At 26.5% G+C, this 57,671-nt stretch carries 45 protein-coding genes and 9 tRNA genes (1 of these 54 running past the window's edge); 25 read left to right on the top strand and 29 right to left on the bottom strand.

All coding sequences use genetic code 4. The features are described 5' to 3' along the window. Positions 1-133, top strand: the 3' portion of a protein-coding gene (locus ACWXVJ_RS01430; RefSeq protein ID WP_455966243.1) for a DNA methyltransferase. Its footprint begins 1,505 nt before the window's first position; the window shows 133 of its 1,638 coding nt (coding positions 1,506-1,638); its start codon lies beyond the left edge, outside the window; it ends in the stop codon at positions 131-133. Further along, on the top strand, positions 126-2,762 hold the full coding sequence (locus ACWXVJ_RS01425; RefSeq protein WP_455966241.1) for a DEAD/DEAH box helicase family protein: 2,637 nt from the start codon (positions 126-128) through the stop codon (positions 2,760-2,762). Before ACWXVJ_RS01430 ends, ACWXVJ_RS01425 begins: the two co-directional genes overlap by 8 nt. A 315-nt stretch (positions 2,763-3,077) precedes the next feature. On the opposite strand, the gene ACWXVJ_RS01420 is transcribed toward ACWXVJ_RS01425, so the two are convergent. The 3 genes from ACWXVJ_RS01420 to truB are packed head-to-tail and all read right to left on the bottom strand — an operon-like array spanning position 3,078 to position 5,647. Continuing rightward, positions 3,078-3,926, bottom strand: a complete 849-nt coding sequence (locus ACWXVJ_RS01420; protein ID WP_455966239.1) for an FAD synthase — start codon at positions 3,924-3,926, stop codon at positions 3,078-3,080. A 53-nt stretch (positions 3,927-3,979) separates the two neighbouring features. Beyond that, positions 3,980-4,786 carry a YcsE-related riboflavin metabolism phosphatase gene (locus ACWXVJ_RS01415; protein WP_444705151.1) on the bottom strand — a complete coding sequence of 269 codons (807 nt, stop codon included), beginning with the start codon at positions 4,784-4,786 and terminating at the stop codon, positions 3,980-3,982. A 9-nt stretch (positions 4,787-4,795) separates the two neighbouring features. Next, a complete protein-coding gene (truB, locus tag ACWXVJ_RS01410) occupies positions 4,796-5,647 on the bottom strand; it encodes a tRNA pseudouridine(55) synthase TruB (protein ID WP_444705150.1) in 852 nt (283 codons plus the stop codon). 348 nt (positions 5,648-5,995) lie between these two features. On the opposite strand from truB, the gene ACWXVJ_RS01405 reads away from it, so the two are divergent. Together ACWXVJ_RS01405 and ACWXVJ_RS01400 are read left to right on the top strand one after the other, a co-directional pair. Then, positions 5,996-6,071: transfer RNA gene (locus tag ACWXVJ_RS01405), tRNA-Thr, on the top strand. A 5-nt stretch (positions 6,072-6,076) separates the two neighbouring features. Beyond that, positions 6,077-6,160: transfer RNA gene (locus ACWXVJ_RS01400), tRNA-Leu, on the top strand. A 406-nt stretch (positions 6,161-6,566) separates the two neighbouring features. Here the strand turns inward: ACWXVJ_RS01400 and ACWXVJ_RS01395 are convergent. The 4 genes from ACWXVJ_RS01395 to ACWXVJ_RS01380 all read right to left on the bottom strand — a co-directional run bounded on the left by ACWXVJ_RS01395 (position 6,567) and on the right by ACWXVJ_RS01380 (position 6,984). Further along, positions 6,567-6,642: transfer RNA gene (locus ACWXVJ_RS01395), tRNA-Val, on the bottom strand. A 3-nt stretch (positions 6,643-6,645) separates the two neighbouring features. Further along, positions 6,646-6,721 (bottom strand) — tRNA-Glu (locus tag ACWXVJ_RS01390). Positions 6,722-6,725: 4 nt separating this feature from the next. After that, a tRNA-Asn gene (locus ACWXVJ_RS01385) sits at positions 6,726-6,800 on the bottom strand. Between the two features lie 108 nt (positions 6,801-6,908). After that, a tRNA-Thr gene (locus ACWXVJ_RS01380) sits at positions 6,909-6,984 on the bottom strand. A 171-nt stretch (positions 6,985-7,155) separates the two neighbouring features. Here ACWXVJ_RS01380 and ACWXVJ_RS01375 point away from each other — a divergent pair. The 8 genes from ACWXVJ_RS01375 to ACWXVJ_RS01340 all read left to right on the top strand — a co-directional run bounded on the left by ACWXVJ_RS01375 (position 7,156) and on the right by ACWXVJ_RS01340 (position 18,637). Beyond that, a complete protein-coding gene (locus ACWXVJ_RS01375; protein ID WP_455966237.1) occupies positions 7,156-7,596 on the top strand; it encodes a division/cell wall cluster transcriptional repressor MraZ in 441 nt (146 codons plus the stop codon). Then, positions 7,590-8,504: a 16S rRNA (cytosine(1402)-N(4))-methyltransferase RsmH gene (rsmH, locus tag ACWXVJ_RS01370; protein WP_455966263.1), complete on the top strand. Its 915-nt coding sequence runs from the start codon at positions 7,590-7,592 to the stop codon at positions 8,502-8,504. The genes ACWXVJ_RS01375 and rsmH overlap by 7 nt, the downstream gene beginning before the upstream one ends. 3 nt (positions 8,505-8,507) lie before the next feature. Then, positions 8,508-9,569 (top strand): hypothetical protein, encoded by a 1,062-nt coding sequence (locus ACWXVJ_RS01365; RefSeq protein WP_455966235.1) that lies wholly within the window; start codon positions 8,508-8,510, stop codon positions 9,567-9,569. A 68-nt stretch (positions 9,570-9,637) separates the two neighbouring features. Further along, a complete protein-coding gene (ftsZ, locus tag ACWXVJ_RS01360; RefSeq protein WP_455966233.1) occupies positions 9,638-10,771 on the top strand; it encodes a cell division protein FtsZ in 1,134 nt (377 codons plus the stop codon). Positions 10,772-11,037: 266 nt separating this feature from the next. Next, a complete protein-coding gene (locus ACWXVJ_RS01355) occupies positions 11,038-14,181 on the top strand; it encodes a hypothetical protein (protein ID WP_455966231.1) in 3,144 nt (1,047 codons plus the stop codon). Between the two features lie 709 nt (positions 14,182-14,890). Next, positions 14,891-15,526: a hypothetical protein gene (locus ACWXVJ_RS01350; protein ID WP_455966229.1), complete on the top strand. Its 636-nt coding sequence runs from the start codon at positions 14,891-14,893 to the stop codon at positions 15,524-15,526. Between the two features lie 1,108 nt (positions 15,527-16,634). Then, a complete protein-coding gene (gene ffh / locus ACWXVJ_RS01345) occupies positions 16,635-17,960 on the top strand; it encodes a signal recognition particle protein (protein ID WP_438340855.1) in 1,326 nt (441 codons plus the stop codon). A gap of 470 nt (positions 17,961-18,430) precedes the next feature. Beyond that, complete coding sequence (locus tag ACWXVJ_RS01340; protein WP_455966227.1) at positions 18,431-18,637, top strand: hypothetical protein; 207 nt, start codon at positions 18,431-18,433, stop codon at positions 18,635-18,637. Positions 18,638-18,763: 126 nt separating this feature from the next. Here the strand turns inward: ACWXVJ_RS01340 and ACWXVJ_RS01335 are convergent, their stop codons facing one another. The 9 genes from ACWXVJ_RS01335 to ACWXVJ_RS01295 all read right to left on the bottom strand — a co-directional run bounded on the left by ACWXVJ_RS01335 (position 18,764) and on the right by ACWXVJ_RS01295 (position 25,262). Then, a complete protein-coding gene (locus tag ACWXVJ_RS01335) occupies positions 18,764-20,908 on the bottom strand; it encodes an SGNH/GDSL hydrolase family protein (protein ID WP_438340853.1) in 2,145 nt (714 codons plus the stop codon). Position 20,909: 1 nt separating this feature from the next. Next, positions 20,910-21,752, bottom strand: a complete 843-nt coding sequence (gene ylqF, locus ACWXVJ_RS01330; protein WP_455966225.1) for a ribosome biogenesis GTPase YlqF — start codon at positions 21,750-21,752, stop codon at positions 20,910-20,912. 12 nt (positions 21,753-21,764) lie between these two features. Further along, positions 21,765-22,292: a tRNA (cytidine(34)-2'-O)-methyltransferase gene (locus ACWXVJ_RS01325; RefSeq protein WP_455966223.1), complete on the bottom strand. Its 528-nt coding sequence runs from the start codon at positions 22,290-22,292 to the stop codon at positions 21,765-21,767. A gap of 161 nt (positions 22,293-22,453) precedes the next feature. Further along, positions 22,454-22,891 (bottom strand): peptide-methionine (R)-S-oxide reductase MsrB, encoded by a 438-nt coding sequence (gene msrB, locus ACWXVJ_RS01320; RefSeq protein WP_438340850.1) that lies wholly within the window; start codon positions 22,889-22,891, stop codon positions 22,454-22,456. 240 nt (positions 22,892-23,131) lie between these two features. Next, positions 23,132-23,398 (bottom strand): 30S ribosomal protein S15, encoded by a 267-nt coding sequence (gene rpsO / locus ACWXVJ_RS01315; protein ID WP_438340849.1) that lies wholly within the window; start codon positions 23,396-23,398, stop codon positions 23,132-23,134. Positions 23,399-23,538: 140 nt separating this feature from the next. Beyond that, a tRNA-Ile gene (locus ACWXVJ_RS01310) sits at positions 23,539-23,615 on the bottom strand. A gap of 43 nt (positions 23,616-23,658) precedes the next feature. Then, the gene (rpsI, locus tag ACWXVJ_RS01305) at positions 23,659-24,057 is read right to left on the bottom strand and encodes a 30S ribosomal protein S9 (RefSeq protein ID WP_438340848.1); all 399 of its coding nucleotides are present in this window, start codon (positions 24,055-24,057) and stop codon (positions 23,659-23,661) included. Next, positions 24,057-24,491, bottom strand: a complete 435-nt coding sequence (gene rplM, locus ACWXVJ_RS01300) for a 50S ribosomal protein L13 (RefSeq protein WP_438340847.1) — start codon at positions 24,489-24,491, stop codon at positions 24,057-24,059. The genes rpsI and rplM overlap by 1 nt, the downstream gene beginning before the upstream one ends. 108 nt (positions 24,492-24,599) lie before the next feature. Beyond that, the gene (locus ACWXVJ_RS01295) at positions 24,600-25,262 is read right to left on the bottom strand and encodes a 16S rRNA (uracil(1498)-N(3))-methyltransferase (RefSeq protein ID WP_455966221.1); all 663 of its coding nucleotides are present in this window, start codon (positions 25,260-25,262) and stop codon (positions 24,600-24,602) included. A gap of 367 nt (positions 25,263-25,629) precedes the next feature. On the opposite strand from ACWXVJ_RS01295, the gene ACWXVJ_RS01290 reads away from it, so the two are divergent. The 6 genes from ACWXVJ_RS01290 to ACWXVJ_RS01265 all read left to right on the top strand — a co-directional run bounded on the left by ACWXVJ_RS01290 (position 25,630) and on the right by ACWXVJ_RS01265 (position 34,698). Further along, positions 25,630-26,208, top strand: a complete 579-nt coding sequence (locus tag ACWXVJ_RS01290) for a hypothetical protein (RefSeq protein ID WP_455966219.1) — start codon at positions 25,630-25,632, stop codon at positions 26,206-26,208. 676 nt (positions 26,209-26,884) lie between these two features. Beyond that, positions 26,885-28,258: a glycine--tRNA ligase gene (locus ACWXVJ_RS01285; RefSeq protein WP_455966217.1), complete on the top strand. Its 1,374-nt coding sequence runs from the start codon at positions 26,885-26,887 to the stop codon at positions 28,256-28,258. A gap of 15 nt (positions 28,259-28,273) precedes the next feature. Further along, positions 28,274-30,208: a DNA primase gene (gene dnaG, locus ACWXVJ_RS01280; RefSeq protein ID WP_455966215.1), complete on the top strand. Its 1,935-nt coding sequence runs from the start codon at positions 28,274-28,276 to the stop codon at positions 30,206-30,208. After that, a complete protein-coding gene (locus ACWXVJ_RS01275) occupies positions 30,198-31,739 on the top strand; it encodes an RNA polymerase sigma factor (RefSeq protein WP_455966213.1) in 1,542 nt (513 codons plus the stop codon). Before dnaG ends, ACWXVJ_RS01275 begins: the two co-directional genes overlap by 11 nt. 13 nt (positions 31,740-31,752) lie before the next feature. Beyond that, the gene (locus tag ACWXVJ_RS01270) at positions 31,753-32,598 is read left to right on the top strand and encodes a deoxyribonuclease IV (protein WP_438340841.1); all 846 of its coding nucleotides are present in this window, start codon (positions 31,753-31,755) and stop codon (positions 32,596-32,598) included. Positions 32,599-33,912: 1,314 nt separating this feature from the next. Next, positions 33,913-34,698, top strand: coding sequence for a hypothetical protein (locus ACWXVJ_RS01265; RefSeq protein WP_455966211.1), 786 nt, complete (start codon positions 33,913-33,915; stop codon positions 34,696-34,698). Between the two features lie 73 nt (positions 34,699-34,771). On the opposite strand, the gene ACWXVJ_RS01260 is transcribed toward ACWXVJ_RS01265, so the two are convergent. From ACWXVJ_RS01260 to holA, 6 genes are all read right to left on the bottom strand, one after another. Next, positions 34,772-35,824, bottom strand: a complete 1,053-nt coding sequence (locus tag ACWXVJ_RS01260) for an aminopeptidase P family protein (protein WP_455966209.1) — start codon at positions 35,822-35,824, stop codon at positions 34,772-34,774. A 15-nt stretch (positions 35,825-35,839) separates the two neighbouring features. Further along, positions 35,840-35,995: a 50S ribosomal protein L33 gene (gene rpmG, locus ACWXVJ_RS01255; protein WP_455966207.1), complete on the bottom strand. Its 156-nt coding sequence runs from the start codon at positions 35,993-35,995 to the stop codon at positions 35,840-35,842. 208 nt (positions 35,996-36,203) lie between these two features. After that, entirely contained in the window at positions 36,204-37,067 is an 864-nt protein-coding gene (gene pgsA / locus ACWXVJ_RS01250) for a CDP-diacylglycerol--glycerol-3-phosphate 3-phosphatidyltransferase (protein ID WP_455966205.1), read from the bottom strand. Continuing rightward, on the bottom strand, positions 37,054-37,575 hold the full coding sequence (locus ACWXVJ_RS01245; RefSeq protein WP_455966203.1) for an MHJ_0274 family protein: 522 nt from the start codon (positions 37,573-37,575) through the stop codon (positions 37,054-37,056). Before ACWXVJ_RS01245 ends, pgsA begins: the two co-directional genes overlap by 14 nt. A gap of 63 nt (positions 37,576-37,638) precedes the next feature. Continuing rightward, entirely contained in the window at positions 37,639-39,147 is a 1,509-nt protein-coding gene (locus ACWXVJ_RS01240; protein WP_438340835.1) for an alpha-amylase family glycosyl hydrolase, read from the bottom strand. Further along, on the bottom strand, positions 39,147-40,130 hold the full coding sequence (holA, locus tag ACWXVJ_RS01235) for a DNA polymerase III subunit delta (protein WP_455966201.1): 984 nt from the start codon (positions 40,128-40,130) through the stop codon (positions 39,147-39,149). Before holA ends, ACWXVJ_RS01240 begins: the two co-directional genes overlap by 1 nt. A gap of 92 nt (positions 40,131-40,222) precedes the next feature. Between holA and ACWXVJ_RS01230 the strand changes: the two genes are divergently transcribed. The 3 genes from ACWXVJ_RS01230 (at position 40,223) to ACWXVJ_RS01220 (ending at position 43,324) form a co-directional block, all read left to right on the top strand. Beyond that, positions 40,223-40,957: a YebC/PmpR family DNA-binding transcriptional regulator gene (locus ACWXVJ_RS01230; RefSeq protein ID WP_438340833.1), complete on the top strand. Its 735-nt coding sequence runs from the start codon at positions 40,223-40,225 to the stop codon at positions 40,955-40,957. Between the two features lie 571 nt (positions 40,958-41,528). Beyond that, a complete protein-coding gene (locus ACWXVJ_RS01225) occupies positions 41,529-42,044 on the top strand; it encodes an MAG0490 family ComEA-like DNA-binding protein (RefSeq protein WP_444705131.1) in 516 nt (171 codons plus the stop codon). Next, positions 41,969-43,324, top strand: a complete 1,356-nt coding sequence (locus tag ACWXVJ_RS01220; RefSeq protein WP_455966199.1) for an MAG0480 family ComEC-like protein — start codon at positions 41,969-41,971, stop codon at positions 43,322-43,324. Before ACWXVJ_RS01225 ends, ACWXVJ_RS01220 begins: the two co-directional genes overlap by 76 nt. On the opposite strand, the gene ligA is transcribed toward ACWXVJ_RS01220, so the two are convergent. Genes ligA through ACWXVJ_RS01200 form a run of 4 tightly spaced genes read right to left on the bottom strand, consistent with a single transcriptional unit; the run spans position 43,310 to position 48,088 of the window. Further along, positions 43,310-45,316, bottom strand: a complete 2,007-nt coding sequence (gene ligA, locus ACWXVJ_RS01215) for an NAD-dependent DNA ligase LigA (protein WP_455966197.1) — start codon at positions 45,314-45,316, stop codon at positions 43,310-43,312. The genes ACWXVJ_RS01220 and ligA overlap by 15 nt on opposite strands. 1 nt (position 45,317) lies before the next feature. Then, entirely contained in the window at positions 45,318-46,268 is a 951-nt protein-coding gene (locus tag ACWXVJ_RS01210) for a CbiQ family ECF transporter T component (protein WP_438340829.1), read from the bottom strand. Positions 46,269-46,283: 15 nt separating this feature from the next. Then, complete coding sequence (locus tag ACWXVJ_RS01205; RefSeq protein ID WP_455966195.1) at positions 46,284-47,300, bottom strand: ATP-binding cassette domain-containing protein; 1,017 nt, start codon at positions 47,298-47,300, stop codon at positions 46,284-46,286. After that, positions 47,285-48,088: an energy-coupling factor transporter ATPase gene (locus ACWXVJ_RS01200; RefSeq protein WP_455966193.1), complete on the bottom strand. Its 804-nt coding sequence runs from the start codon at positions 48,086-48,088 to the stop codon at positions 47,285-47,287. Before ACWXVJ_RS01200 ends, ACWXVJ_RS01205 begins: the two co-directional genes overlap by 16 nt. Positions 48,089-48,371: 283 nt before the next feature. Between ACWXVJ_RS01200 and ACWXVJ_RS01195 the strand changes: the two genes are divergently transcribed. The 3 genes from ACWXVJ_RS01195 (at position 48,372) to ACWXVJ_RS01185 (ending at position 49,229) form a co-directional block, all read left to right on the top strand. Further along, a tRNA-Gly gene (locus ACWXVJ_RS01195) sits at positions 48,372-48,445 on the top strand. A 3-nt stretch (positions 48,446-48,448) separates the two neighbouring features. Further along, a tRNA-Gly gene (locus tag ACWXVJ_RS01190) sits at positions 48,449-48,522 on the top strand. A 107-nt stretch (positions 48,523-48,629) separates the two neighbouring features. Next, positions 48,630-49,229: an FMN-dependent NADH-azoreductase gene (locus ACWXVJ_RS01185; protein ID WP_438340826.1), complete on the top strand. Its 600-nt coding sequence runs from the start codon at positions 48,630-48,632 to the stop codon at positions 49,227-49,229. Positions 49,230-49,479: 250 nt separating this feature from the next. Here ACWXVJ_RS01185 and ACWXVJ_RS01180 read toward each other — a convergent pair whose 3' ends face one another. Genes ACWXVJ_RS01180 through ACWXVJ_RS01170 form a run of 3 tightly spaced genes read right to left on the bottom strand, consistent with a single transcriptional unit; the run spans position 49,480 to position 53,403 of the window. Further along, the gene (locus ACWXVJ_RS01180; protein WP_455966191.1) at positions 49,480-51,810 is read right to left on the bottom strand and encodes a DEAD/DEAH box helicase family protein; all 2,331 of its coding nucleotides are present in this window, start codon (positions 51,808-51,810) and stop codon (positions 49,480-49,482) included. Then, the gene (locus tag ACWXVJ_RS01175) at positions 51,797-52,978 is read right to left on the bottom strand and encodes a site-specific DNA-methyltransferase (protein WP_455966261.1); all 1,182 of its coding nucleotides are present in this window, start codon (positions 52,976-52,978) and stop codon (positions 51,797-51,799) included. The genes ACWXVJ_RS01180 and ACWXVJ_RS01175 overlap by 14 nt, the downstream gene beginning before the upstream one ends. A 53-nt stretch (positions 52,979-53,031) precedes the next feature. After that, a complete protein-coding gene (locus ACWXVJ_RS01170; RefSeq protein WP_455966189.1) occupies positions 53,032-53,403 on the bottom strand; it encodes a hypothetical protein in 372 nt (123 codons plus the stop codon). A gap of 572 nt (positions 53,404-53,975) precedes the next feature. Here ACWXVJ_RS01170 and ACWXVJ_RS01165 point away from each other — a divergent pair. Beyond that, positions 53,976-56,945: an AAA domain-containing protein gene (locus ACWXVJ_RS01165; protein WP_455966187.1), complete on the top strand. Its 2,970-nt coding sequence runs from the start codon at positions 53,976-53,978 to the stop codon at positions 56,943-56,945. Positions 56,946-57,671 lie beyond the last annotated feature (726 nt).

The following is a 57,671-nucleotide window of genomic DNA, read 5'->3' as shown; positions in this document are numbered from 1 at the left end:
AGCTCGTCTTATTTCAATAATTAACAAAAACAAATTGTATGTAAATTATTCTCAAATAGATGATGAGTCATATGGAATTAGTGAAGCTGACAAGCAATTTAGCAAATCGTTTTATGAGGTAGAGAATGAATAATAATTTAGCTGATAAATTAAAAAATATATTAGATTATTTTCCACCTAAAGACCTTGATACATTTATTGTAAATGGACTAAATCCTAAAATTAAATTGAGAGATTACCAAACTAGAGCAATTCAGTCATTTATTTTGTATTATCTTGATGAAGGTAATACAAAATTACGTACTCAAGATAAAATACACAACCTATTTCAAATGGCAACAGGGAGTGGAAAGACAGTAATAATGGCTGCTTTAATTTTGTTTTTATATCAACAAGGTTATAGAAACTTTATTTTCTTTGTATCACAAACCAATATTCTTGAAAAAACTAAAGAAAACTTTGCAAATCCAGCCAGTTCAAAATATTTATTTGCTTCGCCTTTAAAACACTTCAATAAAACAATAAAAATCAATGTTGTTGATAATTTTCAAGCTTCAAACATTGATAAAGACTCAATTAATATATGTTTTACAACCATTCAAAAATTACATAATGACATTATTAGTCCGCGCGAAAATGCTATGAGTGAATATGATTTTAGCAATCATAAAGTAGTATTTATTAGCGATGAATCTCATCATCTAAATGCAAGCACAAAAGCCAAAAGTAAAGTACAAAAACCCGAGATATTTGAAGAACCTTCTTGGGAAAACACTGTAATTAGTTTATATAATAAACATCCTGAATCGCTTCTACTTGAATTTAGCGCAACTGCAGGTCTTAATGATGAAGATATTAATAAAAAATACATTGATAAGCTAGTTTTTGACTATCCTCTCAAAACTTTTAGAGACGAAAAATGAACCAAAAACTTTCAAAACATAAGTTCTGAGACAACATATTGACAAAGATCGCTTATAGCATTAATTATTAGTGAATATCGTCATATGCTTTTTAATGATTTGGGCTTAGAAATAAAACCTGTGGTTTTATTTAAGTCAAAAAGCATTGTAGAAAGTAAGAAGTTTTTTGAAGAGTTCAAGCAAAAAATTCAAAAACTAAGCATTGAAGACATGTTGGCTCTTGAAACTATTGATATTCCGATTATGAAGCAAAGTCTTAGTTACTTTAAAAATTTAGGACATCAAGACTATCAATTATTAGTTAATCTACTCAAAGAAAGTTTTCGTGAGCAAACACTAGTCATTATTAACTCATCCACTGAAAGTGCAATTGATGCACAAACGCAAGTGTTGCTCAATACGTTGGAAGATAAAGAAAATGTCTTGCGAGGTATTTTTGTAGTTGATCAACTAAACGAGGGTTGAGATGTGCTTAACCTTTTTGACATTGTTAGACTGCATGATGAACGTCAAGAAAATACACGCGTAAAAACCAACAAGTATACAATCAAAGAAGCTCAATTAATTGGACGTGGAGCCCGTTATTGTCCTTTTGTGTATAACAATGATGAACAAAATCGAAACAAACGAAAATTCGATGCAGACTTAGGCAATAAATACCGTGTTCTCGAAACTCTTTATTACCACTGTAAAAATGATTCACGCTATATTAATGACCTTCAAAACACACTTAAACAAACTGGTCTTATTGATGATGATAATGGTAAAGTAGTTGAAATTAAACTCAAAGAAGAATTTAAAAATTCAGAATTTTTTCAAAATGCTTTAGTTTGAACTAACAAAAGAGTTCCAAAACAAAATAGTATGCCAAGCGAGCAAGATAAAGTTAATTTTACTAAAACCATTGATTTTAAAGTTAAACAAATTAAGGCTAATGAGGAAAAACTTTTTGATTTAGACACACAATCAGATAATGAAATAGAAGAACTTAAAATTGTTCAACAACTTAATCTTCAAGATGTTGAATATCACATTCTTGAGGGCTGTGCGCTTTATTTTGAAACACTGAAGTTTGATTTTCTAAAATCTAAGTTTTCTAATCTTAAATCACTTCAAGAATTTTTAACTTCATCTGATTATCTAGGTTCAAATGTTAAAATTATCTTTAAGTCTAATGACTCGAAAGCAAAAATAAGTGGAAGAGATATTTTTAGTGCTGTTATGGATGCATTTAAACAAATTGAAAATTATCTTTATTCACTCAAAGATGCAAGTGTAGGTGAAAAAGTTCTACGTCCTAAATATCTTAAAGATGTTATTGAAGATAAATTAATATATGTTGCTAATGTTGAGGATGAAGACGGAAATGGTAACCCTCAAAGTAAAGCAAGCGAAAAACTTAGAATGGATCTTGGTTCTAAAAAATGATATGTTTTTAATGAAAATTATGGAACAAGTGAAGAAAAAGAATTTGTCAAATGATTTAGTGATAACTATGCAAAGCGACTCGAAAACAAAAATATTGAATTCTATTTAGTTAGAAATGAACGTTTTAGTGATCTTGCACTTTATGATTTTGATAGTGGTGATCGTTTTGAACCTGATTTTCTTCTTTATTTCAAAACCAATAAAATAAGTTCGCAAGTATTTGTTGAACCTAAAGGTACACATCTAATCGAACATGATAATTGGAAAGCGAATTTATTGAGCTTGATAAACAGTGACATCAATCTTATGCCAAATAATGGTAATTGAAGAGTTATTGGTATGCCTTTTTTCAATAAATTAAAAACCACCGAATTTAGTCAAAAATTTGATGATTTTATTGAAAGTCTATAGCACTCGTGCTTTTAAATGCTATCGTAGATAATTTTGTGTAGAGATCACTAAATAGCAAATATTTAACAGAAGATTTTTACACCAAATTATCTACAGTACCACCAAACAACATATTTGGAAGAAAAATTCTCCAATTTTGTCATGTTGTTTGGTTGTTTTTTGCATAATAAATTTAGATTTGTGTAATTGCTATTTTTAAATCATTTACTAAAAAAAGTAATCCAGAGATAAAATTACACAAAATTTTTTATACTACCTTCAAAAATAAGTTTGAGACTGATTTATACAAAATTATCCACAGTATCCAAATTTAATTTATTTAGCAAATCATTTTTTGGCAATTTGTATATCGCTGTCTTGAATTTTATTTTCGTGATTAAGACTGATATATCTTATTAATGCTTCAAACTCGACAAATATTTCTTGATACTTGCTTGGAATTATATCAAGATCTAAAAGATAGGCAACATTATCAAAACCTTCATCATTTTTTATACCAATTTTAACTAAACCGTGATATTCTATATCATTAATTACAACGTTTGTAATATAAATTCCTGATTTAATTTTTTTGATATTTTCAGGATATTTAAAATGAAATTTATCAAAATTGGTAATAAAAGCATATTTTTCAATAAGCAGATTATTTATTGCCGAAATGTTGCCTTCATCAATTAATTCATTTATTAATGTTGAGGAAATTTTTCTTTTATTAATCTTTCGTTCGTTTGCTGTATAGACTTCAAAATTTTTTTTAAGGTAATTAACATCGCCACTTTTACGAAAGCCAAAATAAAAATCATTACCGCATACAACATATTTAACGTTATTATTTTTTAAATTATTGCAAAAGTCATAATGTGAAACATTCATTGTATCTTCATTAACATCAACTAAAAATACGAAATCGAATCCTAAATTAAATAATGTATATAGTCTTGTTTGGACTTGAAAGGCCTTGTTTTCATGTATTTTCGACTTTTTATATGGTTGGTTAAATAGCATAATTGCTAATTTGTAATTTGCCCCTGAATTTTTTAGGTCCTTTGCAATTTTGATTAATTCATAGTGTCCTAGATGAAGAGTTTCAAAACTGCCTAAAACCATAATTAAGTCATTATTTATTTCAAAAATTTGTTTAAAATTTCATTCAAAAATTTTCATATTAATAATTTTACTTTAATTAATAATTTTAAAAATAAATAAAAATTTTACGATTACTCGTAAAATCCTTTTTCTTTTAGTTTGAAATATGGTCCATCTTCAGTAACAGGTAAACATATTTCATTAGCAACATCTTTAGTGGTATCTTCTCCATTTCCCATAGCTATCCCTAAACCAACTAGTTTTAGCATCTCAATGTCATTTTCAGAATCACCAAATGCAACCATTTCACTTGGCTTAATATCCAGCAGTTTGCCCAATACTTCTAGACCCACGGCCTTGGTAATGCCTTTAGCTGAAAGAAATATTCCCCCAGGTCATGTTGCTAAAACTCACATATTCATATTATGGTGTTCGAATAAAATATTAAGTTGCTTAGCTCAATATTCGGGATTATTTGTGCTAACAGTGATTAGATAGTTTTTATCATTTTTTGTTTCGAATTCTTTTTCTGATATAAATTTATCTTTATAAGGTAGATAGAATCAGTGATTTAGATTAAATAAATCATTATAATAGCCCCATTTATATCCTACAAATGAAAATGGTATCTTTCTTTCATTAGCAAATAATCTGAACTTTACAAAATCATTATAATCAATAGTTTGTTCAAATATGTATTCATTAGTTTTTAAATCTAAAATAAATGTTCCATTTGCACCAATAAAATAATCAACATATGGATTATGTATTTGTTTTCCGACTGTAAAAATATCACGTCCTGAACAAAGCACATTAATATAACCTGCATCTTTTAATTTGCGAAACATTTCTTTCATTCTTAGAGAAAGTTCATCTATGCCAAATGGTAGCAATGTACCGTCTATATCAAACACAACCATCTTGTACTTGTTATTCATTTTAACCTCTTAACTAGGCAATGAAAATATACGGTTGAATAAAACCTTGTCGAAGGTTATGAAACCGTTATTTATTTGTCCTCAACCAATTATTTGATTATTAAATGTAAAAAGGCCTTTTCCGTTAAAGTTTTTAAATCTATCGAAAAAAACCGATTTTGACTTTATTAATTTCACTTCAAAATGTGTAAGTGTATATAATTTTACTCTAAAAAGAGAGTTTATGTTATTGATTTGCTCAAAATCGAGACTTTCATTTAATTTAATATTCCCAATTTTCTCTCGCTTTAAAATATTTACAACAGCATCCGTTTCAAGATATGTTCCAATATCATGAATTAATGACCTTATGTAAGTTCCTTTTGATACTTTTGTCCTAATGATGAATGATTGTTTTTGATAGTTAAAATCTATTAACTCCAAGTTGTGTATTTTAATATTACATTCTGCTAATGAAAAATCTATGTTTTTTCTAGCTAAATCATAACTTCTTTGTCCATTTATTTTTTTGGCCGAAAAAACTGGAGGAATTTGTTTGGTTTGATTTTTAAAATGTTTTAGCGCATTTTCTAATTGCTCCTTGGTAATCATTTTTTTATTTTTTAAAAAAATAACTTCTTCACCTTCATCATAACTTTTAGAAGAGCAATGAAGTGAAGCTTCAACAAAATACTGTTTTGTATCATTAATAAGTCATGGCAAAACTTTTGTATCATCATCACTAGCAACTATTAAAAGACCTTGGGCTAACGGATCAAGAGTACCGCTATGACCAATCTTTTTAATATTATGTTCTTTTGCAAATTTTTTAATTGCAAAAAAACTTGATTCTCCTCTTTTTTTATTAATCTTAAAAAACATTTTTCCTCAATGTAATTTATTATATCATTTTTAAATTATTTAATCAATTGAAGGGGTTATTGATGAGATAACTGAATATCGAAAGCTTTTATCTTCTTAGTTTTTAAATTAAGTGTTGAATTTATGTATTAACGAAGATTACCATATTTATCATGAGGCAAGTTTTACTTGATTTGCTAGTTAAAAAATATCTCTTTATTTTATAAAAACACTAATTTACTAATTTATAAAAGTGTATAAAATAAAAATAGGTGTTTTGAATCATATTTCAAAAAATTAAAATATATGCTACTTTTTTTATTAAATAACAAAAAAATTATATATAATAATATAGCATTAAATAAGTAAGCCGTTTTAGCTCAGTTGGCAGAGCAACTGACTTGTAATCAGTAGGTCGTAGGTTCAAGTCCTATAAACGGCACCATATATGCGCGAGTGGTGAAATTGGCAGACACGTTAGTTTTAGGCACTAATGCTTCCGGCGTGAGGGTTCAAGTCCCTCCTCGCGCACCATATCATTAAATATGTTGTTTAGAAAGGTTATAAATGCCTTTCTTTTTTTATTTTATATTTTATAATGAAAAAATAAATTAATATAATTCAAATTGCGCGCTAAACTTAATATGTTATGAGGAAAATAAAATTATTTGAAATGTTTTCAGGCATTGGCAGCCAATATAAAGCTCTTAAGAATTTAGAGCATAAATTGAATTTTAAAGCAGTTAATTTGGGTGCTTGTGATTTTTATATTGATGCAATTATTTCATATATGATAATTCATTGCGGTAATCGTAATTACTTTTTTTTATAGTTAAAAATCTTATTATGTTGGTTTATTTGTTATGCGCTTAAATTAGTGGATAACAAATAAAGCATAAAAAAAATGCCGTGAAGGCATTTTTTATTGGTGATTTACAAATGGTGGAGAATGAGGGGCTCGAACCCACGACCCTCGCCTTGTAAGGGCGATGCTCTCCCAACTGAGCTAATTCTCCAAATGGTGACCCTAGCGGGACTCGAACCCACGCATGTATGGATGAAAACCATATGTGTTAACCACTTCACCATAGGGCCATACTGGCGCCGACTATTGGGATTGAACCAACGACCAACTGGTTAACAGCCAGCTGCTCTACCGCTGAGCTAAGTCGGCACTCATATAAGTAAATGCTTAATTATTATAACCTAAAAAAATATTTCTTAATAAAAATTTTTAATTTATTTATATAAGCACCATCATATCTCGTATTATCGGCAATTATGGTGCTGGTTAGAGGTATCGAACCCCCGACCCACTGATTACGAATCAGTTGCTCTACCATCTGAGCTAAACCAGCATGTAAATTATTTTAGCAAATTTTAGTAAAAAAGTAATTTTCTAAATTATTAATTATTCATTTGTTAATTTTAAAAAATATAAACTTGTCGCTTTTTATTAAAAAAATACTTTTTTCAAAAAATAGTTTATAAAAATAGTAAAATTTGGTTGATAGTGGGAGGAAGTGGAAATGTATGGTAAATACGAGCGAAGCTTAGATGACAAGTTAAGAGTTGTCATTCCGCCTAAAATACTTAATGATTTAGGAAAGGAATTTTTTATCACAATTGGTTTTGACAAACAATTAGTTTTGAGAGATAAGGTTGAGTTTGAAAAACTAAAATCTAAACTTGAGGATAATAATTTGCTTAATAGAGATTTGAGAGAATTAAGTAGATTTATCTTTGCAAATACAGAATTAGTTGTGCCAGATAAGTCAAATCGTATTATTATTCCGAAACATTTAGCTTTTAAAACCACTATCAAAAAGGATGTTGTCTTCATCGGATCAGGAAACACCTGTGAACTTTTTGCAAAAGAAGTTTATGATGCAAAAGAAAGATATTTCGAAGATGAAATTGGCATTAATAATCTAGCTCAGAAATTATTTGAACAAGGGGTTAAATTATAGAAAAACATATTCCTGTTTTGCTAAATGAAGTAGTTAACTCATTAGACATTAAGCCAAATGGGGTTTATCTTGATTTAACTTTAGGAAGAGCTGGACATAGTGTTGAAATTTTAAAAAAAATAAAAGACCAAGGTAACGGGAGACTTATTTGCTTTGATAAAGATATTGAAGCAATACGTGATTCCGAACAAAAATTAAAATTAGTGAGTGACCTTTTTATATTAGTTAAGAGTGATTTTAGATTCTTGAAAGAAGAATTAGCGAAACTTAATATTGAAAAAGTTGATGGAATCTTAGTTGATCTAGGTGTATCTAGTCCACAACTAGATGATGCTAGAAGAGGTTTTTCATATTCACAGGATACAAAACTGGATATGAGAATGGATTTGGATGCAGAACTTAATGCACATATAATAGTCAATGAGTGAGAAGAAGATAAAATTGCACAAATTTTATACGATTATGGTGATGTAAAGCTAGCAAGAATAGTTGCGAAATCAATTGTTAAAAATAGACCAATTAGTACTTCTTTTGAATTAAATGAAATTATTAAAAAAGCATTACCAGCCAAAATTGTTAGACAAAAGAATCCATCGAAAGCTGTATTTCAAGCTTTAAGGATTGCGGTTAATGATGAATTAAATGCATTAGATGATTTGCTAAATCAGGTTATAGATTTATTAAATGTTAACGGCAAGTTAGCTATTATAACCTTTCATAGCAAGGAAGATGCAAAAGTCAAAAGATTCTTTCAAAATTTAAATTATGTAGATCCTAAATTAAAAAGATTGCCAGTTCAGACTGAATTAAAGTGAAAACAAAAAATTATTTTTCCTTCTCAAAGCGAATTTGAGAATAATAAAAGATCACGTAGCGCAAAAATGAGAGTGATAACAAAAATAGGTTAATTTATGAAGAAAAGTGTTATTATAGCATACAAATTTGAGGTCAGCAGTTTTTCTGTTGAGGTTATAGAGCAAAATTCTTTTGGAAATATTTTGATTTATAAAAGAAGCATTAGTAGCACAATTTTTAACCTATTTGAGTTAGATTCATTTATTTGCAAAACTAAAAAAGAAATTGAAGCAACCATATCTTTGACAATAAAAAATGTTGTTGTAATTATTCAAGATTCACCTTTTTTGAAAATTAATAAGAAAATAATTTCTAATAAAAGTAATCAAAAGCTAACTAATTATGAATTAGCTAAGAAACTATACTACTTAGAAAAATCAAATAGTAATTACTTATTTGATTACTCATATCTAAATAATGATAATAACAATCAATTAATAAGTCTTAATCTTTTAGAATGAAATGTTGCTAAAAACATTTTTAATCTATTTAAGAAAAATAACCTAAATATTTTAAAAATTTATGACTATGAATTTCTTAAAAATATTTATTTTAATCAACAAAGAGATTCTGGAATAGCTACCCAAATTTATTTAGATGATTACAGCTTGAAATTAAATGTTTTAAAAAATGATGTAGTTATAATTAAAAAAAATGTTAATTTAGGAATAGATTATTTAATTGAATTCATTGCTAAACAATTGAAAACTACCAAAAAAATAGCTTATACTAAATTTAATTTATGGCAATGTAACTTAAATTCTGGCAATAATTTATTATTTAAAAAAGTTCTTGGATATTATTTAAAAAAAATTAATGATTATGTTGAATCTTTTTTAAAAAATATAAAAGATATTAATATAAAAGTTAATTTTAATGTAAGTAATAGCAAATTCCTAGAAACCATAAAAACGTTTAAAAACTTTAAAATTTTAAGTTATTTATCAGACAAAGCTTATTGCGCAATTGATGTTATTAGTTATGAAATGATGGGAATTATTAATCTTGTTAACAAAAGACAAAATACTATTAAAGAAATGACTATAACCTCTGAATTATTTATTTTAGACGTAAATAAACGAGAGGAAAAAGGATATTCTTTTAATTACAAAAAATAAACTCAATTTTATTTATATAATTTAGTTAAATTAAAGATAAAGTAGAAAAAAAAGTAAGGAGTACTGCCATGCCAGAATTTGAAAATTTCAATTCCGTTGCTAATATTAAGGTTATCGGTGTTGGTGGTGGTGGAAATAATAGTATTCAAAGTCTTCTTGATACAAAAATTGATGGATTAGAATTTGTTGTTGCAAACACAGATAGACAAATTCTAGATAAATTTGATAAATCACTAACACTACAATTAGGTGATAAAAAAGGTATCGGGGCTGGTGCTAATCCAGAAATTGGAAGACAAGCTGCCGAGCATTCAACACATGAAATAAAGGAAAAGATAAAAAATGCTAGCCTAGTAGTTATTACTGCTGGGATGGGTGGCGGCACCGGTACTGGAGCAGCCCCCGTGATTGCCAAATTAGCTAAAGAACAAAATTCTTTGGTAATAGCAATTGTAACTACACCCTTTTCATTTGAAGGAAAAAAGCGAAGTCAGATTGCACTCCAAGGGATTGAAGAATTAAAGAAAAATGTAGATTCTTATATTATTATTTCAAATGATAAATTGAAAGAATCTTTTGGCGAAATTTCTTTTAAGGATGCTTTTAAGGTTGCAGATAATATTGTTAAGCAATTTATTAGAACTGTTGTCGATATTATAGCTGTACCTGGTTTGATTAATTTGGACTTAGCCGACCTAGAAACGTTAATTAAAAACAGTGGTGAAACCATTGTAGGAATCGGACAATCAACTGGTGAAAATGCGGCGCAGAAAGCAATGCATAATGCGATAAGCAGTCCTATTTTAGAAAGTAATATAAAAGGTATCACTAAAGCAATAGTTTATTTTTCGTCATCAAGAAATAGCACTATCAATGATTTTGAAGCCGCAATTGATGTTTTAAAGAATGTTGCTGGCGAAAATATTGATGTTATATTTGGTGTTGGTTCTCCTGCTAATGAAGAAGCAGAAAAACTTGGTGAAATTTATGTATCTGTAATTGCTACAGGAATAAATAGAACCAACAATAAAGAAGAAAATGATTTTAAACTCACAAATAGTGAAATCGAAAATCATACAGATGATGATACACAAGAATATTTGACAATTTCAGGTTTTGATTCATCTAAATCTAAATCCCATTTGAATAATAAATATTCAAATGATGATGAAAGCAATGAAATTATTTACAATAAATTTTAAAATAAGAAGATGTAAGAATTCCTGTTTTAAAAGTAAATTATTTTAGAGAGAGGCAGTTGCCTCTTTTTTATTACCCAGGGTTAGAAAGCATGAATATATTGGATAAATAAGCTAAAACATATACAAATTTTATCATTATTATAAATAATGATAGCCTTACAAAATAAGCAACTTTGCGAAAAAAAAAAAAAAAATGTAACATATAACCTATAAAAATTGAAAAATATTTGAAAATGATAGCTTAAAAAAAGAAAGAGTATAAATTTATGGAAAATACCAGCGAAAACAAACAAAAAAAGAAAAGACGTGGCAACATTATTTTAGCTTTATCCCTTTCACTTTCAATTGTTGCAACAGGCGCTTTGGTTGCTTATTATTTCTTAAATGCCAATAAAAATGGAGTTAATGGTGCAAATGATATTAAAGGTTTAAAAATAAAGGACCAGAAAATTGCTTCAAACTCAGCAGTGTTTAATTTGAAAAATATTGATGAAAATGATAATATGGATAGAACATTTTTAGTTTTATTTTATGCCAAAAAAACACCATATGAAATAGTTAGAAAGTCTCACACAGTCGGAAAAAATAGCGAAAATATGCATTTTGGGATAAATAATGAGAAACCGTTATCTCCTAATACTGATTATGAATTCCAGATGGTTTATAATAATAAAATTGTTTTTATTCATCAATTTAAAACCTTAAAAGCTGAGCAAAAATATTCACAAGATGAATTAGATAAAACAAACAGCGAACTAGAGAAGGCAAAGCAAAATGATTTATTAAAAAATAGGGATGTAATTTTTAAGACAGAAGAATTAAACAAGGCTAATGAAAAACTAAATAAAACCAGGAAAAATAAGGAAGCTTTGGAAAAACAACTTCAACTTATTAAAGAAAAAATAAAAACGCTTGAAAAATCAAAAAAAGATGCGGAGCAAAATAAACAAGAATTAGAAAATAGCGTTATTTATGAGAATAATGAGTTAGATAAACTAACCAAAGAATTAAATGAAGCAAATAGGAAACTAGAAAAAGCTAAAAATAAGGTTAAAAATGTTCAAGAAAGCGTTGAATCTTCAACTTCTAATGCTATTGATATAGATAATGATTTAGCAAAGAAAACTAAGGAATTAGAAGAAGCTAAAAAAGAATCAGAAAAAGCTAATAATACTATAATTGCTTTTAATAGTGATAAAAATAGAATAAATAATGAATTAAATAATGCTCAAAAACAACTAGATCAAGCAAATAAACAACTTAATGATGCAAAGCAGGAAGTAAGTGAGAAAACTCAAAAACTGAATAGTCTTATTTCTACAAATATCGAATTAAACAATCAAGTTCAAGAAGCAAGTAGACTTGAAGAAGAAATTTCCATTGACGCAGGTCGTATTTTTAAAGAATTAGAGAAAGCAAATAATAATCTAGTAAAAGCAAAGGACAATCAAAAAAACATCTTAAAACAAATTGAAAATTCTAAACGCGAATATCAAGAAAAAGAGCAAAATTTTAATCAAATAAATAATGAATTGGAAGAATCAAAAAGATTATTGAAACAAGCTCAAGATACACAAAATAACTTACAAACACAATTAGATGAAATTAAAAAAAATAAAAAGCAAAAAAATGAAGAGATTAATAAACTAGGTAATGAAATAAAATTAGTTGATGGAACCATTAAGAAAATAGAAAAAATGATTGCTGATATTAAAAATGATGAAATCGATAAAGATCGTTATGCTAATCAGTTAAACATTGAATATGAAATTTTGAAACAAAATTTAAAACTCGCAAATGATCTTAAAGATGGTGCTGCTGAAAGTTCTATAAATATCGAAAAAAGAATTAAGCAAAATTTAGAAGAAATAAAACAAAAAAAATTAGATATAGCTGAATTTACTAATCAAAAAAAATTATTAGAAAATAACCTAGTTGAATTAGGAAATAATCGTACATCTATGGGAATCAAGATCGGAGAAGTATCTGAATTGGTTGAAAAAAATAAGAAACTAATTGATTCATATAATAAAAATATAAGTGATTATCATGAAACATTAGATAGAATTGCTGAGGCCAATGGATCTGATACTGGTATTGGTGATGGAGGAGCTGCGGCGGAGGATAGAATTTGAGAGATAATTGATCGACTTCAATCCGAAAAGAGTGGTATTGAGAAAGATTATGAAAGGGCACAAAAAGAATTGGCAGAATGGGAAGAAAAAAAGAAAAAACTCGAAAAGGAAATTGTGCCAGTAGTAAAAGAATATTGAGATTTTGATGGCAAAATATTACAAGCAGAGAAAAGACTGTTGGAGTTAACTAAAGAAAAAGACGAAAATATTGAAAGAAAAGCCCAATCTGAAAAGAAACTAAAAGAAGCTGATGCTAATGTAGCAATCAAAGAGAAGCAAAAAAATGATAAGTTTGAATTATTACAATTGGCAAGAGCAGAAGCCACTGAAGCTAAAAAACGCAGAAAAGATGCAGAAAACAATTTAAGATTAACTAAGGAAGAATGAATAACAAAAAATCAAGAGATTCAAGATGCTAATAATGCATTAAATAGTTCTAATGATATTTTAGCTGCATTGGAACAAAGCCTAAGGGACGCAAAAAAAATTGTGGATGAAAAGCAAAGAGAAGTAGCTAAAAATGAGAAAAGTAAAAGTAATGTTGAAGTGCAAAAGCAAAATTCTTTTATGAATAATAAGAGATTAATGAAGGCACTTGAAAGTATTAACAATGATATTTCTTTAAAAACTGATGTGTTAAATCAAAAAAGTAACGAATTAAGTGATTTAAATAAAAGACGTGAACTGCTAGCTTCTAATAAAAATGCATCTGCGCAAAAAGCTAACAAGAATAATATAGAATTGCAAAAAGCTCAACATGAATTAAATAGTGCTAATCATAAAGTTCAAAGTTTATTTGAAAATGTAGGCCAAAAAACTAAGGAAGTAGAGCGAATAATAAAAAAACTTCAAGATATTGAAAAAGCTATCAATAAAACAAATAATAATAATAATAATAATAATAATAATAATTTAACAAATAAAAAACAAAAAGAATATGAAAATGCTAAGCAAAAAAATGACGCTGCTTTACTGAAACTAAATAATGAAAAATATAAACTCAAAGAAGCACAAAAGGAATTAGAAAAAATAGCTATTGAAATTAATCTAAAACAGCAAAAATTAGAGAAAGCAAAAAATAAATTTAATGATATTTATAGACTTAATCAAGAAATAATTAAAACAATAAACGATGCTGATTTAAGTATTAAAAATATTCTTAGTGAAAGTGATAATATAAAAAAACAAATTCTAAAAAATGAAAAAGAATTAAAATCAGATGAAGAGAATGTATCTGTTAAAGAAAAAGAACTCCAAAAAACAAAGAAGGAATAAAATAATGCATAAACATTTCATAAATTCACTAAGGGAATGCTGAAATGCTATTAGATTAATAATTTTTTCAGAAGTTAAGAGGTATCGTTTAGCTTAAAAAAATAAATAAACTTTAACTTAAAGCTTGATTTTTTAAAAAAAATAAAAAAGGTATCATAAGTAATCTTGCTTTCCTATGCCCTCTATTTAAGTATAAAAATAAGGAACATAATTTAAATCTTTTTAATAAGGAAGTGTAAGAATTTTTTGTGTAAATTAATTTCTAGCCTACTTTCTATTAAGAGATTTGAGAATGGTAATTACACAAATTTAAATTTATTATATAAAAAATAACCAAACAACAAAATAATTGAAAAAATTTTTGTATCTGATGTTTGGTTATTTTTTTGTTATTTATCATTTGTGTCTACTGAGAAACTGAGTCTGATTAAAGAGATGCCTTAAATCGGAAACAACATTATCTCATTTTTTAAGTTAATTTTAATTGTAAAATTCTCATAAATATAAATTATTTGACGAATAAGCTAATGATAATGATACCTTTATTTTTGCATATGTTTTTGATAATAGCAAATTCGTAGTAAAGCTAAAATAATATGTTATGGCATACAAAAAAACAAATTTTTGCTATTTTGCTACCAAATTTTGCAAAAAAAAAAAAAAACTATAATTTTGTTTTGTATATAAAAATTTTATCTAAGGAGATATCATGAAGAAATCTAACAAAATTTTATTAACATTAGCAAGCATTTCAATACCTTTTATAACAGCTGCAACTGTTATTTCTTGCAGTTCAAATAATGATAAAAAACCTAGTGATCCTAAAATAGATGATCAAAAGAAACCAGAAGATTCTAAAAAGAATGAAGAAGGCAAAGAACAAGAAAAGAAACCAGAAATTAATGGCAAAACTGAACCTGAAAATAAGGATCCAAAAGATGATGGCAAGAATAATGATTCAAAAAAAGAAAATAATAAAAATAATGAACATTTAGGAAAAACCCTTCCTGACGGCAAAACAGAAGATGAGGATGGCGAGGATACCCTTACATCTCCAGCCCTACCTAAACCAGAGCCAACACCAGAAGAAGATGATTTGATAAATAATCTTGATGAAGAAGAGGTTAAAGAAATTGAAAAAAATGAAGTCCTTGTATTTCAAGGTCTATTTAAAAAGAGTTTTGAAGACCTTCAAAAGCAAGTTTTAGAAAAAGATTTACAAAAATTAATTACCGATCTTCCAGATCAAATTAAAAAAAATATTCCTAAATTTGATGACAAAATTAAATTAGGTGAATTAAAATTAACTCCTGAAAGTAAAGAATCTAAGGAAAAAAATAGTTAAGAAGGAATAATAACTATTTTTACAAAAAACTAGATGACTTAAAAGTACCAAAACTTTAAGTTTGCATTCTATTTAAGCTACCTATATCACGATGATAACTATCGGTTTTTTAAAAATAAGGATATGGTTTGTTTTAAAGAAACTTCTAAAGAGAAATTAGAAATATTTAATTCTTTTAACTTTGCAAGGAGTATTTTAAAACAATCAAATTTATATCGGTTTTATTTAAATTTGCTGGCGGTTCTTAAAATTTTATAATAACGAGTTTGTGTTTGTTAAAAAATTTATAAAAATCTAGATACATTTGTGTCTAGATTTTTTGCTCTTAAGGAGATAAAATAAAGAAATTAGGAAGAGAGAAATAGTTAAATATTTACGTTTCAGACCATAAAAAATGTGCAAAATAGATAAAACCATTAGGAATTTCTTTTTAAATTACAAAGAAAATAACAAGCGGTCTAATTATTGACAAATCATAGAAAACATTTTAACAAAGCATAATTCAGCAGTAATAAAAAGCGTACTACTAAAGGAAAGCGCTTTAAGATGCTATTATGAAAATGAAGGATAGATACTTCAATAACTTCGTTTGATATAATGAGAAAATGGTTTAATAAAAGCAAAAAATAAAACCATAAAATGGTTATTCAATAAAAATTCAAAATTTGAATATCTTAATTTTTACTAAGCATTATTTTAATAAAATCGCTTATTATGAATTTACTATACTTAAGAAATACGAAATAATTAATTGGTGCGCCCTTTGCTTGTATGAGGGCAACGCGTGATTAATTATTATTTGGCACAAACTAGGTGAATTATCAATGAAGTTATTGGGCAATGATAGATTGTGGCAAAATACAAATTTGAATAGTTACATTCAATTGCCCATTCAGTTTTTTGTGGCACAGTTTAAATTTTTAAAAACTTTTGCTTTTATAAGGATATATAACAGCTGAAATGTTTTTGTTATTTTCAAAATTAAATTTAGATGTAATAAATAGTAAAAAATAAAATATTATTGTAATTTAACTCGATAGTATAAGTAAAAATCTCGTATTAGTATTTTTATTTTGTCTATATCAACTTATTATAATATAATAAATACATGCTAGATTTTATACAAAAAAGAATACAAAAATCAATTGATAAAATTAATAAAAAATTGTCAATTAATGAAGAAGATATTTTAGAAATTTTAAGAGAAGTTAAGTTAGCTTTATTAGAAGCTGATGTTAATTTAGAAGTTGTTAAATCATTTATAAAACAAGTAAAAGAGAAAGCATTAAATAGCCAAATTATAGGTAAATTAAATCAGCAGCAAACTGTCTTAAAGATTTTTAAGGATGAATTAACCAAAATACTAGGTAGCAATTCTATTGAAATTAAACCAAAGGCAATACCAACAAAAATTATGATGGTAGGACTACAAGGTTCAGGTAAAACTACAACATCCGCTAAATTATCATTTTATCTTCGAAAAAAAGGGATATTCAAAAAACCACTATTAGTTGGTGATGATATATATCGCCCCGCTGCTAGAGACCAACTAGAACAGCTTGCAAAGCAAACTCAAACCGACTTTTTCACAAAGAAGGAAAATGATGCCTTATTAATTGCAAAGCAAGCGATTGAAGTAGCTGAACAATATAAAAATGACCTAGTTATTGTTGATACTGCAGGGCGTTTGGCAATTGATGAAGAGTTAATGAATGAATTAGAACAAATTAAAAAAAATATTAAACCAGATTACATATTTTTAGTTATTGATTCAATGAGCGGTCAAGATGTTATTAATACAGCGAAGGCTTTTCATGAAAAATTAAATTTAAATGGAACCATCATAACTAAATTGGATTCAGATGCGAGAGGTGGTGCAGCACTATCAATAACGCATCTTCTTCAAATTCCTATTGCCTTTATTGGGATTAGCGAAAAGATAGCTGGCCTAGAATTATTTTATCCAGATAGAATGGCAGATAGAATTTTGGGAATGGGTGATGTTCTTTCGCTTATTGAGAAAGCATCAGAAGAAGTTGATGAAAAAATGATGAAAAAAATAGGCTATAAAATGATCAGCGGAAAGTTTGATCTTAATGATCTAATGAATTCTCTTGCGCAAATTAAAAAACTCGGTAAGATGAAGGCAATTCTTAAATTAATTCCCGGAATGGCTGACAGAGTAAGCGATGAAAAAATAGAGGAAGCTGAAAACAAGTTTAAAATTTATACATATCTAATTAATTCAATGACTGAACAAGAAAAAAAGATGCCTAAATTATTAAAGAATTCGTCTCGAAAAGAAAGAATTCTTAAAGGCTCGGGTAGAAGTGCTCGTGAGTATAACATGTTATTAAATGATTTTGAGAGAATGTCTAAACAAATGAAGGAATTGGGTAATAATCCACAGATCAAAAATGGTATTTTAGGATAAAAAAGATGGGCATATTAAAACATGGACAAAAAATCCAGATAAAATGTGCTCAGATTTTTTTGTATATGTTTATAAATGCATAAATTATTAGTAAACAATTTAGTTGCGAATGCTTAACCTACTGCATTGGCAAAATTTAAAAAACTAAAAATAAAATGTAAAAGCCGGTTAGGCTTTTAATCCTGCCAAAAACGATGGCAAAATATTACCTTTTTTTAAAAGATTTTAATATTAATAAATGCTTTGAAGCAGGTGTTAATTTGGCTACTGTGAGTTCTTATTTAGTTAAGATTTTTTAAAAAGAAACAGTTGATATGTTACTAAATTAATTGATGAATGGAGCAATTAAATAAAAAAATAACAAAAGAGAATAAGAAAGAAAAAAACTTTATAGTGCAATTTGAAGAGTTGCTGAAAATTTAAGGGGAAGCGTTGATGCTTGAGACTTCAAGCAATACATTTTAGTTACATTGTTTTATAGATACACGCCTGAGAACATTACCAAATATTTTAATGATGCAGAAAATGCTGCTAATCCAGATTCTTTATTTAATTATGCTGATATTTTTGGTGATCAAATTGATGATGAAATTAAAGAACAATTAATTGATGAAAAAGGTTTCTTGATCAAACCTTTTTCATCTTTTTATAAATATCTTAAGAAGCAGCAAAGATAATGAAAATCTTAATGAAATATTAACTACAGTTTTTGATGAAATAGAAGCTTCGACAATTGGTCATGACCCTGAGGAAGACTTTAAAGATTTACTTAAAATTATCTATGTTTCCTCATACCCCTTATCTTATATTTTATTTTTATTAACAATTTTCTTTATTATAAATAGATTTCTTAATAGTTTAATTGAGCTTACTAAGAAGATGTTTAAAGAAAATAAATTAGACAGTTTAAAAGTTTTTTTGCTATTAGTTTTTGAGTGTAGAATAAGTTTATATAAGGAAAGATTTCTAATATTATCAAGAAATTTTAAGAACACATTGTTTAAATATTTAGGACTATTTTTACATATATTTAAAATATTGTTAATTGCATTTTTTAACACTTTATAATCTTTTGCATCAAGCTCTACGCGAAGTGAGCTTTTAATTGCATCAATAAAAAAGTTAGCAGTATGGTCTATATTCTCTTCATTTGTAATTTCTACTAACATTTTGTCAAATATAAACAATAAATTATATTTATTTTTTATAATAAAATGTTTTCATAATTCATCAAAATTTCTTAATTTAACATAAACATCAGAATAATTAATAAGAGATTCAACGAAAAAATCAGTAAATTCTGAAAACGAATTTAGGCTAGATAAATATTCTTTTACCTTATTAAATTTTTGATTATTTTTGATGTTAAATAAATATGTTAAAAAGCTAGTATTTAAGGAATCTTTTATTAAGGAATGGATTATATCTTTGAATTCCTTTTTTGAATCATTTATTAAACCGGAATTAAAAAGATATTTTAAAACATCATAAACCATATTTTGTTCATTTTTGAAAAAGTTGTTTAATTCTTGTTTTATTAGTTTGTAGTTAATAATTTTTTTTGATAATGCCTTTTTTTGCAAAATACATTCAATAATATAAACTATGTCATCAACCTTATGATCCTTTAAGAGTATTAGAATAGCTTCTTTTGATCTTCGTTCATTTGTTAAAAAATTAAGAATTTTAGCAATGCTCTCATATTGTTCTGGAGCATAAATAAATTTCTGACTAATAATTTTTTTGATCATTTCGCTTATTGGCAACTTGCTATATCTTATGAATATTGAACAAAAATCAGTTATACGATTTCTATTATGTAAAAGATTGTTAAAATATCTTTGTGATTTATTTTGTCTGAAGAGAATTTCATTTTTATTTTTTCCATAAATCATTTTAAATAAACTTAAATTTTCACTACATTGTGATATTGGATTATATGAATAGATGTTGTCTTCTCAATATTTGGTGTCGGAAATATATTCATTAGTAAAACTATGATTATTAAGATCATTTTTAAGCATTTTGAAATTTAGAAAAAGCTTAACATAAATATCCATTGCTATTTTTTTATAGCCACGTTCAGTTGGATAAATTGAAAAAATATTTTCAAATAAATATTTTTTATTTTCTTCCCAATATTTTGTGTCGTTTATATTAATAAAATCAATTCGGCATTTTTTAGCAGATTCCGCAATTGTTTTGTTTAGATTAATTTGTAGGTAATCAAAAATTTCAAATTGGTCGCTTAATTGAGTGTTTAAAAAAGATGAAATAGTATTTCTTAAATTCAATAATAATGGTGAGTAGCTAGTGATTATTATTTTTGCTTTGTTATTAATTTTTCTGATGGTGGAAATTAGACTTATTATTTTATTTTCGATAACAATGCTTAAATTTTCAATATCTTTTTTGATTACGGAAATTTGTCTATCTCTAGCTTCACCATTTAATTTAGTCAAAAGAAATATTTTTTGAAATGGTAAATTGGAAAAAAAATCATTAAAGCCAATAGTTAAAGTAATTAAATTGGCTTCCGCAATTTTTTCATTGATATATTGAAAATCATTATTTCTAATATTTCAATCCTTCAAAAATGGTGAAAAAAAGTTATTAAATGGATTATTTGAGGATCAATCTATTGACTGAATTAAGTCTAATTTGCTCCCCATTTTTTTCAGGACCTTTTTATTGTTGCTATAAAATGCTTCCAAAAATTCACATGAGGCATTACATATAGCAAAATTGTAAAAACTTTCAACTTGTAAATTAGACGTATCATTTAGAAAATTTGCTAACATCGATGGGAAGCATAAACCTTTGATTTCACCATTTTTATCCATATAACCATTAGTCGGGAAACCAATCTTTGAATTATAACCTGCTGAAAATGCGTCGCCTAGGGCAACATATTTTATGATAATGGGTTTTTTCGTATTCTCATCCATTCTATTTTCCGCCTTCATATGCATCAAAAATAACATTATTTAAATTTTTGAAATGATTAATTAACATATTGATGCCTTTTTTAATGTCATAAACACCGTTTTTTAGTAATAAATTGTTTTGCATTGCATATTTGGAAATATTTGCAAAAATATCCTCTAAATCAAAAGTGGGATTTAAATTAATTTCTTCTAGTTTCTCAGGATAATATTTAGACATTAATTGATAAAGAGAAACAATTAATTCGTTTTGATCAATGGCCTCCTGTCTAATTGATCCAACAATGGCTAATTTTGCTCCAATTTCATTATTTTCGATTTTAGGCATCAATAAACCAGGAGTATCTAACAAAAGATAATTTTTGCAATTAATTCATTGTTCCGATCTCGTAATACCAGGTATCGACCCGACCTTAGTTGCTCTCGATTTTGACATCATATTAATAAATGTTGATTTACCGACATTTGGCACACCTAAAACAACACATTTAAGGCTTGGAGTAAGTTTTTGCTTTTGATCATTTTTGGCCTTAAATTTTAGGAACTCTTTATTTAGAGCAATATTAATTTTTGCATATGTGTTTTGTGCTTTTAGGTTGGTAACAACTACTTGACCACGTTTTTTATAATCTTCAAGAAAAGGTTTGAGTTTTTCAAGATTAGTTTTATCCGCCTTATTAAAAACAAATAAAACTGGTTTGTTATTAATTATTTTGAAAATTTCATCATTAAAAGAACTTCGAGGTAATCTAGCATCCATTACAATAATAAATAAATCAAATAATTTTTGTTTTTCTTGCAATAGTCTAAATTGTTTGGCCATATGGCCAGGAAATCAATGGATCATATTATTTCCTTTCTATTCTTTTTTTAATATAAAATCCTTGCCTTTTTGGACTTCATAAATTGACAGATCATTAAAGTTTGTTTGTCGTAAAATTTCATATAAAACAATAGCTACTGAATTAGCTAAATTTAAACTACGACAATTAGAATTCATAGGAATTCTTAAACAATTATCGATGTTAGTTTGCATAATTGTCTTTGGTATCCCTGTACTTTCTGTGCCAAACATAATTCATATTTCACCTTCTTTCTGTGCCAGTTCATCATATTTAATATCGATATAATTTTTTAAACCATAACGTGTTATGTAAAAAATATTTTTGCTAGGATATTTTTTAATAAAATCATCATATGATTGATGAACTTCATGTTGAATTTCACTAAGAAAGTGCCCGGCTGCTTTTCTTTTTAATCAATGAGGGTGCAAGTCAAAAGCTATTGGTTTTATAATATGAAGCTTGGCTTTAGCAGCGAAACATGTACGGATTATGTTTGCTGTATTAGCATTTATTTCAGGTTGATATAGAATAATATTAATCATAGTAAAAATTTTACTATATATAGCAAAAATTAGCAAATATAAAACTCACTAAACAAATATTTAATCCAATCTTTATGATATGTTGGTAAATAAAAAAAGTTTGGTTTAGAAATAAACAAACTTTTTATAAATCTATAAATATAAACTACGATATTAAAAAACTATTTAAATAATTTTTTATATTGACCATATCCCTTTTCATCAAGTTCTTCATAAGGGATAAAACTAAGAGATGCGGAATTAATGCAATATCTTAATCCACCTTTATCTCTTGGGCCATCACTGAAGACATGACCTAGATGTGAATCGGCGTTTTTTGATTTTACTTCTGTTCTAATCATTCCATGCGAAGTATCTGTCAATTCAACCAATAGACTATTATCTATCGGCTTAGAAAATGCTGGTCAACCGCAACCAGAATTAAATTTATCATCTGATATAAATAATGCTGTACCATCAACAATATCAACATAGATGCCTTTTTCATAATGGTTATTATATTTATTCATATAAGGTCTCTCAGTAAATGCTTTTTGCGTTACATTATACTCAAGTTCACTTAGTTGTGCTAAACGTTTTTCTTTTTCTTGGGGATTCATAAACCCTCCTTATATTTTATAATTTTATATTGAGTAAGTATATAAAGATTTTATATGATTTTATGCATAATTTAAATTATTTTAGAATTTGTAAATTAGGAATTTTCTAACTTAATATGAGTTTGATGAACTTAATATTAAATATGCTCATATTAATATTTTTAAAAAAAACACCACAAATACATAGATCTGTGGTGTTTTAGCACTATTTTTTTACTTAAAAAGTAACATAGAAAAAATTTATTTTCTAATATTTAGTGATTTAATGGTTGATTGGTATAATGTATAATCTTCGTTTTTTAAGTGATTTAGCAATGCTTTACGGTGATTAACTTTTCTCATAAATCCACGCATTGAGTGCAAATCTTTTTTATTAATAGCAAAGTGTTTTTTTAATGATTCAATATCTTCAGTTAATATTGCTATTTGTACAGGCAAGTAACCTGTGTCTTTTTCATTTCTTCCAAATTGCTTTACCAATTCGCTTTTTCTAATTTTAGAAACCATCTTTTTCCTTTCATAACCTAGCAATAATCTTAATTACTACCAAGGAATAAATAACGAATACCTCAATATAGGGCATTCGCTTTTATTATATCATAAAAAAATAAAAACACGACTAGCGTGTTATGGTCAATTTCTTGAAATGGTGCGAACAAATGGACTTGAACCATCGACCTCACGATTATCAGTCGTGTGCTCTAACCAACTGAGCTATGCTCGCATAAAAACATGGGATAAACCCATATAAGTATATCACAAAAAAATTAACGTTTTGAAAATTGTCTTGCTCTTCTTGCTTTTCTCAATCCAAATTTCTTACGTTCCTTAACACGAGCGTCTCTTGTTAAGAATCCAGCATCTTTTAATTTGTTACGATATTCATTATTTGATGCTTCTAATAATGCTCTTGCAATACCTAATCTAATGGCTCCTGCTTGACCGGTTAAACCACCACCATTTACATTGGCAAAAACATCAAATTGATTTGTTGTTTCGGTAACACCAAATGGACTTAAGGCATCCATTAATAAAATTTCTGAATTTAAATATTGTTTCGCTTCTTTTCCATTAATTACAAAATTGCCTTTTCCAGGAATTAAGTAAACTCTAGCAATGGAAGATTTACGACGTCCTAGGCCATAGTATCTAATTTTATCTGCCATTATTTAACCTCTATTTGTGTTGGTTGTTGTGATACTTGCTTATGTTCTGCATTTGCATAAACATAAAGATTTTTAAATTGTTTGCGGCCTAATTTTGTATGAGGCAACATACCTCTAACTGCTTTTTCAACTAGAGCAATTGGTTTTTTAGCTCTTAAATCTGCAGCAGTAATTTGTTTTAAACCACCAGGATATCCAGTGTGGTGATAGTAAATTTTCTTTTCATCTTTTTTAGCTGTTAAAAGAACATCTTTTGCATTAATAACAACTACATTGTCGCCCATGTCAACATTTGGAGTAAATGTTGGTTTATTTTTTCCACGAAGGATTGAAGCAACAAGAGTTGAAAGTCTACCTAAAGGTACGTTGGCTGCATCGATGATGTATCATTTTTTATCAACTATTTCTTTTCTAATAATTGTTGTTTGACGCATACTTTCTCTTTCATGTTTTAAATATATTTAAAAATTAATGATCATTATTTATATACATAACTTAATATAAATAAATTTCACTAAACTATTATAGCAAAAAAAAATTCATTAGTTCATTTTTGCAATCATATATATTAATGCTGTTTCTGCTCGCAAAATTGTCTTGGTTAATGAAACGATTTCGACATTTTCTTTTTTTGCCAATTCTATTTCATTTAATGAAAATCCACCTTCTGGCCCGACAATTAGAAGAGTATCTCCTTTTCGTTTGGTTATCTTTTTATCTTTTTCATTTTCATAAGCTAAAATTTTGTTTTTAACATCTAGTTTAATAATCTCATCATAGGTCATAACTCTTTCAAATATTGGCATTGTATTTCGAAAAGATTGTTGTGATGCTTCAAGGATTATTTTTTTAAATCTCTTTATTTTGCTTTCTATTTGCATATTAGTTTTATCTGTGTATTCTGAAATAAAAGGAATAATTTTTGTTACTCCTAATTCAACGCTTTTTTGTAAAGCAATCTCAAAATTATTTTGTTTTATAAGTGGGATTGCTACAATTAAATCATCTTCTAATTCATTATCTATATTTAACTTTTTCTTAATTATGGCCTTATTAGGAAACTCAAAATAACATAAGTAAAACTCATTATTAAAGTTTATTAAAAAATCTTGATTTTTAATCCGGATTACTTTTAAATGTTTTTGTGTATCTTCATCTAAAGAGAAATAATTTTCACTTTTAGAACTGCTAAAAAATTTATACATAATTATTAAATTATAAAATTTTTTATAAATATCTAATACTTAATCCTTAAATCATAAATAAAAGTTTTAGAGATAGAAAGATAATAAGTTTTATTTTTTTAATAAACACTTAATAAACAATAATAATATAAGCACTTTTTTTCTAAAAAAACATGTAATTAAATAATTAATCCAATTGCGGCCTTTTATATGATCCAAATTATAAATGCAACATTAAAAATAAAAAAATATAACGGAAATTCGGAATATTTAACATAAATTAAATAACTGTATTTATATTTTTATTGTTATTTTTGTAAAAAAAATGAAAAAATCTAACTTTTTTATATTAAACTAATAGCAAATAAAAAACAATAAAGGAGAATATATGATTAAAAATAAATTCCTAAAAGCATCACTATTTTTGTTGCCGATATTACCCACTGCAACATTAGTTGCATGTGCACCAACAAATAACAGCGAACATACAGTTCCAGACGCTGGGCCTAAAATTAATGAAAATAAAAAAACAAATCAAACATTAGATTTTACTAATTTTGGTGTTAAAAAATTTAATGGTCAAGTAAAAACCAGAACATTATTATTTGCGGCAGCAACAAGTGAAAATTTTCTAGATAAGGATGGTGTATTTTCATTCAGATTACACCACCGGCCAGTGGAAGGTGTTAAAGGCGAATGATTAGCCTTTGCCACAGAAGTTAAAGGAAGAAATGATAATACATTAGTAGATCCTTTGAATATAAAAATTGCATCGACACAAGCCGATGAAGGAGCTGCTGTTGAATATCCTTTAAGATTTAAATTTGATAAGCCAGAAAACAAGTTAGGTACAGGAAAGTATTACACATTTGTTTTTTGAAAAAAAGATGGAACTGAAAGAATTGTTTTCAATCAAACACATATTGATAATAACAACGACATTTTTCCATCATTTCTACCAAACTAATAAATTAAGAAAAAAATTATAAAGAGCAATCAACATTATGGATTAGGATTACTTAAAAAATAGAAATATTCTTTTGTTCTTACTTGCGCCATTATGTTGTGCTCATTTTATTATTGTTACTTTTGATAAAAAACTTAAAATAAAAAGCCGAATGCTTTACATTTATGGATAAAAAATATGCCCATTTGCACACGGTGGATAAGCATAAAATAAATATCCCTTTATATCTTTTATTGTTTTTTATTGCTTGCGGGGTCTTTTTTTGATTTTTTGATTATTATGTTACGACGCTGGAAATTAAATTAATAATAATTTTGTAATATTTACATATTTTTTTATAGGGAACATTGTCTATATGTTTTTGCTTTTATACAAATTTTATTTAGGAATCAAAGCATTTTATAAATTTGGTATAACAAGTTTTATAAGCATTTTAGGAAATATTTTTTTAAAAAAATCAGTCTATAATAAAAGAAAAGTTAATAATATTGTCATTTATAAAAATATAAATTATATCAATAGCGAAATATTGGAATGAATAAAAGAAGAAATAAGCAAATCCAAAAAATAGCTGTGTCCAAAATTTAAATGCCAACTTAACTTAATTTATTATGTTTTATGATACAATTTTTATATTAATTTTATATAAATATATAAAAAATGTAATGAGGTTACAATGCCAAATAATACTAAAAAAAATATTCATGATGTTATCGCTCATTTAAAAAATATGGGTTTTGTTTATCAAAATTCAGAAATATATGGTGGTGTTGTGAATACATGAGATTATGGTCCATTAGCAACTACTATGATGACTCAAATCAAAAATATATGAATTAATGAATTTATAAGAAAAGAAAAAAATTATCAAATTGATTCTAAAATTATTATGAATAAGAATGTTTGGAAAGCTAGTGGTCATATTGATAATTTTTCTGATTTTTTAATTGAAAATAAAGTTAATAATAAAAGATACCGTGCTGACCATATTATTAAAGATCTATTTCCTGAAATTAATGTCGAAAAATGTACATTTGACGAATTAGAGAAAATCATTAAAAAAAATGTTAAAAAATATGATGGCGTAAGTGCAGAATGAGGAGAAATTAGACCATTTAATTTGATGTTTAAGACGCAAATGGGAGCAATTGATAACAGTTCTTCTGAAACCTTTTTAAGACCTGAAACCGCACAAGGTATATTTGTGAATTTTAAGAACTTGACTAGAACATCAAGAGCTAAATTGCCTTTTGGAATTGGCCAGATAGGTAAAAGTTTTCGCAATGAAATAACCCCCCGTGACTTTATTTTTAGAACAAGAGAATTTGAGCAAATGGAATTAGAATTTTTTTGCGAAGAAAAAGATAGCAATAATTTTTATCAGTATTGAATTGAAAAATGTAAAAAACTCGTTTTATTATTAGGTCTTAAGGAAGAAAATATACGTATAAGACTACATGAAGCAGAAGAATTAAGTCACTATTCAAAAGGAACAAGCGATATTGAATACTTATTTCCTTTTGGATGAGGTGAGTTATTAGGAATTGCTAATCGCGGCAATTATGATTTAAGTCAACATATGAAATTTTCTGGTGAATCTCTTGAATACTTAAAAGACGATGGGACCAAAATAATTCCGTATGTTATTGAACCTTCAATTGGATTAGATAGATTGCTTTTTGCATTGATTATTGATGCTTATACAGTCGAAAAAATTGATGATAAAGAAGAAAGAGTGATTTTAAAATTAAGTAAAAAAATTTCACCCTATCAAGTTGCTATATTACCTTTAATGAAAAAGCAGTCATTGGAAGCCAAGGAAATTTATAACAATTTATTGGAAAATACTAATATTAGAATAGCATATGATGAAGCTGGTTCTATTGGTAGAAGATACCGTCGACAAGACGCAATTGGAACACCATTTTGTATAACTGTTGATTTTGATACAACCAAAAATAATACTGTAACTATTAGAAATAGAGACACAATGAAGCAAGATGTAATACCAATTAGTGAAATTGCAAGTTATTTATTAGAAAACAGATAATAAAAGGAATTAATTTTGCAGGAAAGTGTTTGAGAATATGTAATTTCTAAAAGTGATATTGTTAATATTATTGGGCAATATCTGACTTTAATGAAGCAAGGGAAGAATTATAAGGCTTGTTGTCCTTTTCATGGCGAAAAAACGCCATCTTTTGTTGTTAGTCCAGAGCAAGGAATATTTAAATGTTTTGGATGCGGAAAAGGCGGAGATGTAATTAAATTTATTCAATACAAGGAAAATTTAACATCCTTTGAGGCACTAAAATTTTTAGTCAATAAACAAAACCTAGATATTTCCAAATTCGGCAATTTTATGAATAATTCCGCTATCACAGCTGAACATTCTAAAATTCTTGAAGTCAATAAGGTAGCACTTAATTTTTTTAGATATCAAATTACTTTTGAAAAAAGCGCCCAATTAATAGAGTATCTGCACAAAAGAAACCTAAATGATAATTTAATTAAAGAATTTCAAATTGGTTTTTCATCAAAAAACAAGTCAATTTATGAAACTCTTATCGAACATAAATTTGATTCGTTTGAAATATCCAATTCATCATTATTATCTTCTATTGAAAATAAGAATTTTTTTAATGATCGTCTAATGTTTCCAATATGCGATGAATTAGGCAATATTATTGCTTTTTCAGGTAGAGACATTACTGGATTACAAAACCCTAAATATTTAAATAGTTCTGAGACTATTGTTTTTCGAAAAAATGAAGTAATTTTTAATTATTTTCATGCAAAAGATGAAATAAATAATAAAAGAGAAGTTTACTTAGTAGAGGGGCAATTTGATTGCATAGCCATGTTTAAAGCTGGATTCAAAAATGCCGTAGCAATTATGGGTACTTCATTATCACCAGCCCATCTAAAACTATTAAATAATAAAACTATTACATTATTTTTTGATAATGACAGTGCAGGGCAAAATGCAACACTAAAGAATTTAAGGATGATATTGTACTATTCAAAAAAATACAATTTAAATGCTAAATTTGTTATAAATACATTAAATAAAGATGCAGATGAACTTTATAATCTAGATAATGGCTTAACTTTAAAAAAAATGTGTGAAAACAAGGTTGATATTGTCGAATATTTATTAATACTGGCCAAGCAAAATATTTTAAACAATAAACAATCATTTGAGAGAAATGAAATATTTAAGCAGATATTTGAATATGTTTATTATATTGATAATTCATTAGTTTTAATGCTCAAAGAAAGATTTATTAATGAAAACATTTTAACTGCCGATTTATTTGAAAACTACTATAAAAATTCTAATCCTCTTTTCTTATCAGATCCATTATTTAAAAATAAAATTAATGAAAAAAAACATAGCACAAATCACCCAAGTATTTATACAAATGAAAATTATGATAATAACTTTTTTATCAAAAATGATATTGCAAGCCTTCAACCAGAAGTTTCGAAGCAAGGAAATTCACCAAGTATTAATAAAAAAAATAAAAAATTCATTAATGCTAGAACAATATTAAAACAAGAAATAAGTAGGCATTATATGCTATTAAAGGAAATTTTGTTGCTAGTATTAAATCAACCCTTTATTGCCAAACAATGAAAAAATGATGGATTTCACGATCTTAATTTAGATGATGATTCACAAAAGATATTAAGAAAATTAATTAGTTATATTATCAAAAAGAACAAGGAAGGTTTAGAACTAAGTCAATCCAATCTTGTTTCGGTAATTGAATCCGACCTTAGTAAAGCAAAAATATCAAATAACATTGATTTAATAAATGAATATAAATCATATCTAGAACAAGCAATTCAGATAAAAAATTTAACTCTCACAAGTGATAATTTAAAAAAAGATATCAAAAATCTATATGATCGTGTAGATGAATTTGTTGAGAATCGAAAGAAACCAAAAAAGCAGATTTTAATGTATACCAAAGGAGCACAGGATGACAAGTAATAATTTAGAAAAATCAATAGATTATGTTATTTCAGTAATTGAAAATGAGGTAGTTAAAAGGAAAAATAAAGATAAAAAATTTAAAACCCTATCTCAAGAGGAAGTTTTTGATATTCTTTATAAGAAAAAACTTTATGTTGATGATGAAGAAGCAGATTTATTATTGCTTAAATTGTTTGAAAAAAATCTTATTTCTAATAGTGTTGATGAAGGCGATAACGATGATGTTGAAAATTTTGTTCAAGACGCAGAATTTAACGAAAGCATGTTAAAAGATATTGATGATGAGGATGCTGAAAACGAAGATATTGACTATGACTTTGAATATGATGATAGCACCTTGGTACCAAATGATAGCATCAATTCTGCTGCAGAAGAAGATCAAACCTTTAGTGAAGATGATGAATATATTTCAAGCAAAATTAGTGAAACGTATGATGAAGAAGATGAAGAATATGACTATGATCTTAACGAATATGATGATTATAGTGAAGTTAATTGAAAAAGCAGAAGATCTAATGATGAATTTGATGCATCAAAACTATTAAAAAACTATGATAGTGAAGAAATAAAAATTGGTTCAGCTAGAAAAAATTCTGAGAATAGTAATTTGTCAAACAGATTAACTGAAACAAACGATATTGTTAAGTGATATATGAGATGAATAGGCAAGTATGGTAAGCTTTTAACACCAAAGGAAGAATTAGAAACAGCTGAAAAAATGGCTAAGGCTAGAGAGAATGGTGACAAATGAGCATATAAAAAAGCACGCGATTTGTTAATTAAAAGAAATTTAAGACTAGTTATCAATAATGCTAAAAAATATAAGAATAGAGGTTTGAGCTTTATTGATTTAATTTCAGAGGGTAATTCTGGAATCATGAAAGCAGCTGATAAATATTTACATACTAAGGGATATAAATTTTCTACATATGCTACTTGATGAATTAGACAAGCAATTACTAGAGCCGTTGCTGACCAAGCGAGAACTGTAAGGGTCCCTGTGCATATGGTTGAAACAATTAATAAAGTCTTGAAGATTGAGAGAGAATTACAACAAGAACAAGGTTATCCTCCTACAGATGAAGAAATTGCCAAGAAGTTTGGTGAACCTGAATTCACTGCTGATAAGGTAAGATATATAAGAAAAATAAACATTGACCCTATTTCACTTGATAAAAATATTGGGAAGGAAGAAAATTCAAGCTTTTCAGACTTTGTTAAGGATGAAAGTGTAATTAGTCCAACTAATTTTACAAGTCAAGAAGAATTGAGTGTCATTTTGAATGAAATGATTAATTCGTTAACAGATGAATCTGATCGATTATTAATAAGAAAAAGATATGGAATTTCTGACCCAAACGGAGAATCATATCGTCCTCATTCCCTAGATGAACTTGCTAAAGAATTAGGGGTAAGTAAAGAAAAAGTTCGTCAAATTGAAACGAAGGTTTTGCGTAAATTAAGACATCCGCAAAAACGTAAGCAATTAAAAGAGTTCTATGCTAATGAAAGTTATAATTTAGATTAAATCGAGGTGAAAAATGATTAAGTTGGGCAGTCATGTCTCGTTTTCAAAACCGGACTATCTATTAGGCGCTGCACGTGAATCACATCATAATAATGCTAACTGCATGATGATTTATCTCGGGCCAAATCAATCCCCTTATCGCGTTGAAGAAAAATACTACAAGTATGATGAGTACAATAAATTTTATGCAGATAAAATTAAATCCGATGATATTATTGTTCATGCACCCTATATCATTAATCCTTCAAACCCGCTAAAAAATAAGTTTGCGATTGATTTTTTAATCTCTGAAATTAAAAGAATGAATTTTATAGGGGCTAAAATAATTGTTTTGCATCCTGGCGCACATACTACTTTTAGCAAAGAAGAAGCTAAAAGTAGCTTAATTTATTCATTAAAAACAGTTTTAGCAAAAACTAATGATGTAACAATCGCCTTAGAAACTATGGCTGGTAATGGAAGTAATTATTGTAATAATTTTGAAATATTAAAAGAAATAATTGAGAAAATTAAATCTGATAGAGTTGCCATATGCCTTGACACATGTCATATATGGGATTCTGGATATGATATTAGGGATTATGATAATTTTAAAAAATATTTAAAAGACAACGATTTTCTAAAGTATATAAAAATTATTCACTTAAATGATTCAAAAAATCCGCTAGGTTCTAAGAAGGACCGCCATGATAATATTGGAAAGGGGTATATTGGTTTAGAAACTTTAAAAAAATTTGTTTATGATCCTGATTTTGATAATATACCCATTATTTTAGAAACACCATATATTGGCGACTTAGCGCCTTATAAAGAGGAAATTGCTTTATTATTAGATAACACAGAGCCTAGTTTATTTTAAAATATCTTTAAGATCGCTTTTTGTAATTTGTCTATTATCTTTGACTAAATCTAAAATTTTTTCTATCCTATTTTAAACATCTAGTTTCAAATTTTTTCTTCATAGTTTTTTGCTAAAAAAGGTAATAATTGCACCATTGTTAGAAATATAGTGTTTGAGTTATTTCTTAAAAATAACATATTCTATAACTATGCGTCTAAAACTTGGCGCATAGTTTTTGTTAAACTCAATTTTATCTAAAGTACTAATAATTATCTCATTTCTTTTTTGTGAGCATACATATTTTAATATTTTCTAATGTAAACCTTCGGACAAACTATTTGAAAGAGAAAATTTAAGATCTATTGTTATAAAATTTAGTTTTCATATCTTCGCTTAATGTACAATATCTATCTCTATGACAATAGCAATTAACAATTGTTTATCTTACCTTTTTAATATATCTAAAAATTTGTCTCAATCAAATCTTACAGAGGGGGAGATATTTTTTTATTAGGAAAACTAGAAAATGAAGTATCTCATCTAATAACATTAGTATTGAACTTCTAAATTCTTTATTATCAATAAATAAAGTAACATCTGTTCTTTGAAATGCGACAAATTTATTTATAGCTAGTTTTTAGTTGTTTAACAACAAAGTTGCATTATTATATTTCGTGGTTTTGACTAATAAAGATTAAAATATATTTATCAAATTTACCCCCTTTTTTATCTAAAGATATTTTCTAAACACTTAAAAGCCGAATGTTCTTCTTCAATCATAATAGATTTAAAATCATTTGATCTATGTGCCCTTATAATTTTTTGAATATCATCCAAAACCAACAACTCTCTTTTGTATTGCTTAGTCCAATGAAAACACCTTTAGAATTTAATTTATACTTCGCCATTATAGCAATGCGCCTCGCCTATTTCTTCTAATTTTTATCTTAAAAGAATTTCATTGAGATAAATATTAATTAAATTAGTAACATCAGAGCTAAAACCATTTACATTCTAATTAGTAGATAGAATTTCTGTCTATTCTTATTTCTTAGCATGTATCAATTTCTTGCTAACAAAATCATCATTTACGCGCTGAATGGATTTTTTTACTTTTTGTATTTAAAAAAGAAACTATTTATGTTTTTAATTTATTTTATTGTTCTGTAATACCAATTTTTATTTAATTCTGCTAGCTTCCATATTTACTCATTCATACCCTATGCGTTATTTACAAACACCATTGATCATTAATTGATTTGATGAGAATTATCAAAAAAAAAAAAAAAAAATGTAAAATACTTACATCAAAATAGTATTTAAAGGAGAAAAATGAAAAAAAGCAAATTACTTTTTATAGGATTTTTACCTGCTTTGGCAACACCAGTTATAGCTCTATCATGTGCAAATCCTGCTAAACCAGAAAAACCAGAAAAACCAGCTGAACCAAAGAAACCAGAAAACCCAGAAACAAAAACCCCTCAACAAGAAATGCCTGATAAGAGTAAATCCGATAAAACAACTCCCGATACCGGAGGAACTAAAGATGATTCAAATAATGAATCACAAGAAAAACAAGAAAAGAATGAAGAACATAAAAAAAATGAATCTTCAGATGTTCCATCTTCATTCGAATTGCTAGGATATGATAAAGAAAACATTAAATTAGAGGACTTTAATCGCCAGATTTTCGGACAGGCTGATGTACCAAAAGAATACCAAACACCGCCAACATTTGAATTATTGGGTTTTGGAAGCGCAACTATCGGTGAGGAAGAATTTAGCAGACAAACAAACGGTTTAAAGATAAAAGATACAGATTTCAAGAGTTTTGGTGGAAAATTTAAAAACGATAAATTAACTATTGAATTTGAAACAAATAATTATTCATATTTTAATAAAATAGCTACAATAACAATTGTTGTTAACGCCTTCGAAAAATCTTCACAAAAATTTACATCACAGAAATTAACCCTAACTAACAAAAGAATAAATTCATTTAACAAAAAATTCACTTTTGATTTTTCTTTAAATAGTGAAATTAAATCAGATACCCATAAGATCCAGTCAATTCGTCTTGTAGAATTAATTATTGATGGTCAAAAGGTTGAACTTTAATATCTTTTAAGAAATCTCAATAAAAAAATTTAAAAGCAAAGGTTTGTTACCTTTGCTTTTAAATTTACTTCAATTATTCTTCGTAATTTTCAGGGCGGCTTAAGATCTTAGAACCATTTTTGGTAACAAGGATTGTATCTTCAATACGAGCCCCACCCAAATCTTTTACATAAATCCCGGGTTCAACAGTGATAACCATTCCTTCTTCTAATATCACATTGCCTGTTCTTCTGCCAACTCCTGGTAGTTCGTGTACATCGATTCCTACACCATGGCCAGTTGAATGAGTAAAGAATTTACCATATCCTTTTGATTGTATATATTCTCGACAAATTTTATCAATCTCAGATGTTTCAATTCCTGGTTTTACAGCTTCGCGGCCAAGTTTTTGAGCTTCGCTAACAACATCAAGAATCGAAACTAATTCAGCTGACTTGGGTTTTCCAAAGAAAAATGTTCTTGTTATATCGCTAGCTCAACCATTGTATTGCGCTCCGAAATCGATTTTAACAATATCGCCATCAACCAATTTACGATTTGTTGGATGATGATGAGGTTCGGCAGCATTTGTACCAAATGCAACGATTGTTTCAAAGCTTTCTTTTTCAGCACCAAAAAGGCGCATTAAATATCCAAGTTTATTTGATACTTCTAATTCAGTCATGCCTTCAACTAAAATTTTCTTTAATTCCTCTAATGCTTGCAATGAAATTAAACAAGCTTCCTGGATGTAATCGGATTCTTCTTGGTCTTTTATTATTCTAAATTGTTTTCCTTTTACATTATGAAATTTTGCTTTTGGCATCATTTTTTTAAAATATTCAAATGTTTGAACATGTAAATAATCTGATTCAATACCAACATTAGAATATTTTTTCTTGTTTAGAAAATTCGATAGTGTTTCTTCTCCTGGCTCCAATAAAATAACTTCAACATTCTTTGCAAATTTAGTTGCATATTCAATATATCTACCATCTACAAATAAAAAGGCTTTTTCTTTTTCAATTACAATAAAACCATCGCTTGTCTGAATACCAGCATATCATAATCTTGTTTGAGGCGCCTCTGAGATAATTGCATCTAGCTTCAATTCTTCGAAAATTTTGGTTATTTGTTGTTTTAGCATTTTAACTCCTAAACTCTATTTATTTTTTTCTTTATGGTTTGTATGTTCATTACATTTTGGACAATATTTTGTTACTTCCATTTTTTCTGGATGCAACTTTTTATTCTTCTTTGTGATGTAATTTTCCATTTTGCATGACTCACATCTTAATGTTAAACCTTCTCTTGGCATACTTTCTCCTTCTTTTTTAAAATATTTAATTTTTGAATACTTTAAATAACATTATGTATTTTAAAATAATTATAAATTATATTATAATTTGCTATTAATTTACTTTTTTTAATATGTTAAGGATAACATAAAAAAATGATTAATTATTTTTTAAAAAATTATTTAATAACATAACTTTTTATTGCTATTGCTAACTATTAACAAGCGATTAATTATGTGATATTTGTTCTGAATTATTTTTTTGCTCTATATCTTTATTTTCTATACTATCACCTTGGATTGGATCAATAATAATATTATCTTTTGTTATATCAGGATTCTTGATATCGTCATTATTTTTTTTCGAAATGTCTTCAAGATATTGCTTGGTTATTCCCTTCAAATACTTAACTAAATATATAATGCCGCTAATCCATGACAAAATAAGACCAACAATTAAAGGGATATTAACATAAAGAATATATTTATCATTTGAAACATATTTACCTAAATCATTATCAAAATTAGTAAATCATGGTGCACTAAATGCTATTGTAATAATTGCGAGTGAGACAATAATGGTTTTAATCTTACCTCACCAATTTGCTGCTACTTTAATGTCCTTCTTTACGGCATAAACTCTCGCACCATCAACCAAAATATCACGGATGATAAACAAAACAACAATTGGCAAGAACGAGTAGTTCATTATTGATATAAATAACAACATCATTATTGTCGCAATTTTATCTGCAATTGGATCAAAAATCTTACCAAATTGCGAAATAGTTTTTGTTTTTCGGGCTATATGTCCGTCAATAAAGTCAGTCACCATTGCTATAATAAATATTGAGACATTTAATCAATATATGATTGATAAAGTTATCGAGTATTTTTGATTACCAACAATTTTAATTCCATCATATCAAAATGTTCCATTGTGTTTAATAATTAAAAAGAAAGCGGACGACATTAAAAATATAAAAGGAATCATTAATATTATCCTCAACACTGTTAGTCAATTTGCAATACCAAATTTTTTTATGTGTGGGCTATTATTTTTGCTTTTTTTAATATCTTTAATCTTCTTCATAAAATTGACTCTCAATAGCATTAATTGTCTTTTCTTCTAATGCTATATTTTTTTTATCTTCTGGAATGCCAATATACTGAGTTTCAAAAAAATCTAATGTATCATTAATTTTTTTAGTTCACAAATTTGGTTGAGTTATTGTTAATTTTTCAGCGTGTTCTACAAATAGAGTATACTTCTCATCGTTTTGGAAAGAATATGCAAAATCCTCTCTATTAATTAATTTGGTTAGCAATTTTTTTACACCGTTTTTAATTTGCCCCATTTTAAATTGGGATTCATTTGCACCAAATTTCTCTAACTGTTTCATACTAAAATCAATGACATATTTATAAGTCATAATATATTCATAATATAACGCCAATGTTTCAGCATTCTTTTTATATTCTAATTTTGCTGCTTTTCTTTTTGCTCTTTTATTTTTCGTAACTTTTCAAGCGATATAAGCAATTATAAGTACTAAAACAATTGCGAGCAAGACATACACAATAGTTTGTCCATTACCCATATTTTTCTCCTTAATTATATTTTAAAAATTATATATTAATATCATTCAAACTACAAAACAATGTTAATTGTTTTTTGTCTTATATAAAATCAAAGCTTCAAAAGGGTTGAGTTCTTTTGGAATTTCTGAGTAGAATTTATTAGCATATGAACTTGCTAAAATTTTATAACCATAAAGCGGAGTTATCTTCTGATGCTTTGATGTCAAATTTGTAATCAATACCATCCTCTGTTCGTTAAGTTTTTTGCTAAATTTAAATATACCATGACTTTGTTTAATATTTCATACACCCTTTATGAAATAAGAAGAAAATTTGGAATTTAAAGAGAGTTTATTCAAGAAATAAACAAAGTTTATTGTGCTATCTTTATTAATAATTTGCTCCTCGACATTGTTACTTTCTAAATTAATTGGGTAAAAAATATTAGTATTTTCATTGCTTTTTATTTTTTGTCCATTTCAAGGCATTTGAATATAAGACGATCATTTATTGAAATAACAATTATATTTATGATATTCATTTAAACTTATATTTTTATATTGGAGAAATCTTTTTTCCTCATTATAATCTTCATTGTTAAATGTGAAACGTTGGTTGAATTTAGCACGCAAGGCACCTATTTCATCGCCATAATAAAAACCTATTGAATGATTGCCACTATATAAAAATACAAAGAAACTTTTTGTTGATTCATTTAGGTAAGCCTTTTCATTAGCTCATTTAGAAAAGAAACGACCTGATAAATCAGAGCCGAATGATAATATCACATTTGAATGATTTTTAAAATTAGCTACAAATCTATATAAGGATTTAAAACTCATTTTATTCTTGAAATGTTTTTTTAATGCATCATTATTGCCAATAACAGACATTCAAGTTAAATACAAATAATCTAGGCATTTATTGTCGACCATTAGCATCTTTTTATATAGATTGAAGTTATTATTACTAGTTTTAAAAATTACATTAATATTGCTATTTTTACGCTTGATAATCTTATATAAATCATTAATAAATTTTAATTTTTCTTCCTCCTTTAAGCCTTCAAAAGCAAGAAATTCAAAATTATCAAGTATAACAGTTGATACATTAAGCTGCAAGTAGAAACCTAAAACTGATTCAAAATATTTAATAAAATCAGATAACTCATATAATGATGTTTTTTCAAATTCTTTATTAATTAAATATGTATCTAATTTCGTTAAGTATCTATTTGACTCATAATAATTCAAATTATATAAACTCATCATATTATTTCAGTTAACAAAAGCTTGTCTTACTTCTTTTAAATTTATAATTGGAGCTACTTCAATTTGATTATTTTTAAATGTTTCAACAAGCTTTGCAAAATCCTTAATTGAACCATACCTTTTTTTTATTAGTCCAAGATCAAATCTATTTTCATATAGTTTTAGAATATCTTCAAAGCATATAACATTAACACTTAAATTTTTGAAATACTCCAATTTGCTCATAACCCCTTTAAAATCACCAAAATTGCTTCCATTGGTATCAACAAAATTTTCAACTTTTAGCTCATATAAGATGATTTTTTTACCTAAATTAACCATTAATAAATCCTTAATCTCAATAATTTTATACTCAATAAATCAATAAGCGTATCTGGTAAAATGTTTCCTTTTTTAAAATCTAGATCAATATTTGCTAAATCAATGATCAACTGATTTAATGTGTTAATGTCAATTCTATTAAAAAAGTCATAGTGAAGTTTGACACGATATATATGAATATTAAGCATTTTTGCTATTTCATCATTAGTTAATTTTATTGATTTTAATATTCCAATTGTTTTTGCATTAAGCAATATCGCTGATATTTGCGATATCACATAATTGTGCTCAATCCCGTAGCTAATCTGTTCGTTTATCTTTTTTATAATAGTTTTTGTGTCTTGACATTTTAACATTGCCTCACTTAGGGCAAAATCGATATTATTAGATACTGCATAATTATTATCATTAATCATTTTTTCGCTTATATCTTTATTTATTAATAGCAATTTATCAATTTCTGATTCTATTATTTCTAGATTATGTGGTAGCATTGATAGCAAATCAATAAGGACCTTATCCTTGATTGTTCCGCCTTTTGTTTTAATCATTTTATAAACAAAAGAAAATAATTCCTTATCGCTAATTTTTTCGATATTAATAGTAGTGCTATTATCATTTATAAATGCAAAAGCTCTTGATGCTAAAAAAGATTTATCATACTTATTTATTTCCTGCGTAAAAATAAGAATTAGATTAGCATCACTTAGTGATGCATTAATTATTTTTATAAACTCATCAATACACAAACTATTAGCATATTTATTTTTTATATTAAATATAAAGGGATTTTTAAATAAAATGATTTTTTTATTTAAAAAAAGGGAATTGTTATTTAATGCATCTGATAATTCTTCTAATGTAAAAAAATCATAAAATTTAACTATCTCGATATCACCCACTTCAATAGTTTTTTCTTTGTTTATTATTTCATTAATTTTTTTATTTATCAAAAAATTTTCATTGCCTTTAATTAGGTACATACTAATTTATTATATTATAATAAGGACATTTTTTGGTATAATAAACTAATATTATTTACAATTTATTTATTTAAGATTGGAGCATTAAAGAAATGTCAGGACATTCAAAATGAGCAACTACAAAACATCATAAAGCTGCAATGGATTCAAAGAGAGCACAAATGTTTCAAAAATTTTCTAAAGAAATTATTGTAGCAGCAACAATTGGTGGCCCAGATCCAGATTCAAATCCAGCACTAAAATTAGCAATTGCTAAGGCAAAGGCAAAATCGATGCCCAAAGCAAATATTGAAAAAGCAATCTCGAAAGTTTCAGGTGGTTCAAAGGAAGGCGCTAACTTTCAAGGATATCTATATTCAGGAACAGCCTTTGGTGGTATAAATTTTGTAGTAAGTTGTTTAAGCGACAACTTTAACCGTTTATCATCTAACATTAAACACTATTTTAATAAATATAATGGACAGCTAGGAAAACAAGGTACTGTTCCGTATGTTTTTGACCAAAAAGGATTAATTGAATTTCCAATTTCATTAGCTTCTGAAGAAGAAGTAATGACTACCGTTTTGGAAGCCGGCGCCGAAGATTTTAAGGTTGAAGATGACTTATATGTTATTATTACCCATCCATCAGATTTTCAAAAAGTCAAACAATCTCTTGATGAGATTCTGAAAATTGATAACTATTCAACTGCTGAAGTTACATATATTCCAAATAGCGAGGTTGAAATCGATGAAGAAAAAATGGGGCAACTCGAAAAATTCGTCGACTTACTTGAAGATGATGAAGATGTTCAGGAAGTTTGACATAATGCAACAACTATTGAATAAAAATTAGTTCTACTTAATAATTATTAATATTTAAAACCTTTTTCAAACCAAGAGAAAGGTTTTAAAAATACACAAAATAAACTTGTAAAATTTTTTAGACAGTTTAGCTCATATTAAGAATTTGACTTGACAAAATCTTAATATGGGCATTTTTTATAATGCAATTTCTTCGTTATTATATTAATTTACAAACTCCTTGATTTTCTTGATAAATCGTTAAAAAATCATTTTTCGACATTTTTTGTTGAAACTTAAAAAAATTTCGGATTTCAATATTAAAAAAAATATCCTATCTCTCTATTATCTAAGTTATTAATTATGTTTCCGTTTATTTCCAAAACTTTATTTTTAGAAAAATAAAAAACAAATTTTAGATTCTTATTTTAAATTCATTTTGAAAAAAAGAAATTTAAAGACATGATTTAAAAAGAAAAAAAATATTCGAGATGTCAAAATTTATTTTATTTAAATATTGCTTGTTTATTATGAGATTTGATTTATTTTCTTAATACTTTCTTTATTTTTTCCCATATTAGATAAAAACATTTGTATATTATTAAAAATTTGATTTATGAAATTAAAAATAAACAAAAAGAAATTTATTCTAACTGCCTCATTTTTTATTATTTCATCAGTTGTACTTATTAGTGGCGTTGTAGTTAAAACAGAAATTATAGATAAATGACATCATAACAAATCTTCTTTTAAAAGTAATTATATAACTGTTTTTATTGAAGGTGCAGTGGAATATCCGGGCGAATATACTTTAAAGGATGGAGCAAATTATTTTGATCTAATAAGAGAAAGTATTTTAAAAAGCGGTGCAGATTTGCAAAAGATAAATAAATCACAGTTGTTAAAAAACAACGAAAGAGTTTTTATTCCCTTTACTAAAAATAAAAAATTAAAGATAACAGATATCAATGATTTGCAAATTTTAATAAATTTAGGAATTAAAACAAACATTGCAAAAAAAGTTTTTGAATATATTAAAGAAAGGAATGTTAAGAATTGAGATGATTTATTACAACTACCAGGCATTGGTGAAAAAACTTATCAAATATTAACAGAAAATATAGATATATAGATATTCTATTAATATCGTCTATCAGTTCTTTTTTAATATTTATACTAATATTGAGAATTGAAATTATTTTAATTTCACTAGCTTTAATAATGATTTGCATTTTCAATTTTTTTAATATTAAATTTTGAATTACATTTTTCATTTTTAGCTCAATTATTTTTTTAAGCTATGTAGTTTACCAGTCAATTTTTGCAAAAATTGACGGGATAAAATTAGATAATGATTTAAATATGATTAGAGAATATAAAGCCTATCTAATATTCAAATATAAGGATGCTTATTTTAAAGTTTTTAAGACCAAAAGCATTATAGATATTACTTTTATGAATAACTATGAGTATACATTTCATATCAAAGGAACACTTATTTTAAATAAGAATTTAAGCTCGTTTGAAGCTGCAAATAGGCTATTTTTTAATCTCACTAATTCAAATATTGAATTTATTAAAAAAAATGAAAAATTATCAATTTTTAACACAAAAAACCACACAGTTATAGATTATCTTAATATCATCATTTTCAACAATTATAATCAAGCTAATAACATATATAAAAAGCTTAGTGATCTTAATATTATTCACTTTTTCACTATTAGCGGATTTCATTTTAATTTAATTTATCTATTTATATCCAAAATAATTAGAAGAATTAAAAATGGCTATTTTATTGAAGATTTTATCGCTATTCCTCTATTGATTATTTATTTAATATCAATCGAATTTCATGTAAGTGCAACAAGGTCTTTAATCTTTTTAATATTAGCATATCTAAATAAAATTATTTTTAACAAAAAAATAAACAATATTGCACTATTGGCAATAACGGGTTTAATAATGGTTTTTTACAATCCATTTATAATGTTTTCATACTCTTTCATTTTATCATTTTTGATTACACTATCCATATTTATTACAATTTTTGTTTTAACAAAACAAGGATATTTTGTCAAAACAATTGCGGTATTTTTAATTGCCCATATTTATTCCACTTTAATAATTCACACTTTTAATAAAAACTATAATATTTTTTCTTTTTTTATTCAACTTCTGTTTATTCCAATTATTTCCTTAAACTACATTATTACACTTCTATTTTTTAGGATAAATATCATTATTGAAAATACCATCCTTTGATTTGATACGTTCATTGACATAATTAGTGAATCAAACATAATCATAAAATTTGATACATCATGATTAATGTGCTTTATATTTAGTATAGCCTTATTAAAGGCTTATAAAATAAAACTCCATAGCCAACTAAGGTTAGGAGTTTGATAAATTTAGCATTAATTTTAAATCATCTTCATTAATTATTGTTATACCAAGTTTTTGCGCCTTAGATAGCTTGCTTCCTGCCTTTTCGCCAATTAATAGGTAGGCTATATTAGCGGAAATAGACGAAAGTACCTCGCCGCCGTTTTCCACAATTAGTTTTTCAAAATAACTTCTAGGTTTTGTAAGCTTACCTGTTATAACAAAAGATTTATTATTTAGGATATTGGTTATTGCTTTTTGTTCATATGATGGATTTATACCATGTTCAATTAATTTTTTAATTAAACTTATGTTTTCTTCATTGGAGAATCATTCTATTAATTGTTTAGTTATCTTATCACCAAAATCATAAAAATCTTTAAACACTTCAAAATTAAAATTTAAGGCATTTTCTAGTTTTAGAATTTTTGAAGCAATAATATTCGCAGTTCTTTTTCCGACTAATGGGATTGATAAACCAAATATCAAATTTTCAAGTGGTTTTGTTTTAATATCCTCAATTGATTTTAAAATTTTGTTTATTGACAAATATCCAAATCTTTCCAATTTAATTAATTCATCACGATGTTTATGAAGATTAAAGATATCCAATATATTATTTATAAAACCATTTTGGTAAAAATATATGATATTTTTTTCACCAAGTGAATTAATATCAAGCGCCTCTTTTGAAGCAAAATGAATAAGTTTTCTAACTTTTATTTCTTGGCAATCTTGATTTAAACAATATTGTTCCAATCCTGTTTCATTAAATAACAAAACGTTATTACAATATGGGCATACCTTAAATGGGTCTAGCTTCTCTAAATTATGTTTATTAGCCAAACCTATAACGCATGGAATAATCTCACCAGATTTTTTTATGTATATTTCATCACCAATATTTATATCTAGATTTTTAATAAATTCATAATTATTAAGCGTTGCAAAACATACTTTTGTTCCTGACAATTCAACTTCTTGCAATAAGGCGTTATATGTAACTAAGCCAGTCCGACCAACAGTAATAAAAATATCTTTTAATATGGTAGAAACAACATCGGGCTCATATTTAAAAGCAATTGCTGAATGAGGGAATTTTGCTGTTTCACCTAATTTATCATAAAATTTGAGCTCATTAAGTTTTATGACTATGCCATCAGTTTCATAGTTAAATAATAACTTTTTAGTCTTGAATTCCTCAATAAATTGTTCTATTTCTTTAATAGAAGAAACAAGGATTGATTGCTCTGTAACACAAAAACCCAACTTTTTTAAAAATTCAAATGATTCATACATAGTTTGAATATTATGTTTTTCCGGTGCAACAACATAATATAAGAATGATGAAAGATTTCTTTCTTTTACAATTTGTGGGTCCAATTGGCGTAAAGTACCAGCAGCAACATTGCGTGGATTAGCCATAGCCGTTTTATTTTCACTAAGCAATTTTTCGTTTATTTTCTTAAACTCATCAATAGGAAGAAAAATTTCACCTCTAACCTCAAGGGGCTTTTTATAATTAATTATTTTTGGAATATTATCTATTTGCAAAACATTATTGGTAACATCTTCGCCAATTAACCCATTGCCCCTCGTTACTGCTTGCATTAACTTGCCTTGATTATATTTAATAGAAATTGAGAGCCCGTCAATTTTTGGTTCGATAAAAAAAGAAAAATGCGAGGTTACCTTTTTAATATTATCAATAAATTTTTGGATTTCTGCAATGGTATATGCCTTATTTAAAGAAAGCATTGATTTATCATGCTTAACCTTAGCAAAATTTTTAGATACATTAGCATTAATTTTATTGGTTGGTGACTGCTCTAATTCTTCTTTTAAAAAAAGATGTTTATATTGCAATTCCAATCTTTTTAATTGATTAAATTCAATATCATAAATTTCATCAGAAACTAACGGTTTATCAAAATCATAATAATATTTATCTCATTGACTTATTTTTTGTTGTAATTCTAGTATTTTTTTTCTTGTTTCAAAATCTTTTTCATTCATATTAAACCTTTTGAAATGAAGCAATTCACCATGATGGTAAAGCAATATGGTCTATAGCACATATTACAACCAACGCAGTTAGAGTCATTAATATTAGCGTAGCAATCAAATCTCTTCAATTAGGAACTAATTGACGATAATAGGTTCTTTTTGCATATGGTTCATATCCTCTTGAAGTCATAGCATCAGCTAAATCATTAGCCTTATTAAAGGATGAAACAAAAAGTGGGACCATTAGGACAATGAAGGATTTTATTTTATCCTTAAAATTACCATTTTTAAAATCTACTCCTCGGCTTGACTGCGCCTTCATAATTCTTCCTGATTCTTCTAACAAGGTAGGAATAAATCTTAAGGCAATGGATATAATCATCGTAATTATTTCAGTCGGTACTCTAAATATTTTTAACGGATATAGCAGATCATTGATTGCTCTTGTTAATAAAACAGGTTTTGTTGTTACTGTCAAAATTGTTGTTATTAATACAACGCCATAAATTCTCAAAAGTATTGTAAAAGTTCGATGAATTGAGAATAATGACAATTGAAATATCGAATTAACATCGTTGTTAGGAGCAAAATATACTACATTAACTATTAATTTACCGCGATATATCACAAAAGCGTCAGCATTTGTTTCTGTTGAAAGAGGAACATATTTATCAATTTCGTAATACATCACCGCACCCTTAACAGTTAGCATATTAATGACCAGGAGAAAAATAGCAATATAGATAGGAAACTTAATTTTTTTAAAAATAGAAATTACTGATTTAGTAGAAATACCATATAAAACCATACTAATAATTACTAAAATCGATAATGTAATATAATGTTCAGAAATAAAAAACAAAATTATAAATAGTATGTTAGCTAAAAATTTCAGTCGGGGATCAAGTCTATGAATTGGCGTCTGTATATTGAGATATTTGCCAATAATTGTTTTATCCATATTTATAGCTCCTTTTTATTTTTTTCACTTAATTATGTTATTTATTTTATCAGCCAATTCTTCAATATTTGTTACTTTTCCAATATTAAAACCAGCATTATTTAGCCTTTCTACATATGACAACAATTTTGTGGGAATTAAATTATTATCTAATAATAGTTTATTATCACTTAGAATATCATAAGTATTACCGTCTTTAATAATCTTCCCATCCTTAACAAATAAGGTTCTATTTGTTCATTTAAGAGCATTATCTAAATCGTGTGTAACAATAATAATAGTTGTGCCTTGCTTATATAAATTATAAAACAGCTGGAGCATTTCTTCAACACCCTGCGGGTCCAAACCAGCAGTAGGTTCATCCAAAACAAGAAATCTTGGTTCCATAGCAAGAATACCTGCTAAAGCAACTCTTCTTTTTTGCCCTCCTGATAAGTCAAAGGGGCTTCTTTTAAGATAATCAATTGGTAGACCGACCATCTCAATGTATTTAGCCGCTAATTCCTTAGCTTTGTCTTTTTTAATACCCATTGAAACGGGTCCAAAAATAATGTCTTTTTCAATAGTAGATTCAAATAATTGATATTCAGCAAATTGAAATACGACTCCAACTTGCTTTCTTAATGCTTTAACATTTTTGATTTTTCTTTTACTTTTGATAATATCAATATCAGTATATACTATTTCAACACGATCACTTTTTTTAGTTTTTTGAAACTTCTCTAAATTCTTTATATATTCATTTAATTTAGCTTGGTATGTTTCATCATTATCATCACTTTGTTTTTTTGGTTTAGATGGCTTTTTGGCTTTCTTAAACAAAGGGACATCACTAAAATGCAGTAAACCTTCATCGGGTAATATTAATGCATTAAGATGCTCTATTAATGTAGTTTTACCAGAGCCAGTTGGCCCAATAATTGAAATTGCTTCTGATTCATTAATTTCCACTGATACACCATCTAGCACCTTAATATATGTAGGAAGCTTTTTGTTATATTCCTTTGAAATATTGTCTACTTTAATTTGCATAATGTCTCCAATAATTTTTTATCGTCATATGTTGGCTCAATTCCGTGAATCATTTCACTAAGTTTGTATATAAAAGGTGAATTTATTTTTGCAATTTCAATTATTTGTTTGTTATTTAAAATTTCAATAGGTTTTCCTTGAGCTATCACATGGCCACCTGAAAAGACAATTAACTTATCAGCTAACAAGGCTTCATCCATATCATGAGTGATCGAAATTAAAGTTTTATTGGTGTTGGAATGCAGATCATGAATTATTTTGTAAATGTCATTGCGGCCTCTAGGGTCTAACATTGAAGTTATTTCATCAAAAATAATAATTTTAGGATCTAATGCAAGAGTAGAAGCAATGGCTACTCTTTGCTTTTGACCTCCCGATAAATTTTGAGGTTCCCTATCTAAAAAATTGCCCATTCCTACTTCATTGGCATATTTTTTTACAATTACGTTCATTTCATCATATGACATTTTTTTATTTTCTAAGCCAAAAGCAATATCGTCTTCAACAGTAGCACCTATAAATTGATTATCTGGATTTTGATAAACAATACCAATTTTTTTTCTAATTTCCGCCAAATTTTCAGAATTTATTTCTAGACCATCAATAATAATTTTCCCAGATGAAGCTTTGTAAATTGCAGCAAGTAGTTTTGAAAAAGTGCTCTTTCCTGAACCATTATGTCCCAAAATGGCAACATATTGCCCATCTTCAATTGTAAAATTAATATTATCTAAGGCATATTTTTTAGCACCAGGATATTTATAACAAAGTTTTTTAATTTCAATCATAGTGATAATTATAAATATAATATTAATTTTATTTTTCAAAAATGCTTAAATTGACATTTTATTGTATACAATAAAATATATAAAAAAACTTTATAAATCAACAACTATAAACATATTATTTAACTTCTTTTAATGCAAAAACCCAAGTGTCGTAGTTTCTTATAACTAATAGTTTTTTATAAATATTCTGATTTTTTAAAATATAGTTTGGCTGAAAATAAACAAATTAAAAAATATTTTTAGATAAAACAAAAATTATGGTTTATAATATATAACGCTAATTGCGAGTGTAGTTTAATGGTAGAACTTTAGCCTTCCAAGCTAACTACGTGGGTTCGATTCCCATCACTTGCACCAGTTGCGGATGTAGTTCAATGGTAGAACATCAGGTTGCCAATCTGAATACGAGGGTCCGATTCCCTTCATCCGCACCATTTCAAAAAAACTTGGGAAACCAAGTTTTTTTGATTTAACTAAATTTATTCAAAATAAGGCAATTAAAACTTATATAATATTAAAAAATAAATAATAAAGGAGTTTTATGGCTAATGTATTAGTTTTATATTCTTCGCCCATATCAAAAGAGAAGTCTGTTTCAAGTGCTATTACTAAGAGCTTCGTTGAGGAATATAAAAAAATTAACAAAAATGATGAAATTGTGGAGTTAGATTTAAACGAACTTGAAATGGCAACACATCCAATGAACTCAAATAATTTTTCTGATTTTTTTAATGATGAATTATCAGGTAGATATATTGATATTTTAAAAAAAACCAACAAATTAATTATTTCAGCCCCAATGATAAATTTTAATGTTCCGGCAGTGTTAAAAAATTTTATCGACCGAATTTGTGTTGCTAATAAGACATTTTCTTATAAATACGCTAAAAAAGGTAGCTCAATAGGTTTGTTATCTAATTTAAAGGTACAAATAATTGCTTCTCAGGGAGCTCCATGTGATTGATATCCTTGAGCAAGTCACATTTCTTACCTAGAGGGCATCTGAAATTTCTTGGGTGCAGAGGTTAGTGAAACCCTTTTAATTGACGCAACAAAAGTAGAACCATTTAATTCTTATTCAATTGAGGAAATTATTAAAAATAAAATTAACAAAATTAAAGAAAGGGTTATGAACTTTTAATAATTTAAAATTTTAAAAACCAAGCTCTAAAATAATGAGAAAGCTTGGTTTTTTATTTTTATTTTAAGCCCAAATTTTTGGTAAAAAATTAGATCATCATTTTTTGCAAAATTAAGTTATTTTGAACAATCATTCTTCAACACAGCTTATATTTATATTTTATCTAAATTATCAAAAACAAAAAATATTAATAATTTATTGCAAAATAATAAGAAATTAGCTAAAGCAAATATTTTTTATGAAACTTTTATTATTCTTTGCCTTCCATTAGCAATTGCAAAAATTGTACGCTTACATCCTTTATGAAAAATTGCCCATTTTCATCTCAATTATTATTTTGTTTTAAAAATAGGTCGTTGAGACTTTTTATTGTACTTGCGCCATTTGCATAGAGATTATTTCCTTTAATATCTACAAATATGATAGCGAGCGTAAGTTTAAATTCTAAGTTATTATTAATATTATTAATATATTTTCTATACTCTTCAATTAGCTTTTTAGTTTTTTCTTTATCTATGTCGTTTTTGTATGTTTTAATTTCTAAATAAATATAATGATTTTCGTGTACAATAACAAAATCTGGATAGCTATTACTCGTGTCTAAATTATTGATATATTCAAAATTAATTCCACTATGGACTGGATTCTTTGCTCAAATTCTAATTTCAGGCCGCAGTGATACACATTTCTTAAACTCATTTACAAATGTTTTTTCAGCCTCTGATTTTAAATAAATATTTGCAAATTCTTTATTTATTTCTTGATAAGCAAATTTATTGTCTGTTTTTGGATCGTCATCATCTTTGCTCTCTATTAAATAATCTGGTAAAAATTTAGAATTATTTATTACATATCTTATTTCTTGATTATCCAATTGTTTTTGCAAATGCTTTTTATAAAGGTCATTAAAGTTTTCGATTTCATATTTAATTATTAAAAATCAAAAGAATGTTTTATCCATTATTGATTTTAATTTTGTTTCATAGATGCTATTTATTTCTTTTTTAATATTTTCTGTAAATATTTTTTTATTATTCTTAATTGTTTTTATATTAAATAATTCCATATCAATTTTATTTTTTAGCTTTAATGTTATTTCTATTTTATTACCATAACTTTTTTGATTAGCAATTATAAAGTTATTATCACAAAACTCTTCTTTGCATACTTGGTATTTTGTTTCAAAGTTTCCAATAGAATAATTATTTAAATAATTAGCAACTTGTTTTTCATAATCATCTAAATTAAAAACAGAATTAGATTTATTGATATTAACAAGAGAACCATACACAAATTTTTCTTTTTTAAACTGAGATTTTAAAATCAGCATTCTTTGGTCATTTATATCTCTATCAACATTGCTATAAATGTAGTATTTATTAGCAATTGAACTATTACTAAAATCATGCGAAGGATTGGGATTTCTTTTTATTCTTCCGATAGTTTGGGCGCTTAATGTTTTTGAAGAAACATTTCTAAGTTGAACTAGCATACATGCTCTCGGTATATTTCAGCCTGTTGCTGGTCCTACTTTAAAAATTATCACATCAGTGTCTGAATTGTATTTAGATATATCTCTAAGTGAGAAATTATCTTTTTGTCTTAGACTTGATTCTTTATCATTTTGATCAAAATACTTTACTCAGGATAAAGAATGTTTCTCTAATTTCTTTATTATTAAATCAATGGTTTCATTGAATATTTTTTCTTTTTCAGGATCTTTACTAGCGTTATCAACTTGAATTAACATGGCGGCATTAATGCCCACTAAGCCCGGTTCATTTTTATCATCATTATATTGTTTTTTTATGTCCTTGAATTTTAAACAGGCTTGTTCGAGAATAACATCATTATCAATATAGGAAATGTCTTCATTATCTTCGATACCTTCATTAAAAATTTTTTCGCTTTTTAATAATCTGATTTTATCGTTAAATAAATCTTTTTCGCTTAGCTCAATAAGATCTAAACTCAAATCAGTTGGAGTTGCTGTCATTTTTATAACAAAATCAGCCCTTAATTGCATATTTTGTTCAAATGAAATTTCATCTTTTTTATTTTTTGAAGTGTCGGCGCCGATGTGAGCTTCATCACGAATATAAATTAATTTATAGTCATTTAGTTTTATTTCATCTAAAAAAGCCTCAATTGCATGTTGTTCTCTTAAAATTGAGTTAGCTTTAAATGATGCTCCGCCCATGATATAAACATTATTTGGTTTAGCAAAAAACTGATAATTTTTTTCTACTTTAGAATTTTTATTAATATTTGAAGGGCTTTCAATTCTTGTAATTTTTAAATCGTTATTTATTAAATATTGTTTATACTCATTGAAGTTTTCTTCCATTTGTTTTGGCAACTCAGCACTCGATAAAGTTGCAATAACAAAAACTAAATTTTGATTAAAATTAAATTTGTTTCATTCAATTAACTTATCAATATAGTTAATCATCATAAATGTTTTACCAGAGCCAGTTGGAGCTTTAAAATAAACGGAATTTTGTTTGTTTTCTTCTAAGCTATTTATGGTTTTATTAATTAAAGTATTAATAACTTTTTCTTGAGAATTAGTTAGATTCATTATCTTCTCTTTTCTCTGGTTTTAAAGATGATAAATCATTTAATAGATTAATATATTGTTGTTGATTGTTTTTATCTATTGAAGTTATTCCAAACTCTTTTAATACGTCAATTAATTTATTAGCTAAGTCTTCAATTTCAATATCTTTGTTTGCTGGACTTATATCATAGTATTTAATATTAAAGACATTTAAGTTTGCCTTATATGGTTCATTTTTCTTTATTCAATCAAAAGTTTCATTTTTAGTACCAACCCCGTGGTTTATTCTATAAAGTCTTTCATAGTTTACATCTATACCAATGTTATTTTCGTTATTTGTAACAAGAGTGAAGCTTCTATTGCCACCGTCTTCGCGATTTAATTCTAAAACCGCATGAGCTGTGGTGCCAGATCCGGCAAAGAAGTCAAGGACACGAATATTTTTTTTATCACTATGAAGCCTAATCAAATATTTTATTAATTTTATAGGTTTAGGTGTTTCAAAAGCATTTTTATATAGGATATCTCTTATTTCATTTTTTGAATCCTGTGTATGTCCCACAATTTCATAGCCCAAAATTGTCTTAGATATAATATCTCTAACATCAGATAAATATCTTTTTAAACCTGGCCTTTTTGTGGCATCATCTGGCAGGTATATCTTATTTTCTCTTATCAATTCATAAATCTTTTTTTCTGAAAATAATCACCCAGAATTTTCCGGGCACTTATAAACTTTTTTATTTCAGACAATGTCAAATTTATTATTAGAATTTCTTGTTAAATCAGCTATTTTATATCTTCCTTTTTCATCACTAAATTTATACATTTTATTATTTTTTTCATTGCGTTCTAAACGATTAAATTTAGTTACTATTTGCTTATTTTTTAAATAACACAGAATATAATCGTGATTAACAGAAACGTAATGATTATTACTTTTTGGAGAATAATTTTTTTCCCAAATAAAATTACAAACAAAATTCTCTTCGCCAAAAATTTCATCCATCAAAACTTTTAAATAGCCTTGCTCAGCATCATCGATAGAAACAAAAATAACTCCATCATCTTTGAGAAGCTCTTTTGCTAATTGTAATCTTTCATTCATTAAATTAAGTCAACCATTTCTAGAATATTTATCACGATAAATGAATTTTTTTGCCTTAACATCTTCATTATTATCTGCAATACTATTACCATCTTTTTTAGTTGATTCAGTATTATAAGGAGGATCAATATAAATTACATCATATTTATCAAGCGAAGGCAGCTCTCTCTCTCTCTCTCTCTCTCAATCACTATCAAATTCTTTAAAGCATCATAGTTTTCGCCGATGATTAATGTATTATCTTTGCTTTTGTTTTCGTCTAAAACAAAGCTAAGTTTTTCATCTTTTTCTAATAGCGCAACTGTTTGTCAATCACTTTCGGGCGCCACATCAAATCTAAACCCCGTTTTAATTCTTTGTGCAACAAATTGAAAAACATATTGTAGTTGTTTTTCGTCTTCTTGAAATTTTTCTAAAATTTTTATTGCCAGTCTTTTTTGATCTGTATTCAACTCTTTAGAAGAAATATCATCAATTTTCTGAATGTAATTTTTTAATAAACTCATTAATATCTCCTTATAGCTTATGATATTTAATTAATTTTACTAAATAAGAGAAATCAAAATAGATTAAAAGACAGTTTTTATTGAACAATTTAATCAATAGTTCTTTTTTATACAATCTTGTTTTCATAAATTAATAATATTTCTCTTATTAGATCTAATTTATTATAAAAATACATGCAACGGAAGTTAAATAATGTTTTCTTATATATATTTTTTATTTATATTTATATTTGCAAAATCTATATAAAGATTTTAAAATTTCAATATGAAATGTTTTTATGCAAAAACGCACTTTTTCTTATATCATGATTTAATTTAAATTAAGACATTATTCTACAGGTATCTTATTTAATAAATTATAAGAACTATAAATATCAATACATCAAAAAATAAAATAAATTGATATCTAATAAATACTGCTTCATAACTACTTTTTTAAATAAAACATTTTTATCAACTATAATGTATTTAATAATATTAAATTATTTAAATAATGAGAAATATTATGATTAGATGAATCATATTTACAATATTAAAATTAAACTTGTATATGATTACATTGTGGAGATATAATGAACCCTAAAAGTATTAAAGACAATATTCTTGAGCATTGAATAATGATTGAAAAACTTAGCGAAGGTAATTGAAATAAAAAAGATTATTGCGAGATTAAACTAGATAAACAAAACGATAATTATTATGACTATTTTAATACGATTTTAAAACAAGAAACTAAGCAAAAAAAGGAAAAATATTTAGTTTTTATTTTTAACACATTTAATTCAAAAGAACTAATTGATCTTCTAAACAAAAAACATAATACTAAAATTAATGATGATGAATTAGAATCAATAGGAAATAACAAATTCAGTTTTGCTATACGTTTTAATAATAATCTTGAAATAGAAAAACAATCCACTTTCTATACTTGAAGTGCATATATTAGAGAGACCAAGAGTGATTTAGAATTTAATTCTATGTCTAAATTTAAAGAAAAAGAACATGAACTTTCAGATGATATTGAAAATATATTTAAAAAGAAAGAAACCGAAGATTTAAAAGCATTTTTTAATAAAGCATTTCAAAAATTAATACAAAATTACAATATTGATGTTAATCTTTCCAGATATAAAATAGTAAATGATGATGAAGATGATGCCTTATTGCATTCATTTTTTATTGATGACTTAGTAGAAGCTAAAGGAATATCAACACAAAATCTAGACAAATATTTATCATCATCAAAAGAAGAAAATAGCAATGAATTAATAAAAATAAATTTAGATAATAAACAAGCTGATGGTATTAAACAAATCAAAGAAATTTTAGATCCTAAGAATTATCCATGTTCAAGATTTCCAAGCAATGTAGAATATGCGCTTTCATTAATGCAACAAATTGCAGTAAATCTATCGACAAGTAAAAACTATGAAAATATTAAAATGAAAAGTGTAAATGGACCTCCAGGAACAGGAAAAACAACCCTACTAAAGGATATATTTGCTGAGCTAATTACTCAACAATCTCTCGAAATATGCAAGCTAGATTCAAAGATAATTAAGGATGTTTTTTATAAAGAAATTAAAATTTTGCCTGCACAAATTGCAAATAAGAGCATTTTAATAGCAAGTTCAAATAATGGAGCTGTGCAAAATATAGTAAACGAATTGCCTCTATTGGAAAATGTTGACAAAGATCTAGCAAATGAGATAAAGAATGCTGATTATTTTTACAAAACTGCTAATGCAATAACTGAAGAAAAAAATAATAATGAAGGTATTTCCAATAAGCATAAAATCGCAAAAGAAAAATGAGGTCTTTTTTCATTAGAAGGCGGCAAAAAGAAGAATATTATAGAAATAATAAAAGCTGTCGAAAATATCATAAAAGAAATATACCAGCAAGAAAATAACAATTCAAATGTATATCGAGATTTTTTAAATTTATATAATGACATTAAAAAAGCACAAAATGATATACAAATGCACATAAACCTTTTAGCTAAAATAGAATTAGAAATACAAGCTTTAATTGACGATTTCATGAAGGATAAACCTGACGATAAATTTGAAAATAGAAATATTAATATTGAATCAATTAAAAACGCAATTAATGAAAGCCTAAAAGAGATAATAAACTTAATAAATAATAACCAAAATGAATTAAAAAATATAAACAAATCTATCGAAAATTTAAAACTGCAAAAACCAAGCTGAATAAGTAAATTATTTAAAACAAAGAAATACAAAGAATTTAATGAAAAATTAAACTCCTATTTAAACCAACGCGTTAAAATATGCGGCTCACTATTATCTCTCGAATCTAAAAAGAATAACATAGGCAAAAAAATCGATAGTATCAACAGAATGCTAGATCAAAAAAATAAAATCGAAGATTTTTTTATTAATAAGAAAATTAATAAATTTAATGCAATTAATGACAACAATGTATTTCAAAAAAGTAACCCATGATTTAACAAGAATTTTAGAATCAAACAATCAAAATTGTTTATTTTGGCGCTAAAAGTCAGAAGACAATTTTTATATGAAAACAGGGAGGCTTTAAAAAGCGCTGTCAAAATATGAAATAATAAAATCAAAGGAAAAACTATTGATAAATGCGAGTGTTTAGTGGAAGCATGAAATTGAATTAATATGGCTGTACCCGCAATTAGTTCAACCTTTGCAAGCATAAGGACAATGTATAAGAATTTTCCAAAAGAATCAATGGGATTTTTGTTTATAGATGAGGCGGGCCAAGCCGTTCCACAAGCAGCGGTAGGTGCAATTTTTAGAACGAAGAATATTATTGCTGTTGGTGATCCATCGCAAATTGAACCAGTTTCAGTATTAGACCAAAATACCTTAAAATGAATAAAAGAAAAATATAAATTGCCTTATGGTCTTAATAGCTCGGTGCAAGAAATTGTTGATAATCATAGCAAATATGGATTTTATAAGAAAAACGGAGATTGGATTGGCATACCTCTTTGAGTACATAGAAGATGTCTAAGTCCAATGTTTGATATTTCAAACGAAATTTCCTATGAAGGAAATATGGTCCAAGGAAAAGAAAACGGTAAACAAAAAAGCCACAATGGATTTTGGCTCCATGTTAAGGGAAAAGCCATAAACAAACATTATGTAAAAGAACAATATCAAGTTTTAAAAAAATATTTAGTTAAAATAAAAAACCGTGATGCAAATTTAAAAGATGTCTTTATTATTTCTCCTTTTAAAGCAATAGTAAATGAACTTAAGAGAAATCTCAACGATATAATTAATAAAAGGAATATAGGAACAGTACATACTTTCCAAGGAAAAGAAGCTAAAATTGTTTTTTTAGTGCTAGGTTGCGATAAAGATAGTATAAATTCTGCTCAATGAGCTGTTGGCAGCAATAATCCAAATATTATGAACGTAGCAGTAACACGTGCAAAAGAGGAGTTTTATATAATTGGTGACAAGGAAGTATATGAATCACTCAATAGTGATGTAATTAAAGCTTGCTTAAAACACCTAGAAATTGTAAATGAGCAATAAAAAATTATATGAATATTAAGTTTATTTATATATGTTTTAAATCCGAATCAAGTTATTTAAGAACCGATATTTTTCCTAGGTTTTTAATATAAGGATATTGTAAAAAAGAATCTAGTTATTTTTAATTTTAATAAAGAGCCCAAAAGGAATAATTTACAAATATACAAAAGATAGTCAAACACCTCTAATGAAAGCCCAACTAATCAATTTAGTTTTAGCAATGTTGAAGCACTAATTAAAAAATCTAAATTAAATGTAATAGAAGCAACAAAGAAAAAGCTAAAAATTTTTACAAAAAATAATAACCAAAAAGTAGAAAAAACTTTAACAGACTCGATAGAAAATAAAAACGATTTGTATACAAGCAAGTGTATGGTGATGAATGAATTGATAATTTGCTTAAAAACATAGTATTTGAAATTCAAATGATGACTTTAAAAAAAATGCAATTAAAAAATTAAATAAAAATCATAAATCTATTTTAATTTAAGGTGGATTTATGATTTTTTAATCTTAAAATTGGGAAAATAAAAATGAATTAAATAATTTTGATTTATATTAGAGACATTTTTGCAATAAATATATTTTTATTAGATCAAGGTCGTAAATTAGAATAATACTAAGTAGTAAAAAGTGCCTTTATAAATGCCTTGGCTTTGTCTAAAATTTTGGTCATAATTAGAGCATCAATCATGAAATTTTGCCAAAACAAAAAAAAAAAAAAAA

Source organism: Mycoplasma sp. 773, from assembly GCF_053851515.1.
The sequence above is the reverse complement of the archived record's forward strand: the minus strand, read 5'-3'. Positions and strand labels throughout refer to the sequence as shown.